The sequence below is a fragment of the Streptomyces sp. NPDC033177 genome (assembly GCF_055577715.1).
Map to the genome: position 1 here is coordinate 562,778 of NZ_JBVIPS010000005.1, position 54,729 is coordinate 617,506.

57 protein-coding genes (2 of these 57 only partly in view) are annotated in these 54,729 nt (G+C 69.6%); 21 read left to right on the forward strand and 36 right to left on the reverse strand.

From position 1 onward, the window contains the following. Positions 1–285, forward strand: partial view of a lipase family protein gene (locus ACZ5U5_RS20660; protein WP_469023522.1) — the 3' portion only. Its footprint begins 885 nt before the window's first position; the window shows 285 of its 1,170 coding nt (coding positions 886–1,170); the start codon falls outside the window, past its left edge; the stop codon is at positions 283–285. Between the two features lie 56 nt (positions 286–341). Here the strand turns inward: ACZ5U5_RS20660 and ACZ5U5_RS20665 are convergent, their stop codons facing one another. Beyond that, entirely contained in the window at positions 342–1,223 is an 882-nt protein-coding gene (locus tag ACZ5U5_RS20665) for an AraC family transcriptional regulator (protein WP_469023526.1), read from the reverse strand. A 117-nt stretch (positions 1,224–1,340) separates the two neighbouring features. Beyond that, on the reverse strand, positions 1,341–1,760 hold the full coding sequence (locus tag ACZ5U5_RS20670) for an ATP-binding protein (RefSeq protein ID WP_469023528.1): 420 nt from the start codon (positions 1,758–1,760) through the stop codon (positions 1,341–1,343). 125 nt (positions 1,761–1,885) lie between these two features. Between ACZ5U5_RS20670 and ACZ5U5_RS20675 the strand changes: the two genes are divergently transcribed. Together ACZ5U5_RS20675 and ACZ5U5_RS20680 are read left to right on the forward strand one after the other, a co-directional pair. Continuing rightward, positions 1,886–2,752, forward strand: a complete 867-nt coding sequence (locus ACZ5U5_RS20675) for a helix-turn-helix domain-containing protein (RefSeq protein WP_469023530.1) — start codon at positions 1,886–1,888, stop codon at positions 2,750–2,752. Beyond that, entirely contained in the window at positions 2,749–3,003 is a 255-nt protein-coding gene (locus tag ACZ5U5_RS20680) for a DUF397 domain-containing protein (RefSeq protein WP_469023533.1), read from the forward strand. The genes ACZ5U5_RS20675 and ACZ5U5_RS20680 overlap by 4 nt, the downstream gene beginning before the upstream one ends. On the opposite strand, the gene ACZ5U5_RS20685 is transcribed toward ACZ5U5_RS20680, so the two are convergent. The 4 genes from ACZ5U5_RS20685 to ACZ5U5_RS20700 all read right to left on the reverse strand — a co-directional run bounded on the left by ACZ5U5_RS20685 (position 2,988) and on the right by ACZ5U5_RS20700 (position 9,071). Then, the gene (locus ACZ5U5_RS20685; protein WP_469023535.1) at positions 2,988–3,653 is read right to left on the reverse strand and encodes a maleylpyruvate isomerase N-terminal domain-containing protein; all 666 of its coding nucleotides are present in this window, start codon (positions 3,651–3,653) and stop codon (positions 2,988–2,990) included. The genes ACZ5U5_RS20680 and ACZ5U5_RS20685 overlap by 16 nt on opposite strands. 29 nt (positions 3,654–3,682) lie before the next feature. Further along, entirely contained in the window at positions 3,683–5,299 is a 1,617-nt protein-coding gene (locus ACZ5U5_RS20690; RefSeq protein ID WP_469023537.1) for an alpha/beta hydrolase, read from the reverse strand. A 118-nt stretch (positions 5,300–5,417) separates the two neighbouring features. Continuing rightward, the gene (locus tag ACZ5U5_RS20695) at positions 5,418–7,325 is read right to left on the reverse strand and encodes an AMP-dependent synthetase/ligase (protein ID WP_469023540.1); all 1,908 of its coding nucleotides are present in this window, start codon (positions 7,323–7,325) and stop codon (positions 5,418–5,420) included. Positions 7,326–7,793: 468 nt separating this feature from the next. Continuing rightward, the gene (locus ACZ5U5_RS20700) at positions 7,794–9,071 is read right to left on the reverse strand and encodes an acetyl-CoA C-acetyltransferase (protein ID WP_469023542.1); all 1,278 of its coding nucleotides are present in this window, start codon (positions 9,069–9,071) and stop codon (positions 7,794–7,796) included. Between the two features lie 72 nt (positions 9,072–9,143). Between ACZ5U5_RS20700 and ACZ5U5_RS20705 the strand changes: the two genes are divergently transcribed. Continuing rightward, on the forward strand, positions 9,144–10,511 hold the full coding sequence (locus tag ACZ5U5_RS20705; protein ID WP_469023544.1) for a 3-oxoacyl-ACP reductase: 1,368 nt from the start codon (positions 9,144–9,146) through the stop codon (positions 10,509–10,511). A 143-nt stretch (positions 10,512–10,654) separates the two neighbouring features. Continuing rightward, positions 10,655–11,473 (forward strand): MaoC family dehydratase, encoded by an 819-nt coding sequence (locus ACZ5U5_RS20710; RefSeq protein WP_469023547.1) that lies wholly within the window; start codon positions 10,655–10,657, stop codon positions 11,471–11,473. An 11-nt stretch (positions 11,474–11,484) separates the two neighbouring features. On the opposite strand, the gene ACZ5U5_RS20715 is transcribed toward ACZ5U5_RS20710, so the two are convergent. Continuing rightward, positions 11,485–12,096, reverse strand: coding sequence for a TetR/AcrR family transcriptional regulator (locus tag ACZ5U5_RS20715; protein ID WP_363212888.1), 612 nt, complete (start codon positions 12,094–12,096; stop codon positions 11,485–11,487). Positions 12,097–12,474: 378 nt separating this feature from the next. Here ACZ5U5_RS20715 and ACZ5U5_RS20720 point away from each other — a divergent pair, with 378 nt between their 5' ends. The 4 genes from ACZ5U5_RS20720 to ACZ5U5_RS20735 all read left to right on the forward strand — a co-directional run bounded on the left by ACZ5U5_RS20720 (position 12,475) and on the right by ACZ5U5_RS20735 (position 15,846). Beyond that, entirely contained in the window at positions 12,475–12,993 is a 519-nt protein-coding gene (locus ACZ5U5_RS20720) for a hypothetical protein (protein WP_469023549.1), read from the forward strand. 116 nt (positions 12,994–13,109) lie between these two features. Then, a complete protein-coding gene (locus tag ACZ5U5_RS20725; protein ID WP_469023552.1) occupies positions 13,110–13,952 on the forward strand; it encodes a DUF4097 family beta strand repeat-containing protein in 843 nt (280 codons plus the stop codon). Positions 13,953–14,047: 95 nt separating this feature from the next. Next, on the forward strand, positions 14,048–15,058 hold the full coding sequence (locus ACZ5U5_RS20730; protein WP_469023554.1) for an ATP-binding cassette domain-containing protein: 1,011 nt from the start codon (positions 14,048–14,050) through the stop codon (positions 15,056–15,058). Beyond that, positions 15,055–15,846, forward strand: a complete 792-nt coding sequence (locus tag ACZ5U5_RS20735; RefSeq protein ID WP_469023557.1) for an ABC transporter permease — start codon at positions 15,055–15,057, stop codon at positions 15,844–15,846. Before ACZ5U5_RS20730 ends, ACZ5U5_RS20735 begins: the two co-directional genes overlap by 4 nt. A 93-nt stretch (positions 15,847–15,939) precedes the next feature. On the opposite strand, the gene ACZ5U5_RS20740 is transcribed toward ACZ5U5_RS20735, so the two are convergent. The 5 genes from ACZ5U5_RS20740 to ACZ5U5_RS20760 form a co-directional block, all read right to left on the reverse strand. Then, positions 15,940–17,301 carry a dicarboxylate/amino acid:cation symporter gene (locus ACZ5U5_RS20740; RefSeq protein WP_469023560.1) on the reverse strand — a complete coding sequence of 454 codons (1,362 nt, stop codon included), beginning with the start codon at positions 17,299–17,301 and terminating at the stop codon, positions 15,940–15,942. 446 nt (positions 17,302–17,747) lie between these two features. Beyond that, the gene (locus ACZ5U5_RS20745; RefSeq protein WP_469023564.1) at positions 17,748–18,038 is read right to left on the reverse strand and encodes a DUF4229 domain-containing protein; all 291 of its coding nucleotides are present in this window, start codon (positions 18,036–18,038) and stop codon (positions 17,748–17,750) included. A 105-nt stretch (positions 18,039–18,143) separates the two neighbouring features. Next, the gene (locus tag ACZ5U5_RS20750) at positions 18,144–18,668 is read right to left on the reverse strand and encodes a GNAT family N-acetyltransferase (RefSeq protein WP_469023567.1); all 525 of its coding nucleotides are present in this window, start codon (positions 18,666–18,668) and stop codon (positions 18,144–18,146) included. Between the two features lie 138 nt (positions 18,669–18,806). Beyond that, positions 18,807–19,970 (reverse strand): aminofutalosine synthase MqnE, encoded by a 1,164-nt coding sequence (gene mqnE, locus ACZ5U5_RS20755; RefSeq protein WP_451219731.1) that lies wholly within the window; start codon positions 19,968–19,970, stop codon positions 18,807–18,809. A 63-nt stretch (positions 19,971–20,033) separates the two neighbouring features. Next, complete coding sequence (locus ACZ5U5_RS20760; protein ID WP_365828967.1) at positions 20,034–20,489, reverse strand: Lrp/AsnC family transcriptional regulator; 456 nt, start codon at positions 20,487–20,489, stop codon at positions 20,034–20,036. Positions 20,490–20,653: 164 nt separating this feature from the next. Between ACZ5U5_RS20760 and ACZ5U5_RS20765 the strand changes: the two genes are divergently transcribed. Beyond that, positions 20,654–20,794 carry a hypothetical protein gene (locus ACZ5U5_RS20765; protein WP_469023571.1) on the forward strand — a complete coding sequence of 47 codons (141 nt, stop codon included), beginning with the start codon at positions 20,654–20,656 and terminating at the stop codon, positions 20,792–20,794. On the opposite strand, the gene ACZ5U5_RS20770 is transcribed toward ACZ5U5_RS20765, so the two are convergent. From ACZ5U5_RS20770 to ACZ5U5_RS20780, 3 genes are read right to left on the reverse strand one after another with little or no spacing between them, the layout of a single operon-like run. Then, positions 20,791–21,471, reverse strand: coding sequence for a UbiX family flavin prenyltransferase (locus tag ACZ5U5_RS20770; RefSeq protein ID WP_363212831.1), 681 nt, complete (start codon positions 21,469–21,471; stop codon positions 20,791–20,793). The two genes, ACZ5U5_RS20765 and ACZ5U5_RS20770, sit on opposite strands and share 4 nt — an antisense overlap. 9 nt (positions 21,472–21,480) lie before the next feature. Then, on the reverse strand, positions 21,481–22,404 hold the full coding sequence (mqnP, locus tag ACZ5U5_RS20775) for a menaquinone biosynthesis prenyltransferase MqnP (protein WP_469023574.1): 924 nt from the start codon (positions 22,402–22,404) through the stop codon (positions 21,481–21,483). A gap of 2 nt (positions 22,405–22,406) precedes the next feature. Continuing rightward, positions 22,407–23,864: a menaquinone biosynthesis decarboxylase gene (locus ACZ5U5_RS20780; protein ID WP_469023576.1), complete on the reverse strand. Its 1,458-nt coding sequence runs from the start codon at positions 23,862–23,864 to the stop codon at positions 22,407–22,409. Between the two features lie 89 nt (positions 23,865–23,953). On the opposite strand from ACZ5U5_RS20780, the gene ACZ5U5_RS20785 reads away from it, so the two are divergent. Beyond that, entirely contained in the window at positions 23,954–24,286 is a 333-nt protein-coding gene (locus ACZ5U5_RS20785; RefSeq protein ID WP_469023579.1) for a PLD nuclease N-terminal domain-containing protein, read from the forward strand. After that, positions 24,286–25,209 (forward strand): LysR family transcriptional regulator, encoded by a 924-nt coding sequence (locus ACZ5U5_RS20790; RefSeq protein ID WP_469023581.1) that lies wholly within the window; start codon positions 24,286–24,288, stop codon positions 25,207–25,209. The genes ACZ5U5_RS20785 and ACZ5U5_RS20790 overlap by 1 nt, the downstream gene beginning before the upstream one ends. On the opposite strand, the gene ACZ5U5_RS20795 is transcribed toward ACZ5U5_RS20790, so the two are convergent. Beyond that, a complete protein-coding gene (locus ACZ5U5_RS20795; RefSeq protein WP_469023583.1) occupies positions 25,142–26,059 on the reverse strand; it encodes a DMT family transporter in 918 nt (305 codons plus the stop codon). The two genes, ACZ5U5_RS20790 and ACZ5U5_RS20795, sit on opposite strands and share 68 nt — an antisense overlap. Positions 26,060–26,157: 98 nt before the next feature. Then, positions 26,158–26,541 (reverse strand): ArsR/SmtB family transcription factor, encoded by a 384-nt coding sequence (locus tag ACZ5U5_RS20800; protein WP_469023587.1) that lies wholly within the window; start codon positions 26,539–26,541, stop codon positions 26,158–26,160. Positions 26,542–26,605: 64 nt separating this feature from the next. On the opposite strand from ACZ5U5_RS20800, the gene ACZ5U5_RS20805 reads away from it, so the two are divergent. Further along, positions 26,606–27,586 carry a quinone oxidoreductase family protein gene (locus ACZ5U5_RS20805; RefSeq protein WP_469023784.1) on the forward strand — a complete coding sequence of 327 codons (981 nt, stop codon included), beginning with the start codon at positions 26,606–26,608 and terminating at the stop codon, positions 27,584–27,586. Positions 27,587–27,592: 6 nt separating this feature from the next. Here the strand turns inward: ACZ5U5_RS20805 and ACZ5U5_RS20810 are convergent, their stop codons facing one another. From ACZ5U5_RS20810 to hemL, 10 genes are all read right to left on the reverse strand, one after another. Continuing rightward, positions 27,593–28,090 carry an SRPBCC domain-containing protein gene (locus ACZ5U5_RS20810; protein ID WP_469023590.1) on the reverse strand — a complete coding sequence of 166 codons (498 nt, stop codon included), beginning with the start codon at positions 28,088–28,090 and terminating at the stop codon, positions 27,593–27,595. Between the two features lie 48 nt (positions 28,091–28,138). Next, positions 28,139–29,062 carry a CU044_5270 family protein gene (locus ACZ5U5_RS20815; protein WP_469023592.1) on the reverse strand — a complete coding sequence of 308 codons (924 nt, stop codon included), beginning with the start codon at positions 29,060–29,062 and terminating at the stop codon, positions 28,139–28,141. Next, positions 29,059–29,694, reverse strand: coding sequence for an RNA polymerase sigma factor (locus tag ACZ5U5_RS20820; protein ID WP_469023595.1), 636 nt, complete (start codon positions 29,692–29,694; stop codon positions 29,059–29,061). The genes ACZ5U5_RS20815 and ACZ5U5_RS20820 overlap by 4 nt, the downstream gene beginning before the upstream one ends. A gap of 92 nt (positions 29,695–29,786) precedes the next feature. Then, positions 29,787–30,893, reverse strand: a complete 1,107-nt coding sequence (gene ccsB, locus ACZ5U5_RS20825; protein WP_469023598.1) for a c-type cytochrome biogenesis protein CcsB — start codon at positions 30,891–30,893, stop codon at positions 29,787–29,789. Next, on the reverse strand, positions 30,890–32,716 hold the full coding sequence (gene resB, locus ACZ5U5_RS20830; RefSeq protein ID WP_469023601.1) for a cytochrome c biogenesis protein ResB: 1,827 nt from the start codon (positions 32,714–32,716) through the stop codon (positions 30,890–30,892). Before resB ends, ccsB begins: the two co-directional genes overlap by 4 nt. Before the next feature lie 3 nt (positions 32,717–32,719). Next, positions 32,720–33,484, reverse strand: a complete 765-nt coding sequence (locus ACZ5U5_RS20835) for a cytochrome c biogenesis CcdA family protein (RefSeq protein ID WP_469023604.1) — start codon at positions 33,482–33,484, stop codon at positions 32,720–32,722. 10 nt (positions 33,485–33,494) lie between these two features. Continuing rightward, entirely contained in the window at positions 33,495–34,118 is a 624-nt protein-coding gene (locus ACZ5U5_RS20840) for a TlpA family protein disulfide reductase (protein WP_469023607.1), read from the reverse strand. Positions 34,119–34,184: 66 nt separating this feature from the next. Next, on the reverse strand, positions 34,185–35,423 hold the full coding sequence (locus ACZ5U5_RS20845) for a polysaccharide deacetylase family protein (RefSeq protein WP_469023609.1): 1,239 nt from the start codon (positions 35,421–35,423) through the stop codon (positions 34,185–34,187). A 241-nt stretch (positions 35,424–35,664) separates the two neighbouring features. Further along, a complete protein-coding gene (locus ACZ5U5_RS20850) occupies positions 35,665–36,348 on the reverse strand; it encodes a histidine phosphatase family protein (protein ID WP_469023611.1) in 684 nt (227 codons plus the stop codon). After that, positions 36,345–37,682 carry a glutamate-1-semialdehyde 2,1-aminomutase gene (hemL, locus tag ACZ5U5_RS20855; RefSeq protein WP_469023614.1) on the reverse strand — a complete coding sequence of 446 codons (1,338 nt, stop codon included), beginning with the start codon at positions 37,680–37,682 and terminating at the stop codon, positions 36,345–36,347. Before hemL ends, ACZ5U5_RS20850 begins: the two co-directional genes overlap by 4 nt. Positions 37,683–38,006: 324 nt before the next feature. Between hemL and ACZ5U5_RS20860 the strand changes: the two genes are divergently transcribed. Further along, entirely contained in the window at positions 38,007–38,447 is a 441-nt protein-coding gene (locus ACZ5U5_RS20860; RefSeq protein ID WP_363212845.1) for a hypothetical protein, read from the forward strand. Positions 38,448–38,494: 47 nt separating this feature from the next. Here ACZ5U5_RS20860 and ACZ5U5_RS20865 read toward each other — a convergent pair whose 3' ends face one another. The 3 genes from ACZ5U5_RS20865 to ACZ5U5_RS20875 form a co-directional block, all read right to left on the reverse strand. Further along, the gene (locus ACZ5U5_RS20865; protein ID WP_469023617.1) at positions 38,495–39,076 is read right to left on the reverse strand and encodes an FMN reductase; all 582 of its coding nucleotides are present in this window, start codon (positions 39,074–39,076) and stop codon (positions 38,495–38,497) included. Further along, positions 39,073–40,161, reverse strand: coding sequence for an LLM class flavin-dependent oxidoreductase (locus ACZ5U5_RS20870; protein ID WP_469023787.1), 1,089 nt, complete (start codon positions 40,159–40,161; stop codon positions 39,073–39,075). Before ACZ5U5_RS20870 ends, ACZ5U5_RS20865 begins: the two co-directional genes overlap by 4 nt. A gap of 174 nt (positions 40,162–40,335) precedes the next feature. After that, positions 40,336–40,923 (reverse strand): TIGR03086 family metal-binding protein, encoded by a 588-nt coding sequence (locus ACZ5U5_RS20875; protein WP_469023619.1) that lies wholly within the window; start codon positions 40,921–40,923, stop codon positions 40,336–40,338. Positions 40,924–41,010: 87 nt separating this feature from the next. On the opposite strand from ACZ5U5_RS20875, the gene ACZ5U5_RS20880 reads away from it, so the two are divergent. Beyond that, positions 41,011–41,856, forward strand: a complete 846-nt coding sequence (locus ACZ5U5_RS20880) for a DUF6597 domain-containing transcriptional factor (RefSeq protein WP_469023622.1) — start codon at positions 41,011–41,013, stop codon at positions 41,854–41,856. A 15-nt stretch (positions 41,857–41,871) separates the two neighbouring features. Here the strand turns inward: ACZ5U5_RS20880 and ACZ5U5_RS20885 are convergent, their stop codons facing one another. Then, positions 41,872–42,381: a GNAT family N-acetyltransferase gene (locus tag ACZ5U5_RS20885; RefSeq protein ID WP_469023624.1), complete on the reverse strand. Its 510-nt coding sequence runs from the start codon at positions 42,379–42,381 to the stop codon at positions 41,872–41,874. A gap of 94 nt (positions 42,382–42,475) precedes the next feature. On the opposite strand from ACZ5U5_RS20885, the gene ACZ5U5_RS20890 reads away from it, so the two are divergent. Further along, positions 42,476–42,811: a YnfA family protein gene (locus tag ACZ5U5_RS20890; protein ID WP_469023626.1), complete on the forward strand. Its 336-nt coding sequence runs from the start codon at positions 42,476–42,478 to the stop codon at positions 42,809–42,811. Positions 42,812–42,872: 61 nt separating this feature from the next. After that, positions 42,873–43,643: an SDR family NAD(P)-dependent oxidoreductase gene (locus tag ACZ5U5_RS20895; RefSeq protein WP_469023629.1), complete on the forward strand. Its 771-nt coding sequence runs from the start codon at positions 42,873–42,875 to the stop codon at positions 43,641–43,643. A 15-nt stretch (positions 43,644–43,658) separates the two neighbouring features. Here the strand turns inward: ACZ5U5_RS20895 and ACZ5U5_RS20900 are convergent, their stop codons facing one another. Next, complete coding sequence (locus tag ACZ5U5_RS20900) at positions 43,659–44,852, reverse strand: RtcB family protein (RefSeq protein WP_469023631.1); 1,194 nt, start codon at positions 44,850–44,852, stop codon at positions 43,659–43,661. A gap of 181 nt (positions 44,853–45,033) precedes the next feature. Here ACZ5U5_RS20900 and ACZ5U5_RS20905 point away from each other — a divergent pair, with 181 nt between their 5' ends. The 3 genes from ACZ5U5_RS20905 (at position 45,034) to ACZ5U5_RS20915 (ending at position 48,537) form a co-directional block, all read left to right on the forward strand. Beyond that, complete coding sequence (locus ACZ5U5_RS20905) at positions 45,034–45,918, forward strand: DUF3558 domain-containing protein (protein WP_469023633.1); 885 nt, start codon at positions 45,034–45,036, stop codon at positions 45,916–45,918. A gap of 116 nt (positions 45,919–46,034) precedes the next feature. After that, on the forward strand, positions 46,035–46,925 hold the full coding sequence (locus tag ACZ5U5_RS20910; RefSeq protein WP_469023636.1) for a DUF3558 domain-containing protein: 891 nt from the start codon (positions 46,035–46,037) through the stop codon (positions 46,923–46,925). A gap of 172 nt (positions 46,926–47,097) precedes the next feature. Beyond that, complete coding sequence (locus tag ACZ5U5_RS20915) at positions 47,098–48,537, forward strand: DUF2637 domain-containing protein (protein ID WP_469023638.1); 1,440 nt, start codon at positions 47,098–47,100, stop codon at positions 48,535–48,537. Between the two features lie 21 nt (positions 48,538–48,558). Here ACZ5U5_RS20915 and ACZ5U5_RS20920 read toward each other — a convergent pair whose 3' ends face one another. Next, complete coding sequence (locus ACZ5U5_RS20920; RefSeq protein ID WP_469023640.1) at positions 48,559–48,768, reverse strand: hypothetical protein; 210 nt, start codon at positions 48,766–48,768, stop codon at positions 48,559–48,561. 201 nt (positions 48,769–48,969) lie between these two features. Continuing rightward, positions 48,970–50,748: a lysine--tRNA ligase gene (gene lysS, locus ACZ5U5_RS20925; protein WP_469023789.1), complete on the reverse strand. Its 1,779-nt coding sequence runs from the start codon at positions 50,746–50,748 to the stop codon at positions 48,970–48,972. A gap of 156 nt (positions 50,749–50,904) precedes the next feature. On the opposite strand from lysS, the gene argS reads away from it, so the two are divergent. Next, positions 50,905–52,674 carry an arginine--tRNA ligase gene (argS, locus tag ACZ5U5_RS20930; RefSeq protein WP_469023642.1) on the forward strand — a complete coding sequence of 590 codons (1,770 nt, stop codon included), beginning with the start codon at positions 50,905–50,907 and terminating at the stop codon, positions 52,672–52,674. Here the strand turns inward: argS and ACZ5U5_RS20935 are convergent. Beyond that, positions 52,671–53,927, reverse strand: coding sequence for an aminotransferase-like domain-containing protein (locus ACZ5U5_RS20935; protein ID WP_469023645.1), 1,257 nt, complete (start codon positions 53,925–53,927; stop codon positions 52,671–52,673). The two genes, argS and ACZ5U5_RS20935, sit on opposite strands and share 4 nt — an antisense overlap. Positions 53,928–54,035: 108 nt before the next feature. Next, positions 54,036–54,729, reverse strand: the end of a protein-coding gene (locus ACZ5U5_RS20940; RefSeq protein ID WP_469023647.1) for a helix-turn-helix domain-containing protein. It continues 815 nt past the right edge of the window; the window shows 694 of its 1,509 coding nt (coding positions 816–1,509); the start codon falls outside the window, past its right edge — the gene reads right to left on this strand; the stop codon is at positions 54,036–54,038.

Genomic DNA, 54,729 nt, shown 5'->3' on the forward strand with positions numbered 1-54,729 from the left:
AACCCACTCGACCAGCCCGACTGGCAGCAGCGCCTGCGCGAGTCGAAGGTCGGCACGCGGGCTCCGGACGCGCCGGTGTACCAGTACCACGTGATCACCGACGAGCTGATCCCGTACGGCGTCGGCAAGCAGGTGCGCAAGGACTGGTGCGCCAAGGGCGCGAACGTGGAGTGGCACACCATCCTGCTGGGTGAGCACGTATCCGGGGTGATCACCCAGTCGCCGCTGGCGGCCAACTGGCTGGCGGATCGGTTCGCGGGGAAGCCGGTGCGGGGGAACTGCTGACCGGCCCCCCAAGGGCTGACGGCGCGCGGTGGCTTCGGGAAGCCACCGCGTGCTGCTCAGCCGGTGGTCCGCTTCACCGGAATCCACAGCTCCGCGTCCGCGTGCGTCCCGTCGTCCGAGAGGCGGGTGCGCAGGATCTCCGGTCCCGGCCTGCTCTGGTACGGGTTGGACGGGAACCACTGGGTGAACACGTCCCGCCACATGTACTGGAGCGTCTGCGGGAACGGCCCCGCGCTCTCGAAGACGGCCCAGCTCCCGGCGGGGACGGCGAGGGCGTCCATGTCGTCGGGCACCTCGCTGTCCGCACTGCTCACCACGCCGTGCCAGTAGTCGAGCTCGGTCCCCTCGGCGCGGCTCTCGTCCAGCTTGTCGCTGACGGAGATGACACCCTCCGGCCCCTGACCCGACTTCGCCGACAGGCTCTCGATGCGTTGCAGCGTCTCCCGCCCGAGCCCCCGGATGAACTCGGCGATGGCCGGGTTCACACCCTCGTGCACGAGCGGGACGCGCGCCTTCCTGCCGACGACTCGGAACTCGTCCCTGTCCACAACCCGATACCGCATGCTGCCGGCCCCTTCGACGATGAGGCGGAAGGACATCCGTGGCTGGGACCGCAGCGTCGCGCCGCCCCGCCTGGCCTCACCGGGCCCGACCCCGTGCATCCCGCGGAACGCCCGCGCGAACGCCTCGCCCGAGGAGTAGCCGTAGCGCACGGCGACCTCCAGGAGCGTTCGCTCCCCGTCGAGCACCTCGGCCCCGGCGACGGTCAGCCGTCGGCGCCGGATGTACTCCGACAGCGGCATTCCCGCCAGTGCGGAGAACAGGCGCCGGAAGTGGTACTCCGACGTCACGGCCGTCCGCGCCAGGTCGGCCACGTCGATCTGCCCGTCGAGGTGGGCCTCGATGTGCTCCATGGCCTGGTTCAACCGCTCCAGCACGCCGGACTCCTTCCCTTTCACACCTCACGCTAGGAAGAACCCACCCTGCCGCACCCGACATCCTGTGCCCGTTCCGGTCGGCTCCGGTCGGCTCCGGTCGGCTCTGCGTCCGGGGCCTCACGTGCGAAGCTCGGCCCACACCGTCTTGCCGATGCGACGCTCCATGACGCCCCACGTTGCGGCGGTCGCCTCGACGAGCCGGAGCCCCCGGCCCGACTCCGCCTCCGGGTCGGGCGGGCGCAGCTCCGGGACGCGGTCGCCCCGCGCGTCCACCACCTCGATACGCAGCGTGCGCGCCGACTCCGCGTAGAAGAGCCGGAGTTCGAAGTCCCTTCCGGGTACGTGGCCGTGCGTGACGGCGTTGGCGGCCAGCTCGGCGGTGATGTGCGCTGCCGCGTCGGAGAGGTCACTGCCGTGCGGGATGCCCCAGGCTTCCAGCTGGTGAGCGGCGAGGCGACGGGCCAGGCGGGCGCCCCTCCGGGTGGAGCTCAGCCGCTGCGCGAACTGCATTTGAGGGGTGGTGATTTGAGAATTCATGTCACTGAGCGTGGTCGGTGGGCTCTACGCTGACCAGGTACGACGCCGCGACGGAGCGTAGCTGTATGAGTGCGTCCGGTTGGCGTCTGAGGTGTCGACCGTGACCACTGCAGGGCGGTACGGATATGGCGAGTGCGGATCGGGAAGAGCGGCCGGAAAAGCCTGCTGAGGCGGACGGCACAGCGCATCTCTTCAGCGCGCTGGGCAAGCAGATCAAGGTCCTGCGTGAGCACGCGGGCCTGAGCCAACGAGACCTGGGCAAGGCGGCGCATTGCGGGGAGGCGCTGATCTCGTCCATGGAGCGGGGGGTCCGGACTCCGCAGCCGGAGTTTCTGATCCGGGCAGATGAGCTGCTGGACGCGAGGGGCGTGTTGGCGGCGGCTGTGGATGACGTACGGGAGGCGCAGAAGAAGTCACGGACGCGACACCCCGACTGGTATCGGGGGTACGCGAAGTTGGAGGGGGAGGCGGTGGAGCTGCACTTCTACGCCAACCAGGGCGTGCCTGGCCTACTCCAGACCGAGGAGTACGCGCGGGCGGTCTTCTCGCATCGGCGACCGCTGCTGGACGAGGAGACCATTGAAAAGCGAGTCACCGACCGCTTGGCCCGCCAGCAGATCTTCGAGCGCTGGCCGTCCCCCGCCTTCAGCTACGTACTGGAAGAAGTGGTCCTGCACCGCCCCATTGGCGGGCCAGGCGTCTACGAGGGCCAGCTTCGGCAGCTGCTGCGTCTCGGCCGGAAGCGAACCGTGGCAATCCAGGTTCTGCCGACCAATCGCGAGGAACATCCCAACATGGACGGCGCGTTCAATCTACTGACGCCGAAGGGCCACCAGCAGGTGGCCTACACAGAGGTACAGGGGTACCCCAAGCTGATCACCGATCCGGAAGAGGTCCGGCTCATCGTCGACCGCTATGGGATCATGCGCGCACTGGCTCTCAACCCATGGGAGTCCCTGGCTCTGATCGAGAAGATTCTGGGGGAGCGATGAGCACCGAGGCACTCAACTGGTTCAAGTCCAGCTACAGCGGCGGCGAAGGCGGCGAATGCCTCGAAGTCGCCTTCACCTGGCGCAAGTCCAGCCACAGCAGCGGCGAAGGCGGTGCATGCGTGGAGGTGTCCCCCTGCCCCCACGCCATCCACGTTCGCGACTCCAAGAACCCCGAAGGCCCCAACTTCGCGGTAACGCCCACCGCGTGGACCACCTTCGTCGCTCAGGCAGCAACTCACCCCGCCGACTGAGGCTCCCCGTACCACCGCCACGACGTACGTCGTTCCTGGCCCGGCAGTTCCCCGCGCCCCGTCGCCCACAGCAGCGTCGGCCACGGCTCCTCGTCCGTCGGGGCGTCCGGGAACAGGCGGTGGAGTACGCGGGCGCACACGTCGGCGGGCGGGGCCCACTTCAAGCCCAGGCCGTCGGCCAGGTCGTACGTGTGGACCAGGGTCTCCACGACGCCCATCGCCGCGAAGCCCTCCGGATCCGAGATGCCGAAGCCGTGGTACGAGCGGGTGGTCGGCGGAGACGTGCGCACCATGGCGATCAGCAGGGCGCCGCTCGCCTCCAGGACCTGGAGCAGCCCGGCCGGGCCCGCGGCCCGGTCCGCGTGGATGGCGTTGGAGGGGCCGCCGGGCCTGCGGGGTTCCCAGACGAAGGGGACCTCACCGTCCAGGGGCGGCTGCTTCGGGCCGAGCTGCGCCGCGTACGCGAAGAGATCGTCGGCGAGGTGCTCCACCGTCTCCCAACAGTCCCACTCCAGGGTTCCCGCCTTGGCGTCCCAGGCGGTGGGGGGTGCCTCGCGGAGGGTGGCCAGGGCGAGCTGGACCACTTGGTCGAGGTCGTCGGGGGTTATGGGGCCTGGGGCGGGGGCGTCTTGTTCGGCTTGTCGGCGCATGGGGGAACGGTAGCCGGGGGCCGGCTCGTTCAGTCCTCCTCATCCACCCCGCACGAGCTGCCGGTCCTCGGCATCTCGTCGTACAGCAGGAATCCGTCCACCTTCTCGCGCACGCACTTCGAACCGGCGTAGCCCGTGTGTCCGTCGCCCTTGTTGTCCAGGACTATCGCCGAGGAGCCGAGGCGCTTCGCGGTCTCCTCGGTCCAGCGGTACGGCGTGGCCGGGTCGCCCCGGGTGCCGACGAGGAGGAAGTCGGGGCTCTTGACGTCGCGTACGTCGTCACGGATGTAGTCCGTGCCCGCCGGGCGGCCGAAGCAGAACAGCACCGGCATCAGCATCGACTGGCCGAAGATCGCGGAGGTCGACTCGAACTCCTTCTGGAGCTTGCCCACTTCCTTTTCGAGGCTGTCCGCGTCCGGGCGGTCCGGGTCGTCCGCGCAGTTCACGGCCATGAGCGCGGCGGCCATGTTGTCGGCGGGTATGTCGTGCGGGGCCTTGACCTGCTGCTCCAGGGAGCCGCTCATCCGCAGCAGCGCCCTGGGGTCGCCGTCCGCGAGGAGCGCGCCGAGTGCCTGCGAGAGCGCGGGCCACGACTGCCTGCTGTAGAGCGCCTGCCCGAGTACGTCCACGACGTCCTGGCCGGTGAACTCCGCGCCGTCCGACGACTGGAGCGGATACATGTCGAGCCCCTTGATCAGCTCGACCATGTTGCCGCGTGCCGCACGCGAGTCGGTGCCGAGGACACAACCCGCGTTGTCGGTGCACCACTTGACGAAGTTGTCGAGGGCCGTCTGGCGTCCCTCCGCACTCACCAGGGCCTGCTCCGCGACGTCCTCGGTCAGTGTGTCCACGCCGTCGAGGACCATCCGCCCGACGTTCTTCGGGAACTGGGCGGTGTAGACGGCGCCGAGCCGCGTCCCGTACGAGAAGCCCAGGTAGTTGAGCTTCTTGTCGCCGAGCACCTGCCGCATGACGTCCATGTCGCGCGAGACGTTGACGGTCCCCACGTACGGGAGGACGGGCCCGGAGTTCTTCTTGCACTCCTCGGCCATCTTGCGCATCTCGTCGAGTACGGCATCGGGGTCGTCGGCGTCCTGCTGCATCTCCGGCTGCCGCGCTTCGGCGTCACCGCAGCTGACGGGCGAGCTCTCGCCCACGCCGCGGGGGTCGAAGGAGACCACGTCGTATCCCTTGCCGAGATACTCGAACTCCTTCTGCGAACTGAGCAGCCCGGAGACCCCGGCGCCGCCGGGACCCCCGAAGTTCAGGAGGAGGGAGCCGCGGGGCTCGCCGCTGGACTTAATGCGGACCATGGCGACCTTGACCGTGCCGCGCCCCGGCTTCGCGTAGTCGAGGGGGACGGTGATCTTGCCGCACTGGACGTTCTTGTCCTTGGCCGCGGGAGTGGCGGCGGGGTCGGCCATGAGGCCCGCGCCGCCGTCCTCGCAGGGGCCCCACTTGATCTTCTGGGTGTAGAAGCGGGAGAGGTTGGGCGTGGACTGGGACGACGGCTCGGATGACCGCTCGGGCGTCGGACGCCCGGCGCTCGTGCCTGCGCCCGCGCCTGCGCCCGCGCCCGGCAGCCAGGCTCCTGTCCCCACGACGGCCAGCGCTGTCACGCCGGCGAGTGCAACAGCTCCACGCACGGCAACCTCCCTGGGTCTGCCCCTCGATCACCCTAAGCGCGGGGCAGCGGCCCCGCCCGTTCAGGTGACAGCGAGTGACATTCGCTACCGTGCGTTACTGTCCGGCTTCGCGTCCGCGTCAGCGCCCGCGTGCGTAAAGCTTCTCGATCTCCTCCGCGAAGTCCCGCTCAATGGCGTCGCGCTTCAGCTTCAGGGACGGGGTCAGATGGCCGCTCTCCTCGGTGAAGTCCACCGGGAGCACGGCGAACCGCCGGATGGATTCCGCGCGCGACACGAGCTTGTTGGCCTCGTCGACGGCGCGCTGCAGGGTCTCGCGCAGGTCGGGGTCGTCCGCGAGACCGGGGCCCGTGTGCGCCTTCTTCTTCATGCGGCACCAGTGCGCGATGCCGTCCGCCTCCAGCGTGATCAGGGCGGTGATGTAGGGCCGGGCGTCGCCGACCACCATGCACTGGCCGATCAGCGGGTGGGCGCGCAGCCAGTCCTCCAGCGGGGCGGGCGTCACGTTCTTGCCGCCGGTGGTGATGAGGATGTCCTTCTTGCGCCCGGTGATGGAGAGGTATCCGTCGGCGTCCAGGGCGCCGAGGTCGCCCGTGGCGAACCACTCGCCCCGCGTGGGCACCGCACGGCCCGCCTGCCCGTCCCAGTACCCGCCGAAGACCTGCCTCCCGGCGAGCAGCACCTCACCGTCGTCCGCGATCCGCACACGGGTGCCCGGCAGCGGCCAGCCCACCGTGCCGAGCTTCGGCTTCAGCGGGGGCGTCACGGTGGCCGCGGCGGTGGTCTCGGTCAGGCCGTAGCCCTCGAAGATCTCGATGCCCGCGCCCGCGTAGAACGCGGCGAGGCGGCGCCCCAGCGGGGAGCCGCCGCAGATCGCGTACCGCACCTTGCCGCCGAGCGCCGCGCGGATACGCCGGTAGACCAGCGGGTCGTACAGCGCGCGGGCCAGTCGCAGTTTGAACGACGGCCCGGGGCCCGTGCCGTGCTGCTGCGCCTCGATCGCCTCGCCGTAGCGGACGGCGATGCGGGCCGCGCGGTCGAAGGAGGAGGCGCGGCCCATCTTCTCGGCGGTGGCGCGCCCGGTGTTGAAGACCTTCTCCAGGACGTACGGGATGGCGAGCAGGAAGGTGGGCCGGAACCCGCTGAGGTCCGTGAGCAGGTCCTCGGTCTGGATGCTGGGCGCGTGCCCGAGCCGTACGCGGGCGCGCATGCAGCCGATGGCGACCATGCGTCCGAAGACGTGGGAGAGCGGCAGGAAGAGGAGTGTGGAGGCGGGCTCCTTGCTGACGGACTTGAAGACGGGGTGGAGCAGTTCGATGGCGTTGTCGACCTCGGCGAAGAAGTTGCCGTGGGTCAGGACGCAGCCCTTGGGACGGCCGGTGGTGCCGGAGGTGTAGATCAGGGTGGCGACGGAATCGGGCTTCAACGCGCCGCGCCTGGCGTCCACTTCCTCGTCGGAGATCTCAGCCTGCCGGCCCAGCTCGGCGAGGCGCCGTACGTCGCCTTTCTCGAAGGACCACAGGTGTTCCAGATCGGGCATCCGGTCCCGCTCGGGCCCGAGCGAGGCGGCGAGCGCCGAGGTCTCGACGGCGAGCGCGACGGCGCCGGAGTCCTGGAGTATCCACCGGGTCTGATAGGCGGAGGAGGTCGGATAGACGGGGACGGTGACGAGCCCTGCCGCCCAGCCCGCGAAGTCGAGCAGCGTCCACTCGTACGTCGTACGCGCCATGATGGCGAGCCGGTCCCCCGGGGCGAGCCCTTCCGCGATCAGCCCTTTCGCGACGGCGAGGACTTCCCCGGCGAAGTCCTCGGCGGACACGTCCCACCACCGCCCGTCGTCACCTTTCCGGGACAGCACGGCTTCGGCGGGCGCCTCCCGGGCGTTGTCGAAGGGAATGTCCGCGAGGGACCCGCTGCCGGCAACCGGGGCGAGCGGCGGCACGGAGACTTCGCGCACGGCACCGTCAAGATGCCGCAGGCGGGGTTCGACGAGGGCGGGCTGGGGGGCGACGGGGGGTTTGGGGGGCATGGGGGCTGCTCCTTGTCGGGGAGGGGGCTTGTTTCCGGGGGAGAGCGGGAGGGGCGGGGGTTTGGGTGGGGGCTTGCGTGGGGGTTTGTTTCGGAGGCTTGGGAGGGGCGGGGGTTGCTCCGCTGGCCCGGGAGGGGCGGGGGTTGCTCCGCTGGCCCGGGACGGCGGGGGTTGCTCCGCTGACCGGGAGGGGCGGGGGTTACTCCGCTGGCCCAGGAGGGGCGGGGGTTACTCCGCTGGCCCGGGAGGGGCGGGGCTTACTCCGCTGATCCGGGAGGGGCGGGGCTTACTCCGCTGACCCGGGAGGGGCGGGGCTTACTCCGCTGACCCGGGAGGGGCGGGGGTTACTCCGCTGGCCCGGGAGGGGCGGGGGTTACTCCGCTGGCCCGGGAGACGGGGGTTGCTCCGCTGACCCAGGAGAGGCGGGGCTTACTCCGCTGACCCGGGAGGCGGGGCGGCGGGGGCGCTTTAGTCGCGTTCCAGGATTGCCGTCACCCCCTGGCCGCCCGCCGCGCAGATCGAGATCAGTCCGCGCCCGGGCGTGCCCCGCTCGGCGAGCAGCTTCGCCAGGGTGGCGACGATGCGCGCGCCCGTGGCGGCGAAGGGGTGCCCCGTGGCGAGCGAGGAGCCGGCGACGTTGAGCCGGTCCCGGTCCACGACGCCCAGGCCCCGCTTCTCCCACGCGGCCAGCGTGGCGAGCACCTGCGAGGCGAACGCCTCGTGGATCTCGACGAAGTCGAAGTCCGCGAGCCCGAGCCCCGCCCGCTCCAGCATCCGCGGCACGGCGTACGCGGGTGCCATCAGGAGCCCGTCCTCGCCCCCGGCGACATCGCCCCCGACGAAGTCGACCGCGGCAGTCTCGTACGCGGTGAGGTAGGCCTGCGGCTCAAGGCCGCGCGCCCCGGCCCACTCCTCGCTCGCGAGCAGCGCGACGGCGGCCCCGTCGGTCAAGGGCGTCGAATTCCCGGCCGTCATAGTCGGGTTGGCCCCCTCCACCCCGAACACCGGCTTCAGCTTCGCCAGCTTCTCGACGCTCGACCCGGGACGCAGATTCTGGTCCCGCTCAAGCCCCCTGAACGGCACGACGAGCCCGTCCAGGAGCCCCCTGTCGTACGCGGCGGCGAGCCGCTGATGGCTGGTGGCGGCCAGTTCGTCCTGTGCCTCGCGCGTGACGCCCCACGCCTGGGCGGTCACGGCGGCATGCTCCCCCATCGAAAGCCCGGTGCGGGGCTCCGCGTTGCGCGGGATGTCGGGCACGAGATGCGAGGGCCGTACGCGGGCGAGCGCCTTGACCCGCTCCCCCGCCGACTTGGCGCGGCGCGCGGACAGGAGGATCTTCCGCAGGGAGTCGTTGACGCCGAGCGGGGCGTCACTCGCGGTGTCCGCGCCGCCCGCAACGGCGGACTCCGTCTGCCCCAGCATGATCTTGTTGGCGGCAGCGACGACGGCTTGCAGCCCGGTGCCGCAGGCCTGCTGGATGTCGTACGCGGGTGTGGTCGGCGCGAGGCGCGACCCGAGGACGGTCTCGCGGGCGAGGTTGAAGTCCCGGCTGTGCTTGAGCACGGCGCCGGCGACGAACTCCCCCACGGCGCCGTCCCCCTCAAGCCCGTAGCGCTCGACGAGCCCGTCGACGGCGGCGGTCAGCATCTCTTGATTCGACGCGGTCGCGTACGGGCCGTCGGAGCGCGCGAAGGGGATGCGGCTGCCGCCGATGACCGCCACGCGGCGGGTGGTGGGCAGTTTCATGTCTCGACCAGCTCCTGACCCTTGAGTAACCTTACTCTGAAGTAAATTTACGACCGAGCTGGGAGTTGGACAATGGCCGACCGCTATCTGAACTTCACGGGCACCGCACCCGGCCGCTTCCTCACCCGGAGGCTCGGCCTGCCCCAGCCGTCGGCGCTGCACCGCTGGACACCGGAACGCCCGCAGCTGGAGGGCGACTTGCTGTTCCTGACGGCGGGCGAGTCCACCCACGCGGCGGACCTGCCGCCGGTCCTGGAGCGCACGAACCTGCGCGTAACATCCCGTTCCCCCCGCCCCACGGCGATCGTGGTGGACGCAACGGGCATACGCGACACCTCCGACCTCGCCCTCGTGCACGCTGCGCTGCATCCCGTGGTGCGGTCGGTGGCGGAGAACGGCCGCGTGGTGGTGCTCGGCGCGTCCGTCTCGGCGTCGGGCCAGGGGGCGGACCAGGCGTCGGACCAGGCGTCGGACCAAGTGCCGGTCCACCACCAGGCGGCGGCGCAACAGGCGTTGGAGGGCTTCGTACGTTCCCTCGGCAAGGAGCTGGGCAAGGGCCGCACGGCGACGCTGGTCCGCATGCGCTCGGCGGCCGCCGCGGAGTCGACGCTGCGTTTCCTGCTCTCACCGAGGTCGGCGTACGTGAGCGGCCAGGTGATCGAGACCGGGTGGTCTGAAGGGGAGCGGCCCGATCTCGAGTGGGACCGGCCCCTTGCCGGCCGCACGGCGCTCGTCACCGGGGCGGCGCGGGGGATCGGCGAGGCGGTGGCGGAGGTGCTGGCGCGGGACGGGGCGCGGGTGGTCGTACTCGATGTGCCGTCCGTACAGGCGGACTTGGTACGGGTCGCGGACCGGCTCGGCGGTACGGCGCTGCCGCTGGACATCACGGCGGACGACGCCGGGGAGCGCATGGCCTCGGCGCTGGCCCCCGGCGGCCTGGACATCCTCGTGCACAACGCGGGGATCACGAGGGACCGCAAGCTGGCCAATATGCCGGCGGACCGCTGGAACCCGGTCCTGGACGTGAACCTGACGAGCGTGCTGCGTACGACGGACGCGTTGCTCAAGTCCGGGACGCTGAACCGGGGTGGGAGCGTCGTCGCCACGGCGTCGATCGCGGGGATCGCGGGGAACGTCGGCCAGACGAACTACGCCGCGAGCAAGGCGGGGATCATCGGTCTGGTGCGGGCTCTGGCGCCGAAGGCTCTCGCGGAGTACGGGGTGAGTGTGAACGCGGTGGCGCCCGGGTTCATCGAGACGAAGATGACGGCGGCGGTTCCTCTCTTCATCCGCGAGGCGGGGCGTCGCATGAATTCCCTTGGCCAGGGGGGCCTGCCGGTGGACGTCGCGGAGACCACGGCGTGGCTCGCCTGCCCTGCTTCGACCGCCGTCAACGGCCAGGTGATCCGGGTCTGCGGGCAGAGCCTTCTCGGCGCGTAGCGCCTTCCCTGGCCACCGGCCCGATGCCCCGCAGCGTCACCCCACCGAACAAGCCTCTCCCACCCACCCGATTGCCCCGCAGCGGACGGTGACGAGCAAACAGACCAGCAGCACCGCCCCGCCCCCAACCCCGAAAGGACCCCATGCTCGCCCCCCTTCTCCTCCGTGGCGCGCTTCTCTCCCCCCTTAAGCGGCCCCGTGCCGACGCGCCCCTTCCCTCCTCGCGGCCGAACCTCAGTGGCATACGGCCCAGCAGTGAGCGTCTCGATGCCTACTCTCGGATCTGTGGGTTTCGCACCGGCCCTCACGCTCTTCCCCTCACCTACCCCCACGTCCTCAGCTTTCCGCTGGCCATGCGGCTCATGTCCGCCCGTGGTTTTCCGCTTCCGCTGCTCGGGCTCGTTCATACGTCCATCGAGATCGATCAGCAGCGTGCCCTGACCACCGCCGATGCACTCGAACTCTCCGTACACGCGACCCAGTTGAGCCCGCACCACCGCGGGACCGAAGCCACCCTCGTCACCGAGGCCCGCGTCGGTGGAAGCATCGTGTGGACGTCCAGCAGCACCTATCTGGCCCGCCACCGCACCGACACCAGCGCCCCCGCCAAGGCCCCCGCCGAAAACGCCCCGCTCCCCGCCCTCGCCGAGTGGTCCCTCCCTCGCGACCTCGGCCGCCGCTACGGCGCCGTCTCAGGTGACCGCAACCCCATCCACCTGTACCCCCTGACCGCACGCGCCCTCGGCTTCCCCCGGGCCATCGCCCACGGCATGTGGACCGTGGCCCGCTGCCTCGCGGAGTACGGCACGCCCGAATCCGCCCACGTACAGGTCGACTTCAAGGCGCCCGCACTACTCCCCGGCACAGTCACCTACGCGGCCGACGGCGCGGACTTCCAACTCCGGGGCACCGGCGACCACTCCCACAAGACCCACCTCACCGGGACCGCCAACCTCCGCTAGGCGCCGCACCGCTACGGCACCCAGCGCCGCCCCTCCATCAGCTCCCCGAGCCCCGCCCACGCGAAGTTCATCAGCGTCGCCGCGGCTTCCTTCGCGGACACCGAAGCGTCCCCGTTCGCCCATCCGGCGAGCGACTCCGCCGCCCCCACCAACGCCTGTGCGAGGCCCGCTACTTCACGCTCCGCCAGCTCCGGCTTGCGGTGCGCCTCCCGTGCCGCCTCCGCGATCAGTGACGTCACGAACGCCACGATCTCCTCGCGCATCACGGTGACCTCGGCGGCGAACGGCTCGCCCTGCGTGCGCGCCTGGTGATGCAGGACCACCCACGCGTCGGGCCGCTCCGCGGTATGCGTGAAGAAGGCCCGCAGCCCGGCCCACAGCTGCCGGTCGGCGGGCCCGCCCCCGCTCACCCCGTCCCGCACCGCCGCGACCAACGCCGCGGCCTCCCGCCGGATGCACGCGGTGAACAGCTCTTCCTTGGAGTTCAGATACAGGTACACCAGCGGCTTCGAGACCCCCGCCACTTCCGCGATCTCGTCCATGGACGCCGCCCGGTACCCCCGCTGCCCGAAGATCCGCACGGCCGCGTCCAGCATCTGCTGCTCGCGCACGGCCCTCGGCATCCGCTTCTGCCGCTTCCCCACCGCGCTCCCCGTGCTCCCGCCCTCTGCAGGATCCGCGCCCCCACCGGCCGCCCCGGCCTTCTTCTCGCCCACCCCGGCGCCCACCTTCCACACAACTTGTGCACAGAAGGGCCAGCCTACGGTCAGCCCCCGAGCGGCCCCGCACCCCGTGGCGCCACATGACACCACTTGATGCCACGTGGCACCACCAAGCGTCCCGTACGACCCCTCACCTCCGACCTGGCGCCACAATGACCCAACCCAACCCTCCGAGTTTCCGCAGGTCAGAGCCACACCCGTCAAGCGACTCGCCCATCCGTCCCACTCGCGGCGCCATTACAGTTGCGCGTGGCGCCATGATGGTGCCATGATGACGTCATGGACCTCACGCCGTATGTCGACACCCTCCGCCGTGAACTCGCGGTGGCCGCCGAGGCCGGCGGGGAAGAAGCCCGCGAGCTTGCCGACCGCCTCACCGCTCCCCTGGAGTCGGCGACCCGGCTGACCATGCTGAACGTGCTCTCGGCCGCGATGGACGAGATCACCCGCGAGCTCGCCCCCGGCTCCGTCGACGTACGGCTGCGAGGTCTCGACCCCGACTTCGTGGTGACGCTGCCGCCCACCGACAGCGACACCCCCGCGGAGTCGGCCGCCCCCTACGAACCGCTCAAGGCACAGGCGCCCGCGGAAGGCGACGACGGCAGCACCGCCCGCGTCAACCTGCGCCTGCCCGCCCACCTCAAGGTCCGCGCAGAGGAGGCAGCCGGCCGCGAGGGACTCTCGGTCAACGCCTGGCTGATCCGCGCCGTCTCGGCCGCGGTCGACGGCGACGCCCGGCCGCGTACGGCACAGAAATCCCGCACGACCGGACAGAGCATCACGGGCTGGGTGCGCTAGCCACGCCCCCGCTCCCTCTCCGTACCTCCCAGCACCTCCCAGCACCTCCCACCACTTCACTCACACCACGTCCCACCAGCGGGGACGCCCCAGAGACCCAAGAGGACGGGACAGCCATGCCTTCTTTCGACACTCCCGAACCGATCTCGACCACGGCACACGTGGGCGCCGGCTCCATCCAGTTCACCGCGAGCGACCGATCCGACACCACCGTCGAGGTCAAGCCGCAGGACCCGAAGCGGGACAAGGACGTACGGGCCGCCGAGCAGACCGAGGTCACGTACGCGAGCGGCGTCCTGACCATCAAGACGAAGGAGCGCCGCATCATCGGCCCTTCGGGCGCCGTCGACGTGACGGTCGACCTGCCCACGGGCTCGCAGGTCGAGGTGGGCGGCTCCTGGACCCAGGTGTACGGCGAGGGCCGGCTCGGCGAGGTCCGCGTGAAGGCCTCGGTCGGTGACGTCCGCCTCGACACGACCGGGCCGCTCCAACTGACCGTCTCCCACGGCTCGATCACCGTCGATCGGGTCGAGGGCTCCGCCGAGATCGCCACCAGCTCCGGCAGCATGCGCATCGGACTCGTCGACGGCCCCGCCGTACTGAAGAACTCGCACGGCAGCACGACCATCGGCGCCGCGACCGGCGACCTGCGGGTGAGTGGCGCCAATGGTGACATCGACATCCTGCGCGCCGAGAGCTCGGTCACCGCCACCAACGCGCACGGCATCCTCCGCGTCGGCGAAGCCGTCCGTGGAGAGATCCAGTTGGAGACCAACCACGGCGCCATCGAGGTCGGCATCCGCGAGGGCACGGCTGCCTGGCTCGACGTCACCTCCGACAGGGGACAGGTGCGCAACACGCTCACCGCGTCAAAGAGCCCGGAGGAGTCCGAGGACACCGTCAAGATCCGTGCCCGCACGAAGCACGGCAACATCGGCATCCACCGCGCCCGCCCCTGACAAGCAGCGCACCCCCGAAACGCACCCCGCAGCCTCACCCCAGGCAGGCACCACACCCCGCCGCACCCACCTCAGCCCTCGATCGGGAGGACCCCATGCCTTCATCTGTCATGTCCACGTCCAGCCAGAACAACGGCAATCCGCCCCCGGCCGCCGTCTCCGCCGCCGGGCTGCGCAAGTCCTACGGCGACAAGACGGTCCTCGACGGCATCGATCTCCGCATTCCCGCCGGATCGGTGTTCGCGCTGCTCGGCCCGAACGGTGCGGGCAAGACCACCGCCGTGAAGATCCTCTCCACCCTCATCACCGCCGACGGCGGACAGGCCCAGGTCGCGGGCCACGACATCGCCACGTCACCGGACGGGGTGCGCGCCGCGATCGGTGTCACCGGCCAGTTCTCCGCGGTCGACGGCCTGATCACCGGCGAGGAGAACATGCTCCTCATGGCCGACCTGCACCACCTCCCCAAGAGCGAGGGACGCCGGGTCGCCGCCGAACTCCTCGCCCGCTTCGACCTGGTGGACGCGGCGAAGAAGCCCGCCTCCACCTACTCCGGCGGCATGAAACGCCGCCTGGACATCGCCATGACCCTGGTCGGCAACCCGCGCATCATCTTCCTCGACGAACCCACCACCGGACTCGACCCCCGCTCCCGCCACAACATGTGGGCCATCATCCGCGAACTCGTCACCGGCGGCGTCACCGTCTTCCTCACCACCCAATACCTCGAAGAAGCCGACGAACTCGCCGATCGCATCGCCGTGTTGAACAACGGCAAGATCGCCGCCGAAGGCACCTCCGAAGAACTCAAACGACTCATCCCCGGCGGCCACGTACGCCTGCGGTTCACCGACCCCGACGCCTACAAGGCAGCCGCCTCCGCCCTCCACGAGTCCACTCGCGACGACGAGGCCCTCTCGCTGTCCATCCCGAGCGACGGCAGCCAGCGCGAACTGCGCTCCCTCCTCGACTGGCTGGACGCGGCCGATGTCGAGGCCGATGAGCTCACCGTCCACACCCCCGACCTCGACGACGTCTTCTTCGCCCTGACCGGCCCCGCCGACATCCCCGCGCAGCACGCTCAGTCCAAGGAGAACGCCCGATGAGCTCCCTCGCCCCCGCCATGCGCGACTCGTCCACGATGCTGCGCCGCAACCTCCTGCACGCCCGGCGCTACCCGTCCATGACCCTGCAGCTCCTGCTCACGCCGATCATGCTGCTGCTGCTCTTCGTCTACCTCTTCGGTGACGTGATGAGCGCGGGCATCGGCGGAGGCGGCGCGGACCGCTCCGAGTACATCGCCTACATCGTGCCGGGCATCCTGCTGATGACCATCGGCGGCGCCGTGGTCGGGACCGCGGTGTCCGTCTCCATGGACATGTCCGAGGGCATCATCGCCCGCTTCCGCACCATGGCCATCCACCGCGGGTCCGTGCTCATCGGGCACGTCGTCGGCAGCGTCCTTCAGTCAGTCCTGAGCGTGGTCTTCGTGGGCACCGTCGGTGTAGCCATCGGCTTCCGCTCCACCGACGCCACCGTCCTGGAGTGGCTGGCCGCCTTCGGCCTGCTCGTGCTCTTCTCCCTGGCGCTCACCTGGATCGCGGTCGGCATGGGCCTGGTCAGCCCGAACGCCGAGGCCGCCAGCAACAACGCGATGCCGCTGATCCTGCTGCCGCTGTTCTCCAGCGCCTTCGTCCCCGTCGACTCCATGCCCGGCTGGTTCCAGCCGATCGCCGAGTACCAGCCCTTCACCCCCACCATCGAGACCCTGCGCGGCCTGCTCCTCGGCACCGAGATCGGCCACAACGGCTGGATCACCCTCGCCTGGTGCCTGGCACTCTCCGCGCTCGGCTACGTCTGGTCGAAGGCGGTCTTCGAACGCGACCCGAAGTGACCGACCGGCCCCTGTACTCCTCGCACCACAGACGTGCCCCCGCACTCAGCCACTGCTGAGCACGGGGGCACGCTCGCCACGAGCGGGGGGACGTCAGGCGGCGACAGGCACCGGCTGCCGCTCGTCGGCGGGCTCGTCGAACTCATCGAGCGGCGAAGCCGACGCGTTCTCGTAGGCATCACGGTCGAGGATCTTCTCGCGGGCGGCGACGATCACCGGGATGGCTGCCTGGCCCGCCACGTTGGTGGCCGTGCGCATCATGTCCAGGACCGGGTCGATGGCGAGAAGCAGGCCCACGCCCTCCATCGGCAGGCCCAGCGTCGACAGGGTCAGGGTCAGCATGACCGTGGCGCCCGTCAGACCGGCCGTGGCCGCGGAACCGACCACCGAGACGAAGGCGATGAGCAGGTATTCCTTGATGCCCATCTGCACGTCGAAGATCTGCGCGACGAAGATCGCGGCGATCGCCGGGTAGATCGCGGCGCAACCGTCCATCTTGGTGGTGGCGCCGAACGGCACCGCGAAGGACGTGTACTCCTTCGGCACGCCGAGGCGCTCGGTGACCTTCTGGGTGACCGGCATCGTGCCGACCGAGGAGCGCGAGACGAAGGCCAGCTGGATCGCGGGCCAGGCGCCCTTGAAGAACTGGAGCGGGTTGACCTTGGCGACCGTGGAGAGCAGCAGCGGGTAGACGCCGAACATCACCAGGGCGCAGCCGACGTAGATGTCGGCGGTGAACGTCGCGTACTTGCTGATCAGGTCCCAGCCGTAGTCGGCGATGGCGAAGCCGATGAGGCCGATGGTGCCGATCGGCGAGAGCTTGATGACCCACCACAGGGCCTTCTGGAGCAGCGCGAGCACGGACTCGCTGAGGTCCAGGATCGGCTGCGCCTTGTCACCGATCTTCAGTACGGCGATACCGGCGACGGCGGCCATGAAGACGATCTGCAGGACGTTGAGCTCGGTGAACGGCGTGATGACGTCCGTCGGGATGATCCCGGTGAGGAAGTCGATCCAGGAGCCCGAGGTCTCCGGCTTGGCGCCGTCCTTCGGGGTCAGGCCGGTGCCGGCGCCCGGGTTCGTGATGAGCCCGATCGCGAGGCCGATGACGACCGCGATCAGCGACGTGATCATGAACCAGACCAGCGTCTGCGAGGCGAGCCGCGCCGCGTTGTTGACCTTGCGCAGGTTGGTGATCGACACCAGGATCGCGAAGAAGACGAGCGGGGCGACCGCCAGCTTCAGGAGCCCGATGAAGGTGCTTCCGACCTTGTCCAGGGTGGTGACGAGCCAGGACACGTCCTGGCTGCGGGCCAGCCAGCCGAGCAGGACACCGAGGACCAGGCCGCCGAGGATCTGGGCCCAGAACGGCAGCTTGAGGAATCTGGGTATCCGGGAGCCTGACTTCGGCTGCTCGGCCTTGTCGGCCGTGGATACGGGGGAGTTCGCGGACACGGACACACTCCGGGTAATGGCGGGGGGACGTGAGGGAGCGGCGACCGCGAGGGGTCAGACGGAACGGCCTTGAGGGCGCCGCTGCAGTGCAGATGTCATTCGGTGCTTGTCGTCGCGCGGTGTTCAGAGTGGCTCAGCGCGAACTCAGAGACGGCGACGACAGGCCGCGGACATGCAGCGGCAGAGATCGACATGCAGGCGCGCCACGAGCGGAACGCTCATGGCGATGCGGTGCGCGGCTGCTGTCTTCATGTCGAACACGTTAACACTTGAACTTTGAGAACATCAAAGGTCTTGTTTGAGGTAGACGAGGCCAATCACAGGCCGAGGCGCCCCGGGACATCAAGAAACCCGGCCCGGAACACGAGAAACCCGGCCCGGGACGCAAGAAACCCCGGCCCGGAGCGTGGGCTCCAGTACCGGGGTCGAGGTCTGTGTGACGAACCTTACGACTTCGCGCGGGCGGAGTCGTCGGCGAGGTCCTCCATCGTGCGGTTCGCCTCAAGGTTGGCCTTGGTGCGCTCCACGCGCTCGACGACCTGGACCGACGCCCGGTCCCGCTCCTTGCGCAGCACGACGAAGCTGATGGGCGCGGAGATGACGAGGGCGAGCAGCAGGACCCAGAGGAGGTTGGAGTCCCCGAGCCCCTTGGGCAGGGCACCGACGTAGACAAGTCCCCAGACCGCGAAAAAGCAGCCCACGAAGACCCCGAGGCGCATCAGCGTGTAGCGGAGCATGTCAATCCACTCTTCCGTTCCGAAATAGCCCGAGTAGGACGAGCCACTCCAGTGAAGCATGGGAGGGGTCGCGCCCGGCAAGGGGGTGAGCGTCCCCGCGAACGGTCAGCCGAGCGGGAGGAGCATCGTGATGTCGTCGCGGTCGTCGCCGGGGGCGACGCGGATCGCGCCGGGCACCCGTCCGACCTCCTTGTATCCGCAGGACTCGTAGAACCGGTCGACTCCCGTGCCGCCCCGGCAGGTCAGCCGGATCGCCTCGATGCCGTCGAGCCCGCGGGCGGCGTCGGCGGCGGCCGCCATGAGGTCGCGCCCGTACCCCTTGCCCTGGTGCTTGGGGTGCACCATCACCACGTACAGCCAGATCCAGTGCTTCATCAGGCGGTGCGTGTTGTACGCGAGGAAGGCGGTCGCGGCGACGGCGCCGTCCTCGTCGTACCCGACGAGGAGCCGGGTGTCTCCCTGGCTCAGCTGGGTCAGGCGCATGAGCCACTCGGGCCGGATGTCGTCGACCGTCACGGGCGGTACGAATCCGACGGCTCCGCCGGCGTTGGACACGTCGACCCAGAGGGCGAGGACGCCGTCACGGAGGGCGGGATCGATCTCCGGGTCGAGCCGGAAGGTAAGTGTCATAGAGCGAGATTAACTATTACCTGGTTCTCTCCTCAAGCGCGTTCCGCATCGCGGACAGCCCAGAGAACGCAGAGAACGCAGACAACGCGACGAGCCCCGGCCGAAGCGGCCGGGGCTCGTCATCCGTACGGAAGGGCGTCAGACCCGCATCGCCTGCGGGGTCTCACGGAGCGACAGGTCGGGACCGTCGTACTCGCGGATCGACTCATAGCGCGTGTTCCGCTCGACCGGGCGGAAGCCCGCCTCGCGGATGAGGTCGAGCAGGTCGTCACGCGTCAGCTTGTTCGGCGTGCCGAAGTTGTCCGCGTCGTGCGTGATCTTGTACTCGACGACCGAGCCGTCCATGTCGTCCGCGCCGTGCTGGAGCGCGAGCTGCGTCGTCTGCAGGCCGTGCATGACCCAGAAGACCTTGACGTGCGGGACGTTGTCGAAGAGGAGACGCGAGACCGCGAAGGTCTTCAGGGCCTCGGCGCCCGACGCCATGGTCGTGCGCGCCTGGAGGCGGTTCCTGACCTTGCCGTCCTTCATGTCCACGAAGTCGTGCTGGTAGCGCAGCGGGATGAAGACCTGGAACCCGCCGGTCTCGTCCTGGAGTTCACGCAGGCGCAGCACGTGGTCGACCCGGTGCCGGGGCTCCTCGATGTGGCCGTACAGCATCGTGCACGGGGTCTTGAGACCCTTCTCGTGCGCGAGGCGGTGGATGCGCGACCAGTCCTCCCAGTGGGTGCGGTGGTCCACGATGTGCTGGCGGACCTCCCAGTCGAAGATCTCCGCGCCGCCACCGGTCAGCGACTCCAGGCCCGCCTCGATCAGCTCGTCGAGGATGTCGGAGGCCGACATCCCCGAGATCGTCTCGAAGTGGTGGATCTCCGTGGCCGTGAACGCCTTCAGGGACACGTCCGGGAGCGCCTTCTTGAGCTCGCTCAGCGAACGCGGGTAGTAGCGCCACGGCAGATTGGGGTGCAGGCCGTTGACGATGTGCAGCTCGGTGAGGTTCTCGCCCTCCATCGCCTTGGCGAGGCGGACGGCCTCCTCGATGCGCATCGTGTACGCGTCCTTCTCGCCCGGCTTGCGCTGGAACGAGCAGTACGCGCACGAGGCGGTGCACACGTTCGTCATGTTGAGGTGGCGGTTGACGTTGAAGTGCACGACGTCGCCGTTCTTGCGCGTGCGCACCTCGTGGGCGAGGCCGCCGAGCCAGGCCAGGTCGTCCGACTCGTAGAGCGCGATGCCGTCCTCGCGGGACAGCCGCTCGCCGTCCCGGACCTTCTGCTCCAGATCGCGCTTGAGACCTGCGTCCATGCCCTCGCCCTTACCTCTCCCTACGACCCACCACAAACCTCAGCCAACCGTACGCCCCGGAGGTCACTCCTCCTCCGGCAGCTCCCCGACGCGGTTCTCCCACTTCGTGGAGAGCACGATCGTCGTACGCGTCCTGGAGACGCCCTTCGTGCCGCTCAGCCTGCGGATCGTCTTCTCCAGGCCGTCCACGTCAGTGGCCCGGATCTTGAGCATGTACGAGTCGTCGCCCGCGATGAACCAGCAGTCCTCGATCTCGTGCAGGTCCTTCAGGCGCCGCGCCACGTCCTCGTGGTCGGCGGCGTCCGAGAGGGAGATGCCGATGAGGGCGATGACGCCCAGGCCGAGCGAGGCGGAGTCGACGGTCGCGCGGTAGCCGGTGATGACGCCCGCCGCCTCCAGGCGGTTGATCCGGTCCGTGACGCTCGGGCCGGAGAGGCCGACGAGCCGGCCGAGTTCGGCGTACGAGGCCCTGCCGTTCTCGCGCAAAGCCTGGATGAGCTGCCTGTCCACGGCGTCCATAGGTGCGATGCCTTTCATTATTCAGCGATACCGCGAGTCTATGTGTAGAATCTAAGGCGCAACAGGGTTGAACCCCTGTGAATCTTTTGGAATCTCCGCCGATCGGCGAGGATTCTTCAAACAACACTTCGCAAACAACGCGTCGTGCCCACCACACAGCAGGAGTGAGACACACCGTGTACTCGATCGAGATGGCCTACGCCCGGATGCGCGAGCTGCAGGACCTGGCCGACCGCTCGCGTGCCCACAAGCCCACCGCGCCCAAGGCCGAGCGCCGCACGAAGCGCGCCGCCAAGAAGCGCTAGTCCCCCGAAGGGGCCGAGCCTCCACCGAGCTCTCCCTTCCAGCGGCGGTACAGCTGGTGCGGCACCCCCGCCGCGTCGAGCGTCCGCCCGGCGACGAAGTCCACCAGATCCTGGATGTGCGTCGCCCCCGCGTAGAACGCCGGGGAGGCGGGCAGCACGATCGCGCCCGCCTCGTCCAGCGTCACCAAGTGCTTCAGCGTCTGTCCGTTCAGCGGCGTCTCGCGCACACAGACGACAAGTCGCCTGCCTTCCTTGAGCGTCACGCTCGCCGACCGCTGCAGCAGATCCTTCGAGAGCCCCAGCGCCACCCCGGCCACACAGGCCGTGGACGCGGGCACGATCAGCATCCCCTTGGTCGCGTACGACCCCGACGAAGGCCCGGCGGCCAGGTCCCCGGCCGCCCAGTAGCGCACGTCGTCCACCGGCACGTCGAACGTCGCCGGCTTGCCGTCGGCGCCTCGGCCGAGCCACTCCCGCAGGTCCTCCTGCCAGTGCGCGTCCCTAAAGGCGATGCCCGTCTCGTCGAGGATCGTCAGCCGCGAGGCCCGCGAGACCACCAGGTCGACGCTCTCCCCGGCCGCGAGCAGCGCCCGCAGCACTGCGGCGGCATACGGGGTCCCCGAGGCCCCCGACACCCCCACGATCCAAGGCTTACGCTGCGTATCTCCTGGCTTCACACCGTGAGCCTAGACGGTCAGTCCGCGCACCAGCAGATCGAGGAGCGCGCAGACGAAGAGCGCTATGCCGATGAAGCCGTTGACCTGGAAGAAGGCGCGGTTCAGCCGCGTGAGGTCGTGCGGCTTCACGATCGAGTGCTCGTACACGAAGGCACCGGCGACCACCGCGAGCCCCAGCCAGAAGAAGACACCCGCGCCGGTGTCCGCGGCGTACCAGACGAACAGCGCCGTGGTCACCAGGTGGCAGCCGCGCGCGCCCCAGATGGCGGCCGGGATGCCGAACCGCGCGGGCACCGACCTCACGCCGACCTCGCGGTCGGTCTCCACGTCCTGGCAGGCGTAGATCAGGTCGAAGCCGCCGATCCAGACGCCGACCGCGAGCCCGAGGATGACCGCCTGCCCCGACCACTCGCCGGTGACCGCGATCCACGCGCCGACCGGGCCCATCGCCTGGGCGATGCCGAGGATCGCCTGCGGGAAGTTCGTGAACCGCTTGCCGTAGGGGTAGACCACCATCGGAATCACCGCGACCGGCGCCAGCGCCAGGCACAGCGGGTTGAGCAGGGCGGCGGCGCCGAGGAACACGACGAGCGCGATCAGCGCCCCGGTCCAGGCGGACTTCACCGACACCGCGCCCGTGACGAGCTCGCGGTGGGCGGTCCTCGGGTTACGGGCGTCGATCTCCCGGTCGATGATGCGGTTCGCTGCCATGGCGAACGTCCGCAGGCCGACCATGCAGATCGTGACCAGGAGCAGCCGCCCCCAGTGGATGTTCTCGTCCAGCTGGAACATCGCGGTCAGTGCGGCGATGTAGGCGAAGGGCAGGGCGAACACCGAGTGCTCGATCATGACCAGGCGCAGGAACGCCTTGACCTTGCCGGGCGGTGCGGGCTCGGGCCCGAAGAGTTCCGGGGTCGCTGAATCAGCACTCATCTTTAGAGCCCGTACTCCTTCCAGCGGCGGTCGACCTTCGACGCCGTCTCCGGGTCGGACTCGACCATCTCCGGCCAGCCCCCGTCCCGGGTGTAGCCCTCTTCGGGCAGCTTCTTCGTCGCGTCGATGCCCGCCTTGCCGCCCCAGAACTGCTGGTAGGAGGCGTGGTCGAGATGGTCGACGGGACCTTCGGCCACCGTCAGGTCGCGCGCGTAGTCGGTGTTGCCGAGCGCGCGCCAGGACACTTCGTGCAGGTCATGGACGTCGCAATCCTTGTCCACGACCACGATCAGTTTGGTCAGCGACATCATGTGCGCGCCCCAGATGGCGTGCATGACCTTCTGCGCGTGCTTCGGGTACTTCTTGTCGATCGAGACGATCGCGCAGTTGTGGAAGCCGCCGGACTCCGGCAGGTGGTAGTCCACGATGTCCGGGACGATCACCTTGAGGAGGGGGAGGAAGAACCTCTCCGTGGCGCGGCCGAGCGGGCCGTCCTCCGTCGGCGGGCGGCCGACCACGATCGACTGGAGCAGCGGACGCTTCCGCATCGTCACGCAGTCGATCTTCAGCGCCGGGAAGTCCTCCTGCGGCGTGTAGAAACCGGTGTGATCACCGAACGGACCCTCGGGGAGCATCTCGCCGGGCTCCAGCCAGCCCTCGATGACGACCTCGGCGTGCGCCGGGACCTGGAGCGGGACCGTCTTGCAGTCGACCATCTCCACGCGCTTGCCCTGGATGAACCCGGCCAGCATGTACTCGTCCATGTCGCCGGGCAGCGGCGCGGTGGAGGCGTACGTGACGGCGGGCGGGCAGCCGAAGGCGATCGCGACCGGAAGCTTCTCGCCCCTGCGGGCGGCCACCTGGTAGTGGTTGCGGCTGTCCTTGTGGATCTGCCAGTGCATGCCGATGGTGCGCTTGTCGTGGCGCTGCAGGCGGTACAGACCGAGGTTGCGGACGCCGGTGTCCGGGTCCTTGGTGTGGGTCAGGCCGAGGTTGAAGAAGGAGCCGCCGTCCTCGGGCCAGGTGAAGAGCGCGGGCAGCTGCTCCAGGTCGACGTCGTCGCCGGTGAGCACGACCTCCTGCACGGGCGCGTTGTCGGACTTCACCTTCTTCGGCGGCACGTGCGTCATCGCCCCGAGCTTCCCGAAGGCCTCGCGGACGCCGACGAAGCCCTGCGGCAGCTCCGGCTTGAGGAGGCCGCCGATCTTGTCGCTGATCTCTGCGTACGACTTCAGGCCGAGCGCCTTCAACAGGCGCCGGTCCGTCCCGTACACGTTCATCGCGAGGGGCATCGCCGAGCCGCGCACGTTCTCGAAGAGGAGCGCGGGGCCGCCGGCCTTCTGGACGCGGTCGGTGATCTCGCCGACCTCCAGATACGGATCGACCTCGGCCTTGATGCGCTTGAGATCGCCCTCGCGCTCCAGTGCACGGAGCAGGGAGCGAAGATCGTCATAAGCCATGCGTCCCAGTATCGGCCACCGGCTACCCTGGCCCGGACAGCGGGGCCTGCACGCCGCCCCTCCTTCGTCGCTTGGGGAATCGCGCAACCATGCTCAGGTATCTGCCGTTCCTGCTGGTCCTGGCCGTGTGGATCTATGCCTTCATCGATGTCCTGAACACTCCGGAGAAGGAGATCAGGCATCTGCCGAAGGTGGTCTGGGTCATCATCGTGCTGCTCTTCGGCGAGGTTCTCCTCGGCCCGATCGCCTGGTTCGTCACCGGCAAGGTGCGCAAGACCCCCGCCGCCGGGGGCGGTCCTCGCGCCGGGCGCGGCGGACGCGGCGGACAGTGGGTGGCGCCGGACGACAACCCGGAGTTCCTGAAGTCCCTCAGGGACGAGGACCCGGACCAGAAGAAGAAGGACGGCGGAAGCGACGGCTGATGGAACTACGGCTGCTCGTCACCTTCGAGAAGGTCGCGACCGTGCTCAGCTTCACGCAGGCCGCCGCCGAGCTGAAGTACGCCCAGTCCAGCGTCACCAGCCAGATCCGCTCCCTGGAGTCCTCGCTCGGCGCCGAGCTCTTCGACCGGCTCGGCAGCCGCATCCGGCTCACCGACGCGGGTGAACGCCTGCTTCCCTACGCCCGGCAGATCATCGATCTCGCGGACGAGGCACGGGCCGCGGTCGTCGGCGCCGAGGAGCCGGCCGGCGCGATCGCCGTCGGCACGATGGAGTCACTGACGTCCTACCGGCTGCCTCCCCTGCTCGAACTCTTCCACCACCGCTACCCCAGGGTGCAGCTCTCCCTGCGGCCCACGCTGGGTGACGAGACCCGCCACGCGCTGCGGCAGGGGACGTACGACGTGGGGTTCCTGATGGAGCGGGAGACCGAGCACGCGGGCCTGGAGACCGAGGTCCTCGCCGCGGAGCCGCTGGTCCTGGTCTGCGCGCCGACGCATCCGCTGGCCGCGCACGGGGCGGACTCGCTCGCCACGGGTGATCTGGCGGCGGTGCAGCTGGTCGGGACGGAGCCGGGCTGCCCCTACCGGGATCTGTTCGAGGACGAGCTGCGGACGCGCAACGGCTCCCCGCCGCCCTTCATGGAGTTCGGCACGATCGAGGCCACCAAGCGAGGGGTCGCCGGTGGCCTCGGGGTGGCGCTCCTGCCGCGGATGGCGGTGCGCGACGAGCTCGCCTCCGGGGTGCTCGTCGCGCTGCCGTGGGAGCCGCCCTTCGTCCTGCACACGCAGCTGGCGTGGCGGTCGGGCAAGCGGCTTCCGGCCCATGTGCGGCTGTTCATCGACCAGTCGGTACAGCTGGTGCGGGAGCAGACAGCGGAGCCGGCGAACCAGCCACCGTCTTAGGTGACTTGGCCCGGTTGACCTTCAGGCTCGCGAGGACGATCAGCGGTACGCCGAGTGCCTGCACGAGGCCGATGTGGTGCCCGTAGACGGCCCAGTCGGCGACCATCGCGACCGCCGGGTAGGTGAAGGCCAGTACGGCGATCTTGGCGGTGGGCAGCTTCGCGTACGCCGCGTACATCAGGACGTACATCAGGCCGGTGTGGATGACGCCGAGTCCGACCAGCCAGCCCCATCCGGTGCCCGTTCCGCTCATCGCGCCGAAGTTCGCGAAGGGCAGCAACAGCGGGATGCCGACGAGGACTTGGACGAGGGCGATCAGGTGGGGCCGCACTCCGGTGATGCGCTTGGTGACGAGGGTGGAGAGGCCGTAGAGCAGCGCGGCCAGGAGGGCGAAGCCGATGCCGGTGAGCGAGCCGAGGTCACCGGGCCGCACCCCGGACACGAGCACGAGCCCGACGAACGCGGTACCGAGCCACATCAGTTGAGGCCTGGTCAGCCGCTCACGGAAGATGACGGCACTCATAAGCACCAGCAGGAACGGCTGTGTGTGGTAGACGACGGTGGCCAGGGAGATCGAGGTCTCCTCGTACGCCTTGAAGAGGAACACCCAGTTGAAGACGATGAACGCGCCGCCGAGCGCGGCGAGTCCGAGCTTCCTCGGGGTGAGGCCGTGGCCGCGGAAGTAGCCGCGGGCGAAGGCGTAGGCCCCCAGGGCAAGGGCGCCGAACAGCACGCGGAAGAACACGACGTTGAAGGCCGACGCGCCCGACTCGACGACGAAGATCCCGAGGGTGCCGGAGAGCACCATCGCGGCGGTGAGCTGGGCCGTGCCCTTGTTCTCTGAGGTCATGGACAAGAAGCTACGAGCGGACGTATGCCCTGGTCCACGAGCCAGTGGGGCGTCCTGCCGATGGGGTCATCGGCGGAGACGATGGGCCGCGGGCCTCGTCACTCCGTGCGCAGGACCAGCGCGAGCAGCCCCGGGAAGCACGCCTCGAACTCCTCCCGGCGGAGCCGGTTGACCCGCCGGGGCCCCTCGTCCCGCTGCTCGACCAGGCCGGCACCCCGGAGCACCCCGAAGTGGTGACTCAGCGCGGCCTTGCCGACGGGCACGTCGAAGCTGCCGCAACTGCGGGTCCAGTCGGGGGAGGACGCCAACTCCCGTACCAGTGCCAGGCGTACGGGGTCGGCGAGCGCGGTGAGCGCGGTCAGTACGGGCACCTCGTCCGGGTGGATGTGCACCGGCGCCGCGCGGTGACTCGTGTTCGCCACGGTCGGGCCCCCTCTCCCTCGATCCCCCTCGACCCTTGCCGAGTGTTCGATGGAAACCATACACTCCGGGTGTTCGCTTCCCATTGAACACTCGAAGGGGTGCCCAGCCATGCCCATGCCCACCATGCGCGCGATCCAGCTCCAGGAGTACGGCGGCCCCGATGTCCTCACGGTGGCGGAGGCCGACGTCCCCGCGCCCGCGGCCGGTCAGATCAGCATCGACGTCGCCTACACCGGCGTGAACTTCGCCGACCTGAAGGCCCGAGCCGAGGGCTACCGCGTGCCCTCACTCCCCTTCGTGCCGGGCCTGGAGATCTCCGGCCGCGTACGGGCGATCGGAGCGGGCGTCGAAGGCTTCGAGGTCGGCCAGGAGGTCGCCGCGCTCACCGAGGGCGGGGCGTACGCCGAGGTCGCGCTCGCCGAGGCGGCCACGGTGTTCGCGCTGCCGGACGGCGTGGACCTGCGCACGGCCGCCACCCTGCCCACGGTCCTGCCCACCGCGCACGCGCTGCTCCATGAGGTGGGCAGGCTGAGCGCGGGCGAGAGCGTCCTCGTGCAGGGCGCGGCCGGCGGGATCGGCACGGTGGTGGGCCAGTTGGCGAAGGCGGGCGGCGCGGGCGCGGTCTACGGCGTCGTGTCGAGCCGGGCCAAGGCGGAGTACGCACTGAAGCACGGGTACGACGAGGTGTTCGTCGGGGACGGCTTCGCCGCCGAGGCCCGCGCGGCCACCGGCGGACGCGGGGTCGACCTCGCCCTCGATCCGGTCGGCGGCGACGCCCTGCGCGGTGGCCTCGACGCGCTCGCGGTCTTCGGCCGGCTCGTCTCGTTCGGCAACGCTAGCTCGGCGGAGCCGTGGCGGGTGGGCCAGCCGGAGCTGTACGGGTCGGGGCTCGGCGTCTCCGGTTTCTCGATCCTCTCCCTCGCCAGGTCTGCGCCCGAGGCCCTGCGCGAGGTCGCCGCACGGGCCTTCGCGAAGGTGGCCGACAAGACGGTGGAGCTGCCGGTGACGGCGGAGTTCCCGCTGGCGGACGCCGCCGACGCGCATCGCCTGATGGGGGCGCGCACGAGCACGGGGAAGCTGCTGCTGCGGGTCAACGGGGGCTGACTGCCGCTACTGGTAGGACTCGCGCAGCTTCCGCCACGGTTCCAAGCTCCACGTCGACCAGTCCTTGGGGTGCCCGTCGAGCGCGTCGACGAGGAACTCGAAGTGGTTGTGCCAGCCGGCGAGGCAGTCGAGGCGCAGTTCGTCGTCGCCCTCGAACTCGTTGGTGAAACGCAGGGTGGTCCCGTCCCTCCCCTCGGCCCGCTCCAGGTTGAAGCGACACCGGCCGTGCAGGTCGATCGTGTACTCGACGATCCGCTCCGGCTCCCATGCGGTGACGGTCCCGGAGTGGGTGGCCGACTCGTCGCCGTTGAGCCAGCGCAACGAGACCGCCCCGCCGACCCGTGGCTCCCACACGTCAGCGGCGGCCAGCCACCCCGGAAGCCCCTCCGGGGTGGCCACCGCCGCCCAGACCTTGTCCACAGGGTGGGGAAGGTAAAGCTCGTACGCAAGATGCTGCGCGGAACCGTTGGTCCGGCTCACGCCCAGCCCGATCGTCGCGGTCATGCCCCAACCCTCACCCACCCCGCCCCCACCCGCACGCCCGAGGGCCACTTACGGACGCCGGCCGGCCTTGTCGACGACGGTGCGATCGAGAACGGCACTGCGGCCGACGATGTCGCCCTCCTTGGCGCCGTACGCCGTGTCCTCGACCACGACCTCCCGCTCGCCGAGGAACTGCTTGGTCCGCTTGTCGAAGATCAGCTCCTCCCTGACGCCGCCGTCCTCACGGGCGATCGCGACGCCGTGCCGCCCCTGCGCGTCGACCGCGTCCTCGATCAGCTCGACGCCGGGGATCTTCGATGCGGCGAGGTAGAGGGCGGCTGCCTGCTTCGGCGGCATGAGCGACTCGTACGAGAGGTCGCCGACGAGCACGAAGGCGTTCTGGTCGTCGCTCTTGCCGCCCTCGCTCTCCCCCTGGAGCCAGTCCAGCATGTTGACCGGGTCGGTCGGCAGCTTCTGCAGGTTGCGGTAGTTGCTGTCCGAGTCCGGCAGCGGCAGTTCCGGCTTCAGGCGCTCCATGTCCAGGTCGTTCGCGGGCTCGTGCAGGATCTCGGTGTGCAGGCCGTCCACGGAGAGCCAGATCTCCCGCTGGTGCACGGGGTCCAGCTTGCCGGGCTGGCCGGCCTGCGCAGACATGTAGGCGACCTTGCTCTTGACGTACACGAACTGGTCGTCCCGCAGGTCCTTCGGGGCGGGCTGCCGCCGCGCCGCCTCCGCGATCTCCTCCAGCATCCGCACGGTCTCCGCCGAGGGCGCGGCCTGCGCCGGGCGGTCGCCGAACGGTGAGGCGACCAGCAGACCCGCCGCGACGGAGGCGGCCACGGCTCCGGCGATGAGCGCGGGGCGGAACCAGCGCTTGTGGGCCTTCGGGGTGGCTTGGGGCTTCTTCTCGCTATGGCGGATCTCGGTCAACAGGTGCTCCCTGAGCAGGCGATGACGACCCGGCGGAAGGTCACGCTCTGGAAGTTCGTTCATCGGTTTCCCTCCCTCGTGGGCCCGACCGCGGTGGTGCGGTCACCTCTCATCTGTCCGCGCCCGCCGACCGGTTCCACATGTTTCGCGAGTTTTGTGCGGGCCCGGGACAGCCGGGAGCGTACGGTCCCGACCGGCGCCCCGAGCGCCTCGGCGGCCGCCGCGTAACTGAGCCCCGACCACACGCACAGGGCGAGCACCTCGCGTTCGCCGCGCCGCAGCGTGGCCAGGGCGGCGCGGACGAGGACGAGCTGCTCCTCGTCGTCGACGCGCCCGGCGACCTCGTCGGCGAAATCGGCCACGGCCTCGTCGCGCGGCAGCCGGGCGACCGCCGCCGTGTGCCGCCGGGCGGCGCGGCGGGCGTTGCGGGTGACGTTCGTGGCGACGCCGAGCAGCCACGGCCGCAGGGACCCGCCGTCCGCGTCGATCTTGCCCCGTAGCCGCCAGGCCTCCAGGAAGGTGAGCGACACCATGTCCTCGGCCGCCGACCAGTCCCCCGTCAGGCGGTAGGCGTGGTTGTAGACGGAGCGCGCGTACGCGTCGAAGAGCTCACCGAAGGCGTCGGCGTCCCCGTCCCTGATGCGGACGCGCAACGCTCTGCGGTGTGCCTGGGGTTCCCCCTGATTCGTCTCCACGCCCTCTTGCCTGTCCGAACGGCAAAGGCCGGTTCCCGTGATCTGGGTCACGGGAACCGGCCTTTGGAGGCTAACGGCGGTACGGGTGGGGGTCAGACCCCGGCGTACGAGTGCTTGCCGGTGACGAAGATGTTCACTCCGTAGTAGTTGAACAGCCAGCAGCCGAAGGCGATCAGGGCCAGGTAGGCGGCCTTGCGGCCCTTCCAGCCTGCCGTCGCGCGCGCGTGCAGGTAGCAGGCGTAGGCGACCCAGGTGATGAAGGACCAGACCTCCTTGGGGTCCCAGCCCCAGTAGCGGCCCCACGCGTCGCCCGCCCAGATCGCGCCCGCGATGATCGTGAACGTCCACAGCGGGAAGACGGCGGCGTTCACGCGGTAGGAGAACTTGTCGAGCGAGGCCGCGGCCGGGAGGCGCTCCAGGACCGAGGTCGCGAAGCGGCCGGGCTGGCCGCCCGAGGCCAGCTTGTTCTCGTAGGAGTCGCGGAAGAGGTAGAGGATCGTCGCGACGCCGGCCAGGTAGAACGTCGCGCCGCAGAAGATCGCGGTGGAGACGTGGATCCACAACCAGTACGAGTGAAGGGCGGGAACCAACTGGTCGCTGGCGGTGTACAGGACCGTGACGGCGAGACCGAGGTCGAGGAGGACCGTGGTGACCAGCGGAAGGCCCAGCCAGCTGACGTTCTTCTTGAGCGCCATGAGCACGAGGTACACCCCGACGGCCATGGTGGAGAACGTCAGGTTGAACTCGTACATGTTGCCCCACGGCGCCCTCTGCACCGAGAGCGCGCGGGTGAGCACACCACCGAACTCGACGAGGAACCCGAGCACGGTGAGGGACACGGCGATACGGCCGTAGAGGTCACCCTTCTCGTCACCGGCCGAGGCGCCGGGACCGTCCGGCACATCGCGGGTGCCGGTGACGGAGCGGGTGACGACCTTGGGGGTCGTCTTCGGCCGGTCGAGGACGGCGGTGCCGCCCTTGGCCTTGACGGTGACGCCGGGCGCCTTGGCGGCGGCCTCGGTCCTTGAGGTCAGCGCGGCGGCCGTGCGGCCGACCTTGCTGCGGCTGCCGAGGATCCACTCTGCCATGTGCGCGAAGAAGGCAAGGAGATAGACGGCCATCGCGGAGTACACCAGCACATTGCTGATGTTCGCGAGGTTCTCGTTCGGTTCGGCAGCGAGGGTGGTGGCGAGATTCACTTCTCAGCCCCTTCGGCAGGAACAACATCGGGGGTGGAGTCGGCATGGTCTTGGTCTTGGTCGGGCGCGCTCGGCGCCTTCTCGTGCAGGTGCGCGGCGAGATCGCCCAGCTCCTCGGGCAGCTTCGCGGACTCGCTGCGGCCGAGCCCGGCCATCTCCACGACGGTCACGCCGTCGGCGCCCCGCACGGCCCGCACCCACACACGGCGGCGCTGGATGAACAGCGATCCGGCGAGGCCGACGATGGCGGAGACCGCCCCGACGAGCGCCCACATGCTGCCGGGCTGCTGGGAGACCTGGAAGGTCGCCCAGCGCTTGATGTCCTTCTCGAAGGTGATCGAGCCGGCGCCGTTCGGCAGCGTCATCGTCTCGCCGGGCACCATCCGCTTCTTGAAGAGCTCGCCCTTGGAGTCCTTGAACTTGGTCATCTTGCTGGTGTCCAGCTGGTACACGTTCTGCGGCAGACCGGAGTCCACACCGAGGCTTCCGTGGTACGCGGACAGCGCGAGCACGGGGTAGTCCAGGGCGGGGAACTGGGAGAACATCTGGCCGTGGCCCTCGCCGGCGAACGTCGGCACGAAGAAGGCGTTGAAGCCGAGCTGTTCCTTCTTGCCGTTCTTGTCGCGGTAGCCGTCGAGGACCTTGATCGCGCCGGTGGCCGTGCCGTTGGAGTCGATCGGCAGCAGCGGAGTGGACTGCCTGCTGACGACCTTGCCCTTCCCGTCGCGCACGGTGACGGTCGGGGCGTAGCCCTGGCCGATGAGGTAGACCTTCGAGCCGTCGACCTCGAGCGGCTTGTTGACCTCGATGGCCTTCTTCTTCTCGGGGCCGTCGATGCCCTCGCTGTAGGTGACGTTCGCCCGGTAGGTGCGGGCCGTGCCCTTCTCGGGGCCCTTCCTCTCGAACGACGACTCGAAGCTGTCCAGCTTGAAGCTGAAGGGCGCGAGGTCATCGGTGTTGAAGAGGTTGCCGGACTTGAAGTTGTCGTACTGGGTGAGGGTGTTGGAGAACCCGTCCCCCTGGACGATGAGCTTGCCGCCCTCGGACTTGAACAGGGCCCCGACGGCGAAGGCCACCAGGAGCACGATCAGCGAGACGTGGAAGAAGAGGTTGCCCGCCTCACGCAGGTAGCCCTTCTCCGCGGCGACGGACGCCCCAGCGGCGCCCTTGCCCGCCGTGAGGTCCGCGCGGAAACGACGCCCCTTGAACAGGCCGAGCGCGGCCTCGTGGACCTCCTCGGGCCCGGCCTCGGTGCGCCACGTGGTGTAGGCGGGCAGCCGGTCGAGCCGTTTGGGCGCGCCCGGCGGCCGGCCGCGCAGCTGGCCCACGAACTGCCAGGTGCGGGGCACGATGCAGCCGATGAGGGAGACGAAGAGAAGGATGTAGATCGCCGAGAACCACACGGAGCTGTAGACGTCGAACAGCTGGAACTTCTCGTAGAGCGGCCCGAGCGTGGAGTGCGCCTTCTTGAAGTCCTGGACCTTCAGCTCGTCGATGCCGGTCTGCGGGATCAGCGAGCCGGGGATGGCACCGAGCGAGAGGAGGAGCAGCAGGAGCAGCGCGACCCGCATCGAGGTCAGCTGCCGCCACATCCACCGGACCCAGCCGACGACCTCACGGCCCGTCCAGGCCAGCCAGCCGGTGACCCCGGGGGCGCGCTTGCCGCCGAAGGAGCCGGGCATCGCACGGTCGACGGGGGCGGTGGAAAGCTGGGAGCCCGCGGCGCCGAGGTCGCTGTCGTTCTGCTCTTCGGGGGCTTCGCGCTTGCTCGTCTCGCTCGCGTTGCTCGCCTTGCTCGTGTCAGGGGCGTCGGTCTTGCTCATGGATCAGATCCCCACCGTGTAGCCGTTGGACCAGACCTGCATCTCCTGCACGATGCTGTCCCACACTCCGGTGACGAGGAGCAGCCCGGTCGCGATCATCATGATGCCGCCGATGCGCATCACCCAGACGTAGTGCTTCTTCACCCAGCTGAACGCGCCGAGCGCCTTGCGGAAGGCGATCGCCGCGAGGATGAACGGCAGCCCGAGCCCCACGCAGTACGCGACGCTCAGTATGGCCCCGCGCCCCGCGCTCCCCTGGTCGAGTGCCAGGGAGTTGACGGACGTGAGCGTGGGCCCCACGCAGGGCGCCCACCCGACGGCGAACAGCGCGCCGAGCAGCGGCGCCCCCGCGAGCCCGGCGGCCGGCTTCTTGTGGAAGCGGAACTCCCGCTGGGAGAGCCAGGGCATGAGCCCCATGAAGAAGATGCCGAGCGCGATCATCAGGACGCCGAGCACCTTGGTGATGACGTCCTGGTAGCTCTGCAGGTTCTGCCCGACATACCCGAAGAGCGCGCCGGTGGAGACGAAGACGGCGGTGAACCCGAGCACGAAGAGCCCGGCTCCCGCGGCCATCCGCCCCCGCTTGGCCTCCGCCAGATCCGTGCCGCCGACTCCGGTGACGTACGACAGATAGCCCGGCACGAGCGGCAGTACGCACGGGGAGAAGAAGGAGACGAGACCGCCGAGGGCCGCGATGGGCAGCGCGAGGAGCAGCGCGCCGTTCATGACGGTCTGGTTCGCTTCGCCCACGGCGGCGAGAGTGGACATCACGGCAAGATCACTTCTCCGCGATCAGCGGGTCGATCATCTTGCGCAGCTTCTCTTCGCTCAGCGCCTGCTGCGAGCGTGCCGCGATCTTTCCCTCGCGGTCGAGGACGATCGTGGAGGGGATGAACTTCGGGTTCATCGTGCCCTTGGGGAAGCGCAGCATCAGCTTGCCCATCGGATCGTGCAGGCTCGGGTAGGAGATCTTCCACTCCTTCTCGAACGTCAGCGCCGGACCCTTCTGCGGATCACGGGTGTTGATCCCGATGAACTGCACGTCCTTGCCCTGGGTGTCCTTCGAGACCTTCGCGAAGTTCGGGGCCTCGGCCCGGCAGGGCGAACACCAGGAGCCCCACACGTTCAGGACGACGACCTTGCCCTTGTAGTCGTCGACGTCGAGGTGCTTGCCCGTGAGGGTCTCCCCCTCGAGCTTGGGCCCGTCCTGGCGCTCGCCCTTGCCGGCGGTGGCGATGCCGTCGGAGCCGGTGACGAAGTTGGTGTTGCCGGAGCCACCGGACGTGCCGCCGGAGCTGCACGCCGACAGGACCAGCGCGGCGACCGCGGCCCCGGCGCCCAGCAGGGCGGCGCGGCTACGGCTGCGGTTCGTGCTGTGGGGGGCGCGGCAGGCGGCACTCATGTGAAAAGTTTCGCATGTCTGTTTCGGGGATCTTCCGCACCCCCCGAGGTTGCGGAAAGTCCCATTTCAGACGGCCTTTCCGAGTCCCTTCCAGCCACCGGTGGGCTCCTGGCCGACCTCAAGGCCCTGCAGGTCGGCGAGGACCTTCGGGTCCTGCACGTCGAGCCAGTCGACGAACTGCCGGAAGGAGACCAGGCGCACGTCCTTCTTCCCGGCCATGTGCTTCAGGGCCGCCTCGACGGCGTCCATGTAGATGCCGCCGTTCCACTCCTCGAAGTGGTTACCGATGAAGAGCGGCGCGCGGTTGCTCTCGTAGGCGCGCTTGAACCCGGCTATGTAGGACTCGGTGGCCTGCTTGCGCCAGCCCGGGTAGTTGGCCGGCGGGGCCTTCGTGGAGTTCTGCGACTGGTTGGCCAGGATGTTGTAGTCCATGGACAGGACCTCGAAGGAGTGCCCGGGGAACGGCATGGCCTGCAGCGGCAGATCCCAGACGCCCATCTTCTTCTGCGGCCAGCGCTGCCGGCCGCCGGGCGACGAGGCGTCGTAACGCCAGCCGAGCTTCTTCGCCGTCGGCAGCAGATTGTCCTGGCCCAGAAGGCAGGGCGTGCGGCCGCCGATGAGTTCCTTGTCGTAGTCGAAAGGCAGCGACGGCAGATCGGTCCAGCCGGTATTCGTGCGCCATTCCTTGACGAAGGAGGTGGCCTGGTCGATTTCGCTCTGCCATTGCGCGGGCGTCCAGTTGGCGACCGTGCCGCTGCCCGCGCAGAAGTGTCCGTTGAAGTGCGTGCCGATCTCATGGCCTTCGAGCCACGCCTGCCGGACGTACTTCAGCGTCTCCTTGATGTGACCGTCGGTGAGATAACCGATGTCGGAGGCGCCGACCCCGTTGTTCGGCGGCTTGTACATCCGCTTCTTCGACTCGGGCAGGAGATAAAGACCGGAGAGGAAGAACGTCATCCCCGCGTCGTGTTCCTCGGCCAGCTTCAGAAAACGCGGGAAGAGACCGTTGCCGACCTCGCCCGCACCGTCCCAGGAGAAGATCACGAACTGCGGGGGCGTCTCACCCGGCTGCAGGGGAACGGGCTTGCCCGGCTGGTTCGGCTGCTTGCCGGTGTACGAGGTCGAACCGTCACCGATGGGCTTCGCCGGGCGCCTGTCGCCGCCCTTGCCGCCGTGGCCGTCCTTCGGCCCGTCCGCGGAACCCGCCGAATGACTGCTGCCGCCCGTGCCGCAGCCGGCAAGTCCCACGGCGGCCGCGGTCCCGACTCCGAGGCCGAGCATTCCCCTGCGACTGATGTCGCGCATTCCATCCCCATTCGTCGCGCCCTGCAGCCCTGCACGCATCCATGCATGAGGGACGCCCCGTTAGAGGGCACGACGAAGAAGGGGGTTCCTGGCAACAGGCACATATTTGGCGCCTTTTACCAAGAATGGACATACGGTCGCGAGCCGATTACCTGGCGTGGCGCCCCCAAGGGGGCGCGGGGAACTGCGCGCCCAGCCACGACGACACCGCAGACAATCGACGGCAATACCAGCGGAGCGCTTATGCGCCGAAGGCCTTGGCCTTCCCCTTCACCGGCTTGGCGCCCGCCAGGAGATGCGCGGGAACGAGATCCCGCGCGGGCTCCGTGTAACCGACGGACACGATCTTGTCGCCGCGGTACGTGAACGTCGTGAGCGAGGCGAGCGTGCACTGCCGCTTGCGCGGGTCGTGCCACAGGCGCCGCTTCTCCACGAAGCTCCGCACGATCCAGATCGGCAACTGATGGCTGACGCACACCGCTTCATGCCCGCGGGCCGCGTCCCGCGCCGCGTCCAGGGCGCCCATCATCCGCACGACCTGCTCGACGTACGGCTCGCCCCAGGACGGCTTGAAGGGATTGACCAGGTGCTTCCAGTTCTCCGGGTTCTTCAGCGCGCCGTCGCCGACGCCGAAGGTCTTGCCCTCGAAGACGTTGCCCGCCTCGACGAGCCGCCCGTCCGTCGCCAGGTCCAGGCCCTGCGCCTTGGCGATCGGCGTCGCCGTCTCCTGCGCGCGGTCGAGCGGCGAGGCCACGACGTGCGTGATGTCACGCGGGGCCAGGTGCTCGGCGACCCGGTCGGCCATCTGCCGGCCAAGATCGGAGAGGTGGTAGTCCGGCAGGCGCCCGTAGAGGATCCCGTCCGGGTTCTCCACTTCCCCGTGGCGCATCACGTGGACGACTGTGAGCTCGCTGCCCGCACTCATGCGGTGGCCTCCGTGGTGGGTTCAGTGGCTTCGGCGGCCGCGCGCGCCGCCGCGGGCAGGGCCGCGGCGATCTTTTCGACGGCCCGCTCGTCGTGGGCGGTGGAGACAAACCAGGACTCGAAGGCCGACGGCGGGAGATACACGCCCTGCGACAGCATCGAGTGGAAGAACGCGGTGAAGCGGAAGGACTCCTGGGTCTTCGCGTCGTCGTAGTTCCGCACCTCGCGCTCGGTGAAGAAGACGGAGAACATGTTCGACGCGTTCTGCAGCCGGTGCGCGACGCCCTCCTTGGAGAGCGCGTCGGTGACGAGGCCGCGCAGCTGCCCGGAGACCACATCGACCTTGTCGTACGCGTCGTCGTCCAGGAGCCGCAGCTGCGCGAGGCCCGCGGCCGTCGCGATCGGGTTCCCCGACAGGGTGCCCGCCTGGTAGACGGGACCGACCGGGGCGAGGTGCTCCATGACGTCGACCCGGCCACCGAAAGCGGCGGCCGGGAAGCCGCCGCCCATGACCTTGCCGAAGGTCATCAGATCGGGGCGGACCCCGTCGACGCCGAACCAGCCCGCCTTCGACGTACGGAAGCCGGTCATGACCTCGTCCGAGATGAACAGCGCGCCGTTCTCCCTGCACAGGTCCGCGAGGCCCTGGTTGAAGCCCTCGCGCGGCGGAACGACACCCATGTTGCCCGGCGACGCCTCGGTGATGACGCAGGCGATCTCACCGGCGTTCGCGGCGAACGCGGCACGCACGGCCTCGAGGTCGTTGTACGGGACGACGATCGTGTCGCCCGCCTGGGCGCCGGTGACGCCCGGGGTGTCCGGCAGGCCGAAGGTGGCGAGCCCGGAGCCCGCCGCGGCGAGCAGCGCGTCCACGTGACCGTGGTAACACCCGGCGAACTTGATGATCTTGGCGCGGCCGGTGAACCCGCGCGCGAGGCGGATCGCGGACATCGTCGCCTCGGTGCCGCTGGAGACCAGCCGCACCTGCTCGACCGGCTCGATGCGCGCGACGATCTCCTCGGCGAGCGCGACCTCGCCCTCGCCGGGCGTGCCGAAGGACGTGCCGCGCGCGACGGCCTCCTGAACTGCGGCGATCACGTCGGGGTGGGAGTGGCCGAGGATCATCGGCCCCCACGAGCAGACGAGGTCGACGTACTCACGGCCGTCGGCGTCCGTGAGGTACGGACCGGTACCGGACACCATGAAGCGGGGCGTACCGCCCACAGCGCGGAAAGCGCGCACGGGAGAGTTCACACCACCGGGCGTCACGGCCGCCGCACGGTCGAAGAGAGTCTGCGAAACTGGGGCGCTATACGGGAAGCTCACATGAACCATGGTGTCAGAGGCTTCGGACATCCTGCGGACAGGTGTTTCACTCGACGTTTTAGCCGGTGACCGTGGGGGAGGTCACTGACACGATGATCGGGTTGCGCGGCGGGGGCCGCGAGGCCTAGAAAAGCAGGGGCGGGCGCCCTGGAAAAGCAGTCGGGTGGAGATATGCATCGCGGTGGCGGACTGGGCGAGGGGACCGACGGCCTGGGTCCGCGGCGTGCCCGGCGGATCGGCAGGCACCGGCGCGAGGCGGAAGCGGCCGAGGCTGAGGCCTTGGCACGGGGCGGCGAGACGGAGCAGGACCGGGCGGGAACCAGGAGTGGCCGGGTGGGTGGGGTGACCTACAAGTACTTCGGAGCTCCGGACGGCGCGACCGCCGCCCGTGTGCCCATCTCGATGCGTCCCGAGGAGCTCGGCGGTGATGAGCTCGGCATGGGCGGCATGTTCACGAAGATCAAGCCGGAGACGGTCGCCGCGATGGTCCTGACCGGTATCGAGGGCATACCCCTGTCGAAGGTGCCCCCTCTCGAACTGGTCGTCCTGCACCCCGACTACGCCGTGGTGAAGCTCCCCATGACGGTCGTCGACCCGCTGCGCGGCGTCGGCGAGGAGTCGGTCGGCGCCGCGGCCTTCATCTGGTCCACGGTCCCGGACCGCGGCGGCCCGCGCGACGCGTTCAACGTCTATCAACTGCTGCACGAATGGCAGGACTTCAGCCACCGGCTGCATGACGCGGGGCACCAGGCGTACTGCTTGGTCTGGCCCTGAGCCCCACGTCCTGCTCCCTTTTTGGGATCTACTCCGGTTCTTGGGATCTACTCCCGCCGCAGTGCTGCCAGTTGCTGCTCGAAGGGGATCAGTTCCTCTTCGCGTACAGGCGCGGGCCGCATGAGGCCGGCCAGTTCGGCCGCGGACCGCTCGATGCGCTCGTCCAGGCCGTCCGCGCCCCAGTCCTCGGACGCCGCGTACACGGCCGTCGGTACGACCACCGCCCGCAGGTAGGCGAACAGCGGGCGCAGCGCGTGCTCCAGGGCCAGCGAATGGCGCGGGGTGCCGCCGGTCGCCGCGATCAGGACCGGCGTACCGGCGAGCGCGTCCTTGTCCAGGACCGTCAGGACGTCGAAGAACGACTTGAACAGACCGCTGTAGGAAGCGGAGAAGATCGGTGTGACGGCGATCAGGCCGTCCGCGCCCTTCACCGCCTCGGCCGCGGCGCCCAGCTCCGGGCCGGGGAAACCGGTGACGTAGTTGTGCGCGATCTCCACCGCCAGGTCGCGGAGTTCGACGACCTGGATCTCCACGTCGGCGTGGCGCCCGGTGGCCGCGGCGAGGCGGTCGGCCAGGAGGCGGGTGGAGGAGGGAACGCTGAGCCCCGCGGAGACGACGACGAGTTTCATGCGGTGATCTCCTTGCCTTGCGAGGCCAGCCGGGTGGCGTGGGTCGGCGCGTCCGGCACGGTCGCCGGGCGGTTCTTGGCGAACTCCGCGCGCAGGACAGGGACGACCCCCTCGCCGAGGATGTCCAGCTGCTCCAGGACGGTCTTGAGGGGCAGGCCCGCGTGGTCCATCAGGAAGAGCTGGCGCTGGTAGTCGCCGACGGTGTCCCGGAAGGACAGCGTCCGCTCGATGACTTCCTGCGGGGATCCGACGGTGAGCGGCGTCTGGGAGGTGAACTCCTCGAGGGACGGCCCGTGCCCGTAGACGGGCGCGTTGTCGAAGTACGGGCGGAACTCTCGTACGGCGTCCTGGGAGTTCTTGCGCATGAAGACCTGACCGCCGAGCCCGACGATCGCCTGCTCCTCGGTGCCGTGGCCGTAGTGCGCGTACCGGCTGCGGTAGAGGTCGACCATCTTCTTGGTGTGTTCCTGCGGCCAGAAGATGTTGTTGTGGAAGAAGCCGTCCCCGTAGTACGCGGCCTGCTCGGCGATCTCCGGGGAGCGGATGGAGCCGTGCCAGACGAAGGGCGCGACGCCGTCGAGCGGGCGGGGCGTCGAGGTGAACGACTGCAGGGGCGTACGGAACTTGCCCTCCCACGTCACGACGTCCTCGCGCCACAGGCGGTGCAGGAGCGCGTAGTTCTCGACGGCGAGGTTGATGCCCTGGCGGATGTCCTTGCCGAACCACGGGTACACCGGGCCGGTGTTGCCGCGGCCCATCATCACGTCGACCCGGCCCTCCGCGAGGTGCTGGAGCATCGCGAAGTCCTCGGCGATCTTCACCGGGTCGTTCGTGGTGATGAGGGTGGTGGAGGTGGAGAGGATCAGGTTCTCGGTGCGGGCGGCGATGTAGCCGAGCATCGTGGTGGGCGAGGAGGGGACGAACGGCGGGTTGTGGTGCTCGCCGGTCGCGAAGACGTCGAGCCCGACCTCCTCGACCTTCAGCGCGATGGCCACCATCGCCTTGATGCGCTCGTGCTCGGTGGGGGTGCGACCCGTCGTGGGATCCGGCGTCACGTCACCGACACTGAAGACCCCGAACTGCATGCCGGACCCGGCCCCGGACTGCGACTGCATGGCTGACTCACTCTCCGCAGGTTGTTGACTGTTCAACTATACCTACGGAACGGTGGGGTGCCGGGGGGTATTCCCGGGGGCTCCCCCCGGGGGGATTCCCCGGGGGCTCCGGCCAGGTGTCGCACAAGACCGGCAGCGAGGGCGCTACCGCGTCCAGTGCGGGTCGCGGCCCGTCTCCGCCAGGAGATGTTCGAGCTCGGGGGCGTCGGCGGGCACGGGGAGTGGCTCTCCGAACATGCCCATCTTCCGGGCCGTCGGCCCCAGGCCCACCACCGCTTCCCGCAGCGTGGCGACGACGCCGCTGCTCTCCGGGGCGGCCTCGTACGTCTGCCCCGTCGCGCGGGCCAGATCCCAGGCATGCACCGTCAGGTCGAGCAGCGCCATGCAGCCGACGGTCCTCGCGGGCATGTCCATCGCACCCGTGGTGCCCTCGTCGGCGCCGGGCGCGGCCCACGCGGCGACCAGCTTCTCCGCCTCGTCGGCGAAACGCTCGCGCCAGTCCGGGCTCTCGGCGACGACATCGGGGGCCGCGGTGCCGAAGTCGGAGTTCTGCTTGGCGGCGAGCGCCTGGAACTGGACGATCACCTGGAAGAGGTGATTGACCAGGGCCTTCACGTCGTACTCGGCGCAGGGAGTGGTCGCGGCAAGACCCTCGTCCGGGATCGCGCGGACCACGGGGACGGCTCGGTCGGTGGCCGCCTTCAACAGGTCGGCAACGCTGTTCTCACTCATGCCGTGACCGTAGGCCGGTGGCCACTCCCCTGGCTTGAAGAAACGCGACACGGGCGACAGACCAGGACCCCGGCATACGATCCAGCCATGGCCGACGCCGACGCCACCCCCTCCGACGCCACGCCCTCCGCCCCGCGCAGCGACACCAAGGGCATCGTCGACGCCGCCGGGCTCCTCGCCCGCGCACGGTTCCGCCGGCACCTGGCCACGCCAGAGCTGCGCCCCTACGTCGAGCAGTACTGGCTGATCGACTGGGACCTCGCCCAGCCCTACGCCTCCCACGTCGTGCCGCACCCGTCCGTGAACTTGGTCTTCCAGAGGCTCCCCGGGCAGGAGCCCTTCGCCGAGGTGGCGGGCATCGGGCTCGACCTCTTCACACAGAAGCTGGAGGGGCAGGGCCGGGTCTGCGGCGTGAAGTTCCGCCCCGGCGGCTTCCGGCCGTTCGCCCCGTCGGCCCCGGTGTCCGCGTGGACGGGACGGCGAATGCTGCCGCTGGCGGAGGTCTTCGGGGAGACCCCCGAGAACGCGCTCGACGCGGTCCTGACCCCGGACGACGAGCACGCGCGCGTGGCGGCACTCGACGCCTTCCTGCTGGCCCTCGGCCCCACCCCCGACCCACAGGCGGACCTCGCCATGGCCCTGGCGGAACGCATCCGCACGGACCGCGGAATCCGCCGGGTCAGCGAGTTCGCCCGGTCGCAGGGCATGTCCGTACGGACCCTGCAGCGACTGTTCTCCTCGTACGTGGGAGTCGGCCCGAAGTGGATGATCCTGCGCCACCGCATCCACGAGGCACTGGAGCACGCGGAAACGGGCGCGGAGGTGGACTGGCCGGACGTGGCCGACTCGCTCGGTTACGCCGACCAGGCCCACCTGATCAGGGACTTCACGGCCACGGTGGGCGTACCACCGACGGCGTACGCGCCGCAGTGATGCGGGCCCCGCGGTTCAGATGCCCCCCAGGTCGACGCTCCAGTCGTTGCACCGCATCCAACGCCCCTTCGGATACTCGAAGTCGTGCTCACCCCCACGCGTGAACCCGGCCTTCCGGCACACCCCGTTGGAAGCCGCGTGGTCCGCGGCGGGAAAGGCGTGCAGCCGCCGGTGCCGTCCGGCGGCCCGCGCCTCCTCGACGACCAGCCGCGCCGCCGACGCCGCGACGCCCCGCCCCTGGAACCCGGGCAGCACACCCCACCCCGTCTCCCAGACGGACTCGCCCTGCCAGGACGTCTCCCAGTACCCGATCGAACCGACGGTCTCACCGTCCAGAACTATCCGGAACATCTGCCCCCGCTCATCCAGCGCGAGGTAACGCCGATGCCGGGACTCCAACTGCTCATGCGTCTCAGGACCACCCAAGTGCGCGGTCATCGCAGCGGAGTTACAGGCGACCAACAACCCGAAGTCACCCTCCGCCCAAGGAACAAGAACCAGACCGGCCACCAACGATCTCTCCATACGGACCAAGCTACGGCGAGGGTCTGACAACGACCTCCAAGAACGCACGCACGCCCCTCCACGCCCCCTGCCTCCCCCATGCCACGATTCCCCCATGCTCGTCGCCCGCTCCGCCGCCCTCTTCGTCCTCGCCGCACTCTTCGAGATCGGCGGCGCCTGGCTCGTCTGGCAAGGAGTGCGCGAACACAAAGGGTGGGCGTGGATCGGCGCGGGCGTCATCGCACTCGGCGTGTACGGCTTCGTGGCCACGCTCCAGCCCGACGCCGAGTTCGGCCGCATCCTCGCCGCGTACGGCGGCGTCTTCGTCGCCGGATCGATCGCCTGGGGCAGGGTCGCCGACGGCTACCGCCCCGACCGCTGGGACGTGACCGGGGCGCTGATCTGCCTCGCCGGGATGGCGGTCATCATGTACGCGCCACGGGGCCGCTAGGCAGGCGTCGACCTATCCTGGCGGAACAGGCCAGGAACACACGTACGCCCAAGGAGTCACCATGACCGCCGCGCCCGCCGCCACCCGCATCGCGATCGTCACCGGCGCGAGCAGCGGCATCGGCGCCGCCACCGCGCGCGGACTCGCGGCCGCCGGCTACCGCGTCGTCCTCACCGCCCGCCGCAAGGACCGCATCGAGGCCGTCGCCGCGGAGATCACGGCCGCGGGGCACGACGCCATGGCGTACACGCTCGACATCACCGACCGCGCGGCCGTGGACGAGTTCGCCACCGCCTTCCGCAAGGTCGCGGTCCTGGTCAACAACGCGGGCGGCGCGCTCGGCGCCGACACCATCGCCACCGGCGACCCGGACGACTGGCGCCAGATGTACGAGACGAACGTCATCGGCACCCTGAACGTCACCCAGGCCCTGCTCCCCGCACTCACCGCGAGCGGCGACGGCACGGTGGTCGTCCTCTCCTCCACCGCCGGCCACGGCACGTACGAGGGCGGCGGCGGCTACGTGGCCGCGAAGCACGCCGAGCACGTACTCGCCGAGACCCTCCGCCTGGAGATCGTCGGCACCCCGGTCCGCGTCATCGAGGTCGCCCCCGGCATGGTCAAGACGGAGGAGTTCGCGACGACCCGCTTCAGCGGCGACACGGAGAAGGCGGCGAAGGTCTACGCGGGCGTGGCCGCCCCCCTCACAGCCGACGACGTGGCGGACACGATCACCTGGGCGGTAACCCGCCCGCCCCACGTAAACATCGACCTCTTGGTGGTCCGCCCCCGCGCCCAGGCCTCCAACACAAAGATCCACCGCGAGCTGTAGGACAGAGGCAGCAGCTCAGCCCTTCACGCAGATGACCTGCTTGAGCTTGGCCACAACCTGCACCAGGTCGCGCTGCTGGTCGATGACCTGCTCGATCGGCTTGTAGGCGCCCGGGATCTCGTCCACGACACCCGAGTCCTTGCGGCACTCGACGCCCTGCGTCTGCTCCTCCAGGTCCCGCGTGGAGAAGCGCTTCTTCGCGGCGTTACGGCTCATCCGCCGACCCGCGCCGTGCGAGGCCGAGTTGAAGGACTTCTCGTTGCCGAGGCCCTTCACGATGTACGAGCCCGTGCCCATCGAGCCGGGGATGATCCCGAAGTCGCCGCTGCCGGCCCGGATCGCTCCCTTCCGGGTGACCAGCAGGTCCATGCCGTCGTAACGCTCCTCGCTGACGTAGTTGTGGTGGCATGAGATCACCGGCTCGAAGGTCACCTTCGCCTTCTTGAACTCCTTGCGGACCACGTCCTGGAAGAGCCCCATCATGATCGAGCGGTTGTACTTCGCGTACTCCTGCGCCCAGAAGAGGTCGTTCCGGTATGCGGCCATCTGCGGGGTGTCCGCGATGAAGACCGCGAGGTCGCGGTCGACGAGGCCCTGGTTGTGCGGCAGCTTCTGGGCCACCCCTATGTGATGGTCGGCCAGTTCCTTGCCGATGTTCCGGGAGCCGGAGTGCAGCATCAGCCAGACCGAACCGGACTCATCCAGACAGAATTCGATGAAGTGGTTGCCGCTTCCGAGCGTTCCCATCTGCTTTGTGGCCCGCTCCTGACGGAATTTGACCGCTTCGGCGATCCCGTCGAACCGCCCCCAGAAGCCGTCCCACCCCGACGTCCCGAACCCATGCAGCTGTCCCGGATCCACCGGATCCGCATGCATCCCGCGCCCCACCGGAATCGCCTGCTCGATCTTCGAGCGCAGGCGTGACAGGTCGCCCGGGAGGTCGTTCGCCGTCAGGGATGTCTTGACCGCCGACATTCCGCAGCCGATGTCGACGCCGACCGCCGCGGGGCATACCGCGCCCTGCATGGCGATCACGGAGCCGACCGTCGCACCCTTGCCGTAGTGGACGTCCGGCATGACGGCCAGGCCCTTGATCCACGGCAGGGTCGCCACGTTCCGGAGCTGCTGGAGTGCGACGTCCTCCACCGAGGCGGGGTCCGTCCACATGCGGATCGGTACCTTCGCGCCGGGAACCTCTACGTACGACATATCGTCCTCATTACCCCGTAGTTACATCAAAGTGTTGAAAGTCTTGAAGAGCAAATACCGGAGCCAAGGTCAACGAAAGGGATCACGGACCGGCGTCCACGGCATTGCGTGCGATACACATTGTGTCCACCGGTCGCCCATCAGCGGCAACCCAATATCCCCGGCGAGAAGGAGCCCATCGGTGCAGCGGAAGGCCTACCTACCAGGCGTCGCAGCTCTTCTCACGGCGCTGCTCGCCGGCTGCACGGGCGGCGGCGCACTCGGCGGAGAGCCGGACGACTCGAAGCCCGGCGAGACGGGCGGGACGACCGCGGCCGCCGAACCCGGCAAGTACCGAACGCTCCCCGAGCCCTGCGGCCAGGTCGACCGCGGCACGCTCGACTCGATGCTGCCCGGCATCGAGGAGATCCCGGGCGAGGAGCAGCGGGAGAAGGCGTACGAGGGTGCGCCCACCGTCACGTACGACACCGACCGGCGTGTGGGCTGCCGCTGGAAGGTGGAGTCGTCGGACTCCACGCACCATCTGTTCGTCGACTTCGAGCGCGTCGTCTCGTACGACAACGCCGTGAGCGACGACACCCGCGCCACGGAGGTCTACGCGACCAAGGCGCAGAAGGCCGACCTCGCCGAGCCCTCCGGCACCCCGTCCGCCGACGCGGACACGGAGCCGCCCGCCGATGGTGACGGTGACGGTGACAAGGGGGGTGAGCCTTCCGACGGTACCGGCTCCGGGTCGGACAAGGGCGAGTCCGGCAAGGGCGAGACCGACAAGGGCCAGTCCGGCGCCTCCGGCGACTCCCCGGAAGAGGCCGGGACGCCTCCCGGTCTCGAGCCCCGCATCCTGGACGAGCTGGGCGACGAGGCCTTCCTCGACGACGCGCTCACGACGTCCGGCTCAGCGGCCCGGCACCGCACGGTGACTGTGGTGTTCCGCACGTCGAACGTCGTCGTGACCGTCGAGTACGACGAGCAGCCGGGGCGGCGCACGGAGATCCCCGACAGCAAGGAAATGCAGGACAAGGCGCAGGAACTGGCCGGAACGCTGGCCGAGGGTTTCGACGATTAGAGACGGCTCGGACGGGTCACCCGCTGTCCGGAAGCGGAGTCGTCCGCGGCGGGCACGGCGTACCGTGGCCCATCGAACCGACGACAGCCGTCTTGAGTGACTTGAGTGAAGGAACCATGCACCGACCAGCACAGCGACTCACCCGCATACTCACCTGCGCAGCCGCCGTACCGGTGATCTTCATTGCCTCCGGCTGCTCCTCCGACTCCGGCTCGGGCTCGGACGGGGTGAAGAAGGACTCGGGTTCCAAGGCTTCCGCCTCGGCCTCGGGCAAGGACAAGGCCGCGACCGTGGAGAAGGCGGCGTTCGACAAGCTGCCCGAGCCCTGCGACGTCCTGTCGAAGAAGACGCTCGGCGACCTCGTCCCGGAGGCGAAGGACAAGTCGGGCAAGGCGGGCACGTCCGACGACACTTCGGCGCGCGGCACCTGCTCCTGGGACAGCCTGGACAACAACGGCGTCGACGGTTCGCAGTTCCGCTGGCTGCGCGTCTCGCTGATGCGCTTCGACTCGGACGCGTCGCTCGGCAGCGGCGCCAAGCGCGCGCAGAGCAGCTTCGCGAAGCAGGTCGCTGACGCGCAGGCGACGGAGGGCGCGAAGAGCGTCAAGACGGAGCCGGTGCCCGGGATGGGCGACCAGACGACGGTCGTGCACTACGACCTGAAGAAGGACAAGGAAAACTTCAAGCAGCAGACGGTCGTGACGCGCGTGGAGAACGCGGTCGTCACGATCGACTACAACGGCGCGGGCCTGGCGGGCGACAAGGCGCCGAGCTCGAAGGATCTGTCCAAGGACGCCGAGAAGGCCGCGAAGGAGGCCGCCGAGGCGGTCGTCGCCGCGAACAAGGCGGGCGGGGCGGACAGCGACTCCAAGGACTCGGGCTCGAAGGACTCGGGCTCCGAGGACTCCGGGTCGAAGGACTCCGGCTCGAAGGACTCGGGCTCGAAGGACGACTCCAAGTCCAGCGACAAGTCGAAGCCCAAGTCCAGCAGCAAGCCCAAGAGCTGACGCAGGGCGAGAAAAGTACGACACGCGCCTCGCGGGCAACTCGCGGCGCGGTCAAGGCAGTTGTGGAGCCCGGCCCCCTGGTGGCCGGGCTCCTGCCGTACCGGCACACCGGCTTCCGCATGCGTGTGCCAGGCTGTCGCTCGCAACAAACCGAACAGGGAGGGGTTCGCGGGTGGCCGCGATGCAGCTGACACGCACGCACCGAATACTCATCGGCGTGGTCGTAGCCGGTGCGGTCGTCATCGCCGCGATCGGTTTCGCGGGGTCGTACACGGCCGTGCGTGATCTGGCCGAGAAGAAGGGCTTCGGCAGCTTCTCGGTGGTCTTCCCGATCGGCATCGACGCGGGCATCTGCGTCCTGCTGGCGCTCGACCTCCTCCTCACGTGGATCCGTATCCCCTTCCCGCTCCTTCGCCAGACGGCCTGGCTCCTGACGGCGGCGACGATCGCCTTCAACGGCGCGGCCGCCTGGCCGGATCCGCTGGGCGTGGGCATGCACGCGGTCATCCCCGTCCTGTTCGTGGTCGCCGTCGAGGCGGCGCGGCACGCGGTGGGCCGGATCGCGGACATCACGGCCGACAAGCACATGGAGGGCGTACGCCTCACGCGCTGGCTTCTCTCGCCCGTGCCGACGTTCAAGCTGTGGCGCCGGATGAAGCTGTGGGAGATCCGCTCCTACGAGCAGGTCATCCAGCTGGAGCAGGACCGCCTCATCTACCAGGCCCGCCTCCAGGCCCGCTACGGCCGCTCCTGGCGCCGCAAGGCCCCGGTGGAGTCCCTGATGCCGCTGCGGCTGGCGCGGTTCGGCGTACCGCTGGCCGAGACCGCCCCCGCCGGGCTCGCGGCGGCGGGCATCGAGCCCGCGCTGCTTCCGCCCGCGCCGGTGCCGGTGGCGGCGGAGTCGCAGCAGCCGGAGCTGGTGGCGCCGCCCGCGCCGCAGCTGGAGTCGGAGCGGAAGCCGCGGGCCCAGCAGGAGCAGGCCGGGCAGGAGCAGCCGCCGGAGACGGAGACGGAGCCGGCGGGAGCGCATGTGAGCCCGTGGTTCGCGGCTCAGCAGCCGTCGTACGTTCCTGAGGAGCCGCACGACCAGTGGTACGCGGACCAGCAGGCGTACGCGGAGCAGCAGGCGTACGTCGAGCAGCAGGAGTATCTGGAGCAGCAGGCGTACTTCGACGAGCAGGGCGGGGCCGCTGTCGCTCCCGCCGAGCCGGAGTTCCAGGTGCCCGCGGGGCCCGGCCGCACCCGTCCGCTCGGCGGTCAGCATCTGATTCCCGGGCCGCGCGAGGAGCAGGCCGCCGAAGGCGAGGCGCGCGAGGCCCGCGACGCGCGCGAGGCCGGCGAGGTGGGGCCGGAGGAGCTGGGGCCGCTGCCCGAGGCGTCCGGTCTGCCGGACGACGTGTCGCGCGACGACGCGTACTTCGCGGCGTTCCGCAAGTACGTGAGCGAGCTCGGGGACTATCCCAACGCCCGGCAGTTCGGCCTGTACTTGATGGACCTGTACGGCGTCACCGGGCAGGCGGGCGGGCCTCCGGCGGAGAGCACGCTGCGTCCGTACCTGCGTGATTTCCGGAGCCGGTACCAGGAGGAGCTGGACTCCGAGTACAGCGCGTAGCGGGGGTGCGGCTCCGTTGCTTCACACCCTGCTGCGGGTGCGCTTCTTGGCGGTCTCGCCCCAGATGGCCAGGGCGGCGCCGGCGATGGCCAGGGCGAGGTAGGCGGGGGTGGGCACGTCCCACCACTTGTGGAGGAGCCCCCACGGTTCGTCCCCGAAGAGGCGGCCGGCGGCGCCGAGCGCGCCCTGAATCCCGACGATCCATCCGACGATGGCGATGATTTCCTTCATACGTCCACGGTGTCTGGCCCCGGGGCCTTGGGCGTCCTGCCCGGGAGTGATCTTCCGGTAGTCCAAAGGGTGCAGCCCCTCTTACCGCGGCCGGCCCCACCGCTCCGCGGCGAATTCCCCGCCCCCGCGGCACGCGAAGGGGGCGGCGCCCAGAAACAACTGGGCCCCGCCCCCAACCCCGTACCGCCAAAGCGGCCAGCGTTACGCGCCGAGCAGCTTTCGCACCCTCTCCGCGCCCACGGCGAGCAACAGCGTGGGCAGGCGCGGCCCCGTCTCCCGGGTCACCAGGAGGCGGTAGAGCAGGGCGAAGAACGAGCGCTGCGCGACCTTGATCTCGGGCGGAAGCTCCTTGGCCGTCGCGTCCGCGGAGAACCCGGCCTGCACCTTCGGCACCCCGTACACGAGGTGCGTGAGACCGTCGAGGGACCAGTGCGAGTCCAGGCCCTCCAGGAGCAGCCGCAGCGACTCACGGCCCTCGTCGTCCAAGGACGACAGCAGCTCCGCGTCCGGCTCCGAACGCACGATCGTGCGCGCGTCCGCCGGGACCTGGGTGGTGATCCAGTTCTCGGCACGGTCCAGGCGAGGCCGCGCCTCGTCCAGGGACGAGATCGGGTCCGTCGGGTCCAGGTCCCGCAGGATCCGCAGCGTCTGGTCCTCGGCGCCTGCCGTGACGTCCGCGACGGACGCGAGCGTCCGGTACGGCAGCGGACGCGGAGTCCGCGGCAGCTCACCGGCAGCCGTCCGCACCGCACGCGAGTGCGCGGCGGCGTCGGCGGGCAGCACGGAGCCGTCCGCGACCTTCGCGTCCAGCTTGTCCCACTCGTCGTAGAGCCGCTGGATCTCCTGGTCGAAGGCGATCTTGAAGGACTGGTTCGGCTTCCGCCGCGCGTACAGCCAGCGGAGGAGCGGCGCCTCCATGATCTTCAGCGCGTCGGCCGGAGTCGGCACGCCACCCTTCGACGAGGACATCTTCGCCATGCCGGAGATGCCGACGAACGCGTACATCGGGCCGATCGGCTGCACGCCGTCGAAGATCTCCCGCACGATCTGCCCGCCGACGACGAAGGACGACCCGGGAGACGAGTGGTCCACGCCGCTCGGCTCGAAGATGACGCCCTCGTACGCCCAGCGCATGGGCCAGTCGACCTTCCAGACCAGCTTGCCGCGGTTGAACTCGCTGAGCAGCACCGTCTCGCTGTGGCCGCAGTCCGCGCAGACGTACGCGAGCTCGGTGCTCTCGTCGTCGTACGACGTGACCGTGGTCAGGTCCTTCTCGCACGCGCCGCAGTACGGCTTGTACGGGAAGTACCCGCTGGAGCCGCCGCTGCCGTCGTCCTCGCTCGCGGCGCCGGACCCCTCGGCGGCCTCCAGCTCGGCCTCGTCGACGGGCTTCTGCGACTGCTTCTGGCCGCCCTTCCCGGGGGCCTTCTTGGTGCGGTACTGGTCGAGGATCGCGTCGATGTCACCGCGGTGCTTCATCGCGTGCAGGATCTGCTCGCGGTAGACGCCCGAGGTGTACTGCTCGGTCTGGCTGATCCCGTCGTACTCCACGCCCAGCTCGTCGAGCGCCTCGGTCATGGCCGCCTTGAAGTGCTCGGCCCAGTTCGCGTACGCGGAACCGGCCGGAGCGGGCACGGAGGTGAGGGGCTTGCCGATGTGCTGGGCCCAGGACTCGTCGATGCCGGGGACGCCGGCCGGGACCTTGCGGTACCGGTCGTAGTCGTCCCAGGAGATGAGGTGGCGGACCTCGTGCCCGCGCCGTCGGATCTCGTCCGCGACGAGGTGCGGGGTCATGACCTCGCGGAGGTTGCCCAGGTGGATCGGTCCGGAGGGGGAGAGCCCGGAGGCGATGACGATCCCCGGCGCGGCAGCGCCAGAATGTTTCGCGCCCGGGGCACGACGCTCCGACTCGGCGATGACCTCGTCCGCGTAGCGGGAGACCCAGTCGGTGGTATCGGTGCTCTGAGCCACGATCGGCACGCCTTTCTGCTTCATCTCTTCTTCTACGTGAGTACCGCTTGTCGGAGTCATTCTCCCAGGTCGACCCGCAACAGCGAAAACCGCTTTTCACCCCGTGGGATACTCGAATTTCTAGACCCCCAGCAACCAGGCACCCGAGCAGAACGGCACCCATTCATGGCCTCGGTCACGTCCCTCACCGCCTCCGTCCACCAGCGCCTCGCGGACGCCCTCTCGGCTGCCCTGCCGGAGGCCGGCGCCGCCGACCCGCTGCTGCGACGAAGCGACCGGGCCGACTACCAGGCCAACGGGATCCTGGCCCTCGCCAAGAAGGCCAAGGCGAACCCGCGGGAGCTCGCGACGAAGGTCGTGGACGCGATCGACGCCCCTGACCTGCTGAAGGACGTCGAGGTCTCGGGCCCCGGCTTCCTGAACGTGACGGTGACCGACAAGGCGATCACCGAGAACCTCGCCGCGCGCGCCGCCGACGGCGAGCGGCTCGGCGTGCCGTACGCCGAGCAGGCGGGCACGACGGTCGTCGACTGGGCCCAGCCGAACGTGGCCAAGGAGATGCACGTCGGCCACCTGCGGAACTCGGTCATCGGCAACTCCGTCGTCAAGATCCTGGAATTCACCGGCGAGAAGGTCGTCAGCCGCCACCACATCGGCGACTGGGGCACCCAGTTCGGCATGCTCGTGCAGTACCTGATCGAGCACCCGGACGCGCTTGGCCACCAGGCCGCCGACGGCACCGAGCAGGCGGGCGAGGAGGCCATGTCCGGCCTGAACCGCGTCTACAAGGAGTCGAAGGTGCTCTTCGACTCCGACGAGGACTTCAAGACGCGCGCCCGGCGCCGGGTCGTGGACCTCCAGGCGGGTGACCCGGAGACCCTCGCGATCTGGCAGCGGTTCGTGGACGAGTCGAAGGTCTACTTCTACTCGGTCTTCAACAAGCTGGACGTGGAGATCGAGGACGCGGACATCGTCGGTGAGTCGGGTTACAACGACATGCTGGCGGAGACCTGCCGCATGCTTGAGGAGTCCGGCGTCGCGGTCCGGTCGAACGGCGCGCTGTGTGTGTTCTTCGACGACGTGAAGGGCCCGGACGGCAACCCCTCCCCGCTGATCGTCCAGAAGTCCGACGGCGGCTTCGGGTATGCGGCGACCGACCTCTCGGCGATTCGCGACCGCGTCTTCAACGTGAAGGCCGACACCCTCCTCTACGTGGTGGACGCGCGGCAGTCCCTGCACTTCAAGATGGTCTTCGAGACGGCTCGCAGGGCGGGCTGGCTGACGGATGACGTCAAGGCGGTGCAGCTCGGCTTCGGCACGGTGCTCGGCAAGGACGGCAAGCCGTTCAAGACCCGTGAGGGCGAGACCGTACGCCTCATCGACCTGCTCGACGAGGCGATCGACCGGGCGTCGGCCATCGTCCGCGAGAAGGCCCAGGACCTCTCCGAGGAGGAGATCGCCGAGCGCGGCGCCCAGGTGGGCATCGGCGCGGTGAAGTACGCGGACCTGTCGACGTCGGCGGTGCGCGACTACAAGTTCGACCTGGACCAGATGGTGTCGCTGAACGGCGACACGTCCGTGTACCTCCAGTACGCGTACGCCCGTATCCAGTCGATCCTGCGCAAGGCTGGCGACGTGCGCCCGCAGGCCCACCTGGAGCTCGAACTGACCGCACCCGAGCGGGCGTTGGGGCTGCACGTCGACCAGTTCGCGGAGACGGTCGCCGAGGTCGCCGGGGAGTACGCGCCGCACAAGCTGGCCGCGTACCTCTACCAACTGGCGTCGTTCTACACGACGTTCTACGACAAGTGCCCGGTCCTGAAGGCGGAGACCCCGGCGCAGGTCGAGAACCGTCTGTTCCTGTGCGACATCACGGCCCGCACCCTGCACCAGGGCATGGCGCTCCTCGGCATCAGGACGCCTGAGCGCCTCTAGACGCCTGAGCGCCTCTGACCCCTGAGTGCGGCTCCGAGCCTGCGCAGTCCCTCGGCGATCTCGTCGGGGGACTGCGTCACGAAGCACATCCGCAGGGTGGCCCGGTCGGGTTCGCCCGCGAAGAACGGCGCCCCCGGCACGTACGCCACGTCGTGCTTGACGACCTCGGGAAGCAGCGCGCCGGTGTCGTACCCATCGGGCAGCTTGGCCCAGACGAACATGCCGCCCTCCGGCCGGAGCCAGCTCGACCCCTCGGGCAGCGCGTCCCCGATCCCCGCGAGCATCGCGTCCCGGTGCACCCGGTACTCCCCTGCGACGTGTGCCACGTGCGCGTCGAGGTCGTTGTCCGCCAAGTACCGTGCGGCGGCGAGCTGGTTGACGGTAGGCGTGTGCAGGTCGGCGGCCTGCTTGGCGATGGCGCAGGCCCGCAGCAGCGCGGCGGGGCCCCGCAGCCAGCCGAGGCGCAGCCCCGGCGCCATGACCTTGGAGAAGCTGCCGAGCAGGATGGTGCGGTCCTCGGCGCCCGGGTACGAGGCGATCCACGGCACGCGCTCGCCCTCGAAGCGCAGCTCTCCGTACGGGTCGTCCTCGACGATCCACAGTCCGCGCCGCGCGGCGACGGCGGCGATCGCGGCCCGGCGAGCGGCGGGCATGGTGCGGCCGGTCGGGTTCTGGAAGGTGGGGACGGTGTAGAGCAGCTTGGGCCGGTGCAGGGCGACGAGTTCGTCGAGGGCCTCCGGGTCGATCCCGGTCTCGTCGCAGGGCACGGGCACGACGTGCGCGCCCGCGAGGCCGAAGGCCTGAAGTGCGGCCAGGTAACAGGGGCTTTCGACGAGGATGACCTCGCCGGGCTCGATGAGGGCCGTGGCCAGCAGCGAGAGCGCCTGTTGCGAGCCGGTGGTGATGACGATGTCGTCGGCGTCGGTCGCGAGGCCGCGCACGGAGAAGCGTGCGGCGATGGCGGACCGCAGGGCGGGCTCGCCCTCGGTCGTGGCGTACTGGAGCGCGCGCTCGGGCTGCTCGGTGAGCACGGCGTGGAACGCGGCGGCGATGCCGGCCTTGTCGAAGAGGGCGGGAGCCGGGAGCCCGCCCGCGAAGTTGATGACCTCGGGCCGTGCCGTCACGGCCAGGATGTCCCGTACCGGGGAGCCCCCGACGGAGGCGACACGGGCCGCGAACTCCGGCACGGGGGCCGGGGCTTGGGCGGTGTCTGCGTCCTGGCCGGTGGGGACGTGGGCGTCGGTGACGGTCATCTGCGGCTCCTTTGTTTTCCGGCAGCGTAGGGAACTGCGTGGCGTTTACAAGCACCATTCCGGGATACGGACGGGATGGGGACGCCCACGCTGATCGGGCCGACGCGTCTAGGCGGGCGGGTCCGGGACGTTGTCGTCGTCGCGATTCGTCTTCGTCCACTTCTTGCTGTTGAGCGAGAACCCGTAGACGGGGCGGCCCTTGTCGCCGCTGGTGGCGAACGGCTTGCCCGTGTCGTCGATGCGCACCGTGCCGCTTCGGGAGCCGCTCGACCATTCGAGCTCCAAGTACCAGCGTACGTAACGGGTGTTGGCGGTGGCGTTGATGAAGAACGCCTCGGGGTCGCTTGCGCTCACCTTGTAGGGGAAGCCGCTCTCCCCTGCCTGCGGGGTCGGGCGCGGCACCGAGGCGTCCAGGTTGACGGCGAAGGAGTGCTTGGGGACGTTGCCTCCGCAGCCGACGCCGAGGTAGCCCATCTTGTAGTTGGTCCAGGCGAGCGGTGCGCTGGTCCCCGCGACGCGGACGTTCAGGGACTCCAGGACGACGGTTTCCTTGCCCTTGCCCTGCACGGTCAGCTTCACGGTCTGGTCCCGTGCGGAGACCGCGCCGTTCGCGGCGACCCATCCTGCGGCGTCCTGCTCGTTGGGGGGCGGGGAGAGGGTGGCGGGGTCCTTGTCGACCAGGTAAGGGTGGCCGCAGGGGTCCTCCCAGTGCTGGGGCTGGGTGGAGACAGTCACCGGAACACCGCCCTCGGCGGCGCCGGTGCCGCCACCGCCCTTGGCGCCGTCTCCGGTGCCGGGCGCC

Coding starts and splice junctions, on each gene's coding strand:
- ACZ5U5_RS20670 (WP_469023528.1), bottom strand. CDS start 1,760: ATGAATTCTCAAATCACCACCCCTCAAATGCAGTTCGCGCAGCGGCTG.
- ACZ5U5_RS20675 (WP_469023530.1), top strand. CDS start 1,886: ATGGCGAGTGCGGATCGGGAAGAGCGGCCGGAAAAGCCTGCTGAGGCG.
- ACZ5U5_RS20680 (WP_469023533.1), top strand. CDS start 2,749: ATGAGCACCGAGGCACTCAACTGGTTCAAGTCCAGCTACAGCGGCGGC.
- ACZ5U5_RS20685 (WP_469023535.1), bottom strand. CDS start 3,653: ATGCGCCGACAAGCCGAACAAGACGCCCCCGCCCCAGGCCCCATAACC.
- ACZ5U5_RS20695 (WP_469023540.1), bottom strand. CDS start 7,325: ATGCCCCCCAAACCCCCCGTCGCCCCCCAGCCCGCCCTCGTCGAACCC.
- ACZ5U5_RS20700 (WP_469023542.1), bottom strand. CDS start 9,071: ATGAAACTGCCCACCACCCGCCGCGTGGCGGTCATCGGCGGCAGCCGC.
- ACZ5U5_RS20705 (WP_469023544.1), top strand. CDS start 9,144: ATGGCCGACCGCTATCTGAACTTCACGGGCACCGCACCCGGCCGCTTC.
- ACZ5U5_RS20710 (WP_469023547.1), top strand. CDS start 10,655: ATGCTCGCCCCCCTTCTCCTCCGTGGCGCGCTTCTCTCCCCCCTTAAG.
- ACZ5U5_RS20715 (WP_363212888.1), bottom strand. CDS start 12,096: ATGCCGAGGGCCGTGCGCGAGCAGCAGATGCTGGACGCGGCCGTGCGG.
- ACZ5U5_RS20720 (WP_469023549.1), top strand. CDS start 12,475: ATGGACCTCACGCCGTATGTCGACACCCTCCGCCGTGAACTCGCGGTG.
- ACZ5U5_RS20725 (WP_469023552.1), top strand. CDS start 13,110: ATGCCTTCTTTCGACACTCCCGAACCGATCTCGACCACGGCACACGTG.
- ACZ5U5_RS20730 (WP_469023554.1), top strand. CDS start 14,048: ATGCCTTCATCTGTCATGTCCACGTCCAGCCAGAACAACGGCAATCCG.
- ACZ5U5_RS20735 (WP_469023557.1), top strand. CDS start 15,055: ATGAGCTCCCTCGCCCCCGCCATGCGCGACTCGTCCACGATGCTGCGC.
- ACZ5U5_RS20745 (WP_469023564.1), bottom strand. CDS start 18,038: ATGCTCCGCTACACGCTGATGCGCCTCGGGGTCTTCGTGGGCTGCTTT.
- ACZ5U5_RS20750 (WP_469023567.1), bottom strand. CDS start 18,668: ATGACACTTACCTTCCGGCTCGACCCGGAGATCGATCCCGCCCTCCGT.
- mqnE (WP_451219731.1), bottom strand. CDS start 19,970: ATGGACGCAGGTCTCAAGCGCGATCTGGAGCAGAAGGTCCGGGACGGC.
- ACZ5U5_RS20760 (WP_365828967.1), bottom strand. CDS start 20,489: ATGGACGCCGTGGACAGGCAGCTCATCCAGGCTTTGCGCGAGAACGGC.
- mqnP (WP_469023574.1), bottom strand. CDS start 22,404: ATGAGTGCTGATTCAGCGACCCCGGAACTCTTCGGGCCCGAGCCCGCA.
- ACZ5U5_RS20780 (WP_469023576.1), bottom strand. CDS start 23,864: ATGGCTTATGACGATCTTCGCTCCCTGCTCCGTGCACTGGAGCGCGAG.
- ACZ5U5_RS20785 (WP_469023579.1), top strand. CDS start 23,954: ATGCTCAGGTATCTGCCGTTCCTGCTGGTCCTGGCCGTGTGGATCTAT.
- ACZ5U5_RS20790 (WP_469023581.1), top strand. CDS start 24,286: ATGGAACTACGGCTGCTCGTCACCTTCGAGAAGGTCGCGACCGTGCTC.
- ACZ5U5_RS20795 (WP_469023583.1), bottom strand. CDS start 26,059: ATGACCTCAGAGAACAAGGGCACGGCCCAGCTCACCGCCGCGATGGTG.
- ACZ5U5_RS20800 (WP_469023587.1), bottom strand. CDS start 26,541: ATGGTTTCCATCGAACACTCGGCAAGGGTCGAGGGGGATCGAGGGAGA.
- ACZ5U5_RS20805 (WP_469023784.1), top strand. CDS start 26,606: ATGCGCGCGATCCAGCTCCAGGAGTACGGCGGCCCCGATGTCCTCACG.
- ACZ5U5_RS20810 (WP_469023590.1), bottom strand. CDS start 28,090: ATGACCGCGACGATCGGGCTGGGCGTGAGCCGGACCAACGGTTCCGCG.
- ACZ5U5_RS20815 (WP_469023592.1), bottom strand. CDS start 29,062: ATGAACGAACTTCCAGAGCGTGACCTTCCGCCGGGTCGTCATCGCCTG.
- resB (WP_469023601.1), bottom strand. CDS start 32,716: ATGAGCAAGACCGACGCCCCTGACACGAGCAAGGCGAGCAACGCGAGC.
- ACZ5U5_RS20835 (WP_469023604.1), bottom strand. CDS start 33,484: ATGTCCACTCTCGCCGCCGTGGGCGAAGCGAACCAGACCGTCATGAAC.
- ACZ5U5_RS20840 (WP_469023607.1), bottom strand. CDS start 34,118: ATGAGTGCCGCCTGCCGCGCCCCCCACAGCACGAACCGCAGCCGTAGC.
- ACZ5U5_RS20845 (WP_469023609.1), bottom strand. CDS start 35,423: ATGCGCGACATCAGTCGCAGGGGAATGCTCGGCCTCGGAGTCGGGACC.
- ACZ5U5_RS20850 (WP_469023611.1), bottom strand. CDS start 36,348: ATGAGTGCGGGCAGCGAGCTCACAGTCGTCCACGTGATGCGCCACGGG.
- hemL (WP_469023614.1), bottom strand. CDS start 37,682: ATGGTTCATGTGAGCTTCCCGTATAGCGCCCCAGTTTCGCAGACTCTC.
- ACZ5U5_RS20865 (WP_469023617.1), bottom strand. CDS start 39,076: ATGAAACTCGTCGTCGTCTCCGCGGGGCTCAGCGTTCCCTCCTCCACC.
- ACZ5U5_RS20870 (WP_469023787.1), bottom strand. CDS start 40,161: ATGCAGTTCGGGGTCTTCAGTGTCGGTGACGTGACGCCGGATCCCACG.
- ACZ5U5_RS20875 (WP_469023619.1), bottom strand. CDS start 40,923: ATGAGTGAGAACAGCGTTGCCGACCTGTTGAAGGCGGCCACCGACCGA.
- ACZ5U5_RS20880 (WP_469023622.1), top strand. CDS start 41,011: ATGGCCGACGCCGACGCCACCCCCTCCGACGCCACGCCCTCCGCCCCG.
- ACZ5U5_RS20885 (WP_469023624.1), bottom strand. CDS start 42,381: ATGGAGAGATCGTTGGTGGCCGGTCTGGTTCTTGTTCCTTGGGCGGAG.
- ACZ5U5_RS20890 (WP_469023626.1), top strand. CDS start 42,476: ATGCTCGTCGCCCGCTCCGCCGCCCTCTTCGTCCTCGCCGCACTCTTC.
- ACZ5U5_RS20895 (WP_469023629.1), top strand. CDS start 42,873: ATGACCGCCGCGCCCGCCGCCACCCGCATCGCGATCGTCACCGGCGCG.
- ACZ5U5_RS20900 (WP_469023631.1), bottom strand. CDS start 44,852: ATGTCGTACGTAGAGGTTCCCGGCGCGAAGGTACCGATCCGCATGTGG.
- ACZ5U5_RS20910 (WP_469023636.1), top strand. CDS start 46,035: ATGCACCGACCAGCACAGCGACTCACCCGCATACTCACCTGCGCAGCC.
- ACZ5U5_RS20920 (WP_469023640.1), bottom strand. CDS start 48,768: ATGAAGGAAATCATCGCCATCGTCGGATGGATCGTCGGGATTCAGGGC.
- argS (WP_469023642.1), top strand. CDS start 50,905: ATGGCCTCGGTCACGTCCCTCACCGCCTCCGTCCACCAGCGCCTCGCG.
- ACZ5U5_RS20935 (WP_469023645.1), bottom strand. CDS start 53,927: ATGACCGTCACCGACGCCCACGTCCCCACCGGCCAGGACGCAGACACC.